At 56.5% G+C, this 57,671-nt stretch carries 45 protein-coding genes, 1 other RNA gene and 2 pseudogenes (1 of these 48 running past the window's edge); 23 read left to right on the top strand and 25 right to left on the bottom strand.

Annotation, left to right across the window (positions count from 1 at the left end; genetic code table 11):
* The 7 genes in view from D8U69_RS13000 to pelG are tightly spaced (at most 28 nt apart) and all read left to right on the top strand, a layout consistent with a single transcriptional unit that may run on beyond the window.
* A protein-coding gene (locus D8U69_RS13000; RefSeq protein WP_130907450.1) for a bifunctional glycoside hydrolase 114/ polysaccharide deacetylase family protein crosses the window boundary here: on the top strand, nucleotides 1-2,096 show its 3' portion. It extends 718 nt beyond the left edge of the window; 2,096 of the gene's 2,814 nt are visible here — the last part of the coding sequence; its start codon lies beyond the left edge, outside the window; it ends in the stop codon at nucleotides 2,094-2,096.
* A complete protein-coding gene (locus D8U69_RS12995) occupies nucleotides 2,074-5,712 on the top strand; it encodes a tetratricopeptide repeat protein (RefSeq protein WP_130907449.1) in 3,639 nt (1,212 codons plus the stop codon). The genes D8U69_RS13000 and D8U69_RS12995 overlap by 23 nt, the downstream gene beginning before the upstream one ends.
* 28 nt (nucleotides 5,713-5,740) lie before the next feature.
* Nucleotides 5,741-6,259 (top strand): hypothetical protein, encoded by a 519-nt coding sequence (locus tag D8U69_RS12990; RefSeq protein ID WP_056854938.1) that lies wholly within the window; start codon nucleotides 5,741-5,743, stop codon nucleotides 6,257-6,259.
* A 5-nt stretch (nucleotides 6,260-6,264) separates the two neighbouring features.
* Nucleotides 6,265-7,629: a PelD GGDEF domain-containing protein gene (locus D8U69_RS12985; RefSeq protein ID WP_056854939.1), complete on the top strand. Its 1,365-nt coding sequence runs from the start codon at nucleotides 6,265-6,267 to the stop codon at nucleotides 7,627-7,629.
* On the top strand, nucleotides 7,607-8,596 hold the full coding sequence (locus D8U69_RS12980; RefSeq protein WP_056854940.1) for a HEAT repeat domain-containing protein: 990 nt from the start codon (nucleotides 7,607-7,609) through the stop codon (nucleotides 8,594-8,596). Before D8U69_RS12985 ends, D8U69_RS12980 begins: the two co-directional genes overlap by 23 nt.
* Nucleotides 8,593-10,107, top strand: a complete 1,515-nt coding sequence (gene pelF / locus D8U69_RS12975) for a GT4 family glycosyltransferase PelF (protein WP_056854941.1) — start codon at nucleotides 8,593-8,595, stop codon at nucleotides 10,105-10,107. Before D8U69_RS12980 ends, pelF begins: the two co-directional genes overlap by 4 nt.
* On the top strand, nucleotides 10,108-11,478 hold the full coding sequence (gene pelG, locus D8U69_RS12970; protein WP_056854942.1) for an exopolysaccharide Pel transporter PelG: 1,371 nt from the start codon (nucleotides 10,108-10,110) through the stop codon (nucleotides 11,476-11,478).
* A 75-nt stretch (nucleotides 11,479-11,553) separates the two neighbouring features.
* Here pelG and D8U69_RS12965 read toward each other — a convergent pair whose 3' ends face one another.
* The 6 genes and pseudogenes from D8U69_RS12965 to D8U69_RS12935 form a co-directional block, all read right to left on the bottom strand.
* Nucleotides 11,554-12,021 (bottom strand): MarR family transcriptional regulator, encoded by a 468-nt coding sequence (locus D8U69_RS12965; protein WP_056854943.1) that lies wholly within the window; start codon nucleotides 12,019-12,021, stop codon nucleotides 11,554-11,556.
* 171 nt (nucleotides 12,022-12,192) lie between these two features.
* On the bottom strand, nucleotides 12,193-12,645 hold the full coding sequence (locus tag D8U69_RS12960) for an Ohr family peroxiredoxin (RefSeq protein ID WP_130907448.1): 453 nt from the start codon (nucleotides 12,643-12,645) through the stop codon (nucleotides 12,193-12,195).
* A 60-nt stretch (nucleotides 12,646-12,705) separates the two neighbouring features.
* A complete protein-coding gene (locus tag D8U69_RS12955) occupies nucleotides 12,706-13,158 on the bottom strand; it encodes an Ohr family peroxiredoxin (RefSeq protein ID WP_130907447.1) in 453 nt (150 codons plus the stop codon).
* A gap of 681 nt (nucleotides 13,159-13,839) precedes the next feature.
* Nucleotides 13,840-13,995 (bottom strand): annotated as a pseudogene (locus D8U69_RS12950) (IS5/IS1182 family transposase); the annotation flags it as partial.
* 26 nt (nucleotides 13,996-14,021) lie between these two features.
* Complete coding sequence (locus D8U69_RS12945; RefSeq protein ID WP_130907446.1) at nucleotides 14,022-14,495, bottom strand: hypothetical protein; 474 nt, start codon at nucleotides 14,493-14,495, stop codon at nucleotides 14,022-14,024.
* Between the two features lie 229 nt (nucleotides 14,496-14,724).
* On the bottom strand, nucleotides 14,725-15,600 hold the full coding sequence (locus D8U69_RS12935; RefSeq protein ID WP_098467398.1) for a WYL domain-containing protein: 876 nt from the start codon (nucleotides 15,598-15,600) through the stop codon (nucleotides 14,725-14,727).
* Between the two features lie 253 nt (nucleotides 15,601-15,853).
* Here D8U69_RS12935 and D8U69_RS12930 point away from each other — a divergent pair, with 253 nt between their 5' ends.
* Genes D8U69_RS12930 through D8U69_RS12915 form a run of 4 tightly spaced genes read left to right on the top strand, consistent with a single transcriptional unit; the run spans nucleotide 15,854 to nucleotide 21,632 of the window.
* Nucleotides 15,854-16,651 carry a hypothetical protein gene (locus tag D8U69_RS12930; RefSeq protein ID WP_098467397.1) on the top strand — a complete coding sequence of 266 codons (798 nt, stop codon included), beginning with the start codon at nucleotides 15,854-15,856 and terminating at the stop codon, nucleotides 16,649-16,651.
* Between the two features lie 16 nt (nucleotides 16,652-16,667).
* Entirely contained in the window at nucleotides 16,668-19,625 is a 2,958-nt protein-coding gene (locus D8U69_RS12925; RefSeq protein WP_130907445.1) for a hypothetical protein, read from the top strand.
* Between the two features lie 8 nt (nucleotides 19,626-19,633).
* Nucleotides 19,634-21,055, top strand: coding sequence for a hypothetical protein (locus tag D8U69_RS12920; RefSeq protein ID WP_130907444.1), 1,422 nt, complete (start codon nucleotides 19,634-19,636; stop codon nucleotides 21,053-21,055).
* Nucleotides 21,048-21,632, top strand: coding sequence for a hypothetical protein (locus D8U69_RS12915; RefSeq protein WP_130907443.1), 585 nt, complete (start codon nucleotides 21,048-21,050; stop codon nucleotides 21,630-21,632). The genes D8U69_RS12920 and D8U69_RS12915 overlap by 8 nt, the downstream gene beginning before the upstream one ends.
* Before the next feature lie 206 nt (nucleotides 21,633-21,838).
* Here D8U69_RS12915 and D8U69_RS12910 read toward each other — a convergent pair whose 3' ends face one another.
* From D8U69_RS12910 to D8U69_RS12900, 3 genes are all read right to left on the bottom strand, one after another.
* Nucleotides 21,839-23,707, bottom strand: a complete 1,869-nt coding sequence (locus D8U69_RS12910) for a DUF2075 domain-containing protein (protein WP_130907442.1) — start codon at nucleotides 23,705-23,707, stop codon at nucleotides 21,839-21,841.
* Nucleotides 23,708-23,731: 24 nt separating this feature from the next.
* On the bottom strand, nucleotides 23,732-24,115 hold the full coding sequence (locus tag D8U69_RS12905) for a nucleotide pyrophosphohydrolase (RefSeq protein ID WP_130907441.1): 384 nt from the start codon (nucleotides 24,113-24,115) through the stop codon (nucleotides 23,732-23,734).
* A gap of 553 nt (nucleotides 24,116-24,668) precedes the next feature.
* A complete protein-coding gene (locus tag D8U69_RS12900; RefSeq protein WP_130907440.1) occupies nucleotides 24,669-25,547 on the bottom strand; it encodes a DUF5677 domain-containing protein in 879 nt (292 codons plus the stop codon).
* A gap of 402 nt (nucleotides 25,548-25,949) precedes the next feature.
* On the opposite strand from D8U69_RS12900, the gene D8U69_RS12895 reads away from it, so the two are divergent.
* Nucleotides 25,950-26,507, top strand: coding sequence for a sce7726 family protein (locus D8U69_RS12895; RefSeq protein ID WP_153189002.1), 558 nt, complete (start codon nucleotides 25,950-25,952; stop codon nucleotides 26,505-26,507).
* Here the strand turns inward: D8U69_RS12895 and D8U69_RS12890 are convergent.
* The 13 genes and pseudogenes from D8U69_RS12890 to D8U69_RS12825 form a co-directional block, all read right to left on the bottom strand.
* On the bottom strand, nucleotides 26,493-27,557 hold the full coding sequence (locus tag D8U69_RS12890; protein WP_130907438.1) for a beta family protein: 1,065 nt from the start codon (nucleotides 27,555-27,557) through the stop codon (nucleotides 26,493-26,495). The two genes, D8U69_RS12895 and D8U69_RS12890, sit on opposite strands and share 15 nt — an antisense overlap.
* The gene (locus tag D8U69_RS12885; RefSeq protein WP_130907437.1) at nucleotides 27,550-28,410 is read right to left on the bottom strand and encodes an ImmA/IrrE family metallo-endopeptidase; all 861 of its coding nucleotides are present in this window, start codon (nucleotides 28,408-28,410) and stop codon (nucleotides 27,550-27,552) included. The genes D8U69_RS12890 and D8U69_RS12885 overlap by 8 nt, the downstream gene beginning before the upstream one ends.
* Nucleotides 28,407-29,084, bottom strand: a complete 678-nt coding sequence (locus D8U69_RS12880) for an N-acetyltransferase (protein ID WP_130907436.1) — start codon at nucleotides 29,082-29,084, stop codon at nucleotides 28,407-28,409. The genes D8U69_RS12885 and D8U69_RS12880 overlap by 4 nt, the downstream gene beginning before the upstream one ends.
* Nucleotides 29,085-29,546: 462 nt before the next feature.
* Nucleotides 29,547-29,822 (bottom strand): hypothetical protein, encoded by a 276-nt coding sequence (locus D8U69_RS12875; RefSeq protein WP_090365765.1) that lies wholly within the window; start codon nucleotides 29,820-29,822, stop codon nucleotides 29,547-29,549.
* On the bottom strand, nucleotides 29,819-30,799 hold the full coding sequence (locus tag D8U69_RS12870) for an integrase domain-containing protein (RefSeq protein ID WP_130907435.1): 981 nt from the start codon (nucleotides 30,797-30,799) through the stop codon (nucleotides 29,819-29,821). Before D8U69_RS12870 ends, D8U69_RS12875 begins: the two co-directional genes overlap by 4 nt.
* Before the next feature lie 956 nt (nucleotides 30,800-31,755).
* A pseudogene (locus D8U69_RS12860) lies at nucleotides 31,756-33,012 on the bottom strand (integrase domain-containing protein).
* Between the two features lie 187 nt (nucleotides 33,013-33,199).
* Nucleotides 33,200-33,593: a transfer-messenger RNA gene (gene ssrA / locus D8U69_RS12855) on the bottom strand.
* A 95-nt stretch (nucleotides 33,594-33,688) separates the two neighbouring features.
* Nucleotides 33,689-33,964 (bottom strand): hypothetical protein, encoded by a 276-nt coding sequence (locus tag D8U69_RS12850; RefSeq protein ID WP_056854946.1) that lies wholly within the window; start codon nucleotides 33,962-33,964, stop codon nucleotides 33,689-33,691.
* Nucleotides 33,965-34,158: 194 nt separating this feature from the next.
* Nucleotides 34,159-36,969: an FAD-binding and (Fe-S)-binding domain-containing protein gene (locus D8U69_RS12845; RefSeq protein ID WP_130907434.1), complete on the bottom strand. Its 2,811-nt coding sequence runs from the start codon at nucleotides 36,967-36,969 to the stop codon at nucleotides 34,159-34,161.
* Nucleotides 36,966-37,637, bottom strand: coding sequence for a lactate utilization protein C (locus D8U69_RS12840; RefSeq protein WP_130906230.1), 672 nt, complete (start codon nucleotides 37,635-37,637; stop codon nucleotides 36,966-36,968). The genes D8U69_RS12845 and D8U69_RS12840 overlap by 4 nt, the downstream gene beginning before the upstream one ends.
* Entirely contained in the window at nucleotides 37,634-39,091 is a 1,458-nt protein-coding gene (locus D8U69_RS12835; protein WP_130907433.1) for a LutB/LldF family L-lactate oxidation iron-sulfur protein, read from the bottom strand. The genes D8U69_RS12840 and D8U69_RS12835 overlap by 4 nt, the downstream gene beginning before the upstream one ends.
* A complete protein-coding gene (locus D8U69_RS12830; protein ID WP_130907432.1) occupies nucleotides 39,088-39,912 on the bottom strand; it encodes a (Fe-S)-binding protein in 825 nt (274 codons plus the stop codon). Before D8U69_RS12830 ends, D8U69_RS12835 begins: the two co-directional genes overlap by 4 nt.
* Before the next feature lie 151 nt (nucleotides 39,913-40,063).
* A complete protein-coding gene (locus D8U69_RS12825) occupies nucleotides 40,064-41,758 on the bottom strand; it encodes a lactate permease LctP family transporter (RefSeq protein ID WP_056854951.1) in 1,695 nt (564 codons plus the stop codon).
* A gap of 262 nt (nucleotides 41,759-42,020) precedes the next feature.
* On the opposite strand from D8U69_RS12825, the gene D8U69_RS12820 reads away from it, so the two are divergent.
* A complete protein-coding gene (locus D8U69_RS12820; RefSeq protein ID WP_130907431.1) occupies nucleotides 42,021-42,788 on the top strand; it encodes an FCD domain-containing protein in 768 nt (255 codons plus the stop codon).
* Nucleotides 42,789-42,918: 130 nt separating this feature from the next.
* Here the strand turns inward: D8U69_RS12820 and smpB are convergent, their stop codons facing one another.
* Complete coding sequence (smpB, locus tag D8U69_RS12815; protein ID WP_007933497.1) at nucleotides 42,919-43,401, bottom strand: SsrA-binding protein SmpB; 483 nt, start codon at nucleotides 43,399-43,401, stop codon at nucleotides 42,919-42,921.
* A gap of 118 nt (nucleotides 43,402-43,519) precedes the next feature.
* Here smpB and D8U69_RS12810 point away from each other — a divergent pair, with 118 nt between their 5' ends.
* Genes D8U69_RS12810 through D8U69_RS12800 form a run of 3 tightly spaced genes read left to right on the top strand, consistent with a single transcriptional unit; the run spans nucleotide 43,520 to nucleotide 45,672 of the window.
* On the top strand, nucleotides 43,520-44,923 hold the full coding sequence (locus D8U69_RS12810; protein WP_056854953.1) for a sodium-dependent transporter: 1,404 nt from the start codon (nucleotides 43,520-43,522) through the stop codon (nucleotides 44,921-44,923).
* A 7-nt stretch (nucleotides 44,924-44,930) separates the two neighbouring features.
* Nucleotides 44,931-45,365, top strand: a complete 435-nt coding sequence (locus D8U69_RS12805; protein WP_130907430.1) for a type II toxin-antitoxin system RatA family toxin — start codon at nucleotides 44,931-44,933, stop codon at nucleotides 45,363-45,365.
* Nucleotides 45,358-45,672: an RnfH family protein gene (locus D8U69_RS12800; RefSeq protein ID WP_056854955.1), complete on the top strand. Its 315-nt coding sequence runs from the start codon at nucleotides 45,358-45,360 to the stop codon at nucleotides 45,670-45,672. Before D8U69_RS12805 ends, D8U69_RS12800 begins: the two co-directional genes overlap by 8 nt.
* Nucleotides 45,673-45,733: 61 nt before the next feature.
* Here D8U69_RS12800 and D8U69_RS12795 read toward each other — a convergent pair whose 3' ends face one another.
* A complete protein-coding gene (locus D8U69_RS12795; RefSeq protein WP_034148348.1) occupies nucleotides 45,734-46,261 on the bottom strand; it encodes an outer membrane protein assembly factor BamE in 528 nt (175 codons plus the stop codon).
* A gap of 97 nt (nucleotides 46,262-46,358) precedes the next feature.
* Between D8U69_RS12795 and fur the strand changes: the two genes are divergently transcribed.
* Nucleotides 46,359-46,763 carry a ferric iron uptake transcriptional regulator gene (gene fur / locus D8U69_RS12790; protein ID WP_003197684.1) on the top strand — a complete coding sequence of 135 codons (405 nt, stop codon included), beginning with the start codon at nucleotides 46,359-46,361 and terminating at the stop codon, nucleotides 46,761-46,763.
* 73 nt (nucleotides 46,764-46,836) lie between these two features.
* Here the strand turns inward: fur and recN are convergent, their stop codons facing one another.
* Nucleotides 46,837-48,510, bottom strand: coding sequence for a DNA repair protein RecN (gene recN, locus D8U69_RS12785; protein WP_130906236.1), 1,674 nt, complete (start codon nucleotides 48,508-48,510; stop codon nucleotides 46,837-46,839).
* Between the two features lie 240 nt (nucleotides 48,511-48,750).
* On the opposite strand from recN, the gene grpE reads away from it, so the two are divergent.
* The 6 genes from grpE to carB form a co-directional block, all read left to right on the top strand.
* Nucleotides 48,751-49,317, top strand: a complete 567-nt coding sequence (gene grpE, locus D8U69_RS12775) for a nucleotide exchange factor GrpE (protein ID WP_056854957.1) — start codon at nucleotides 48,751-48,753, stop codon at nucleotides 49,315-49,317.
* Between the two features lie 103 nt (nucleotides 49,318-49,420).
* Entirely contained in the window at nucleotides 49,421-51,337 is a 1,917-nt protein-coding gene (dnaK, locus tag D8U69_RS12770) for a molecular chaperone DnaK (protein ID WP_130907429.1), read from the top strand.
* Between the two features lie 299 nt (nucleotides 51,338-51,636).
* Complete coding sequence (gene dnaJ, locus D8U69_RS12765) at nucleotides 51,637-52,761, top strand: molecular chaperone DnaJ (protein ID WP_130907428.1); 1,125 nt, start codon at nucleotides 51,637-51,639, stop codon at nucleotides 52,759-52,761.
* A gap of 10 nt (nucleotides 52,762-52,771) precedes the next feature.
* Entirely contained in the window at nucleotides 52,772-53,575 is an 804-nt protein-coding gene (dapB, locus tag D8U69_RS12760; RefSeq protein WP_130907427.1) for a 4-hydroxy-tetrahydrodipicolinate reductase, read from the top strand.
* A gap of 259 nt (nucleotides 53,576-53,834) precedes the next feature.
* Entirely contained in the window at nucleotides 53,835-54,971 is a 1,137-nt protein-coding gene (gene carA, locus D8U69_RS12755; RefSeq protein ID WP_056854960.1) for a glutamine-hydrolyzing carbamoyl-phosphate synthase small subunit, read from the top strand.
* Nucleotides 54,972-55,089: 118 nt separating this feature from the next.
* Nucleotides 55,090-57,671, top strand: a 2,582-nt coding sequence (carB, locus tag D8U69_RS12750) for a carbamoyl-phosphate synthase large subunit (protein ID WP_130907426.1), incomplete at its 3' end; no start/stop codon positions are given.

Here is a 57,671-nt window from a genome sequence, read left to right as displayed (position 1 = left end):
CCAAAGGGATTCCACTGGTGGCGATCGACTATTTGCCACCGGAACGACGCGAAGAGGCCCGCAAGCTGGCCAAGCGTTTGCGCGATGAAGGTTTCATTCCTTTCATCAGCACCCCGGAACTGAATTCGATGGGCATCAGCAACATCGAAGTGCAGCCGCGGCGTGTCGCGTTGGTTTACGACCCGCGCGAAGGTGACCTGGCCAACAACGCCGGTCACACCTATCTGGGCGGGCTGCTCGAATACCTGGGTTATCGCGTTGACTACCTGCCTGCCAGCAGCTCCATGCCGGATTATCGCTTCAGTGGCTTGTATGCCGGTGTGATTACGTGGATGACCAGCGGTTCGCCGCAAGATGCTCCGGCATTCAACCGTTTCATCAGCGCACGTCTGGACGAGCAGGTACCGGTGGTATTTTTCTCCGGCCTGCCGGTTGAAGACCAGGTTCTGCTCAAGCGCATGGGCCTGAAGCGAGAAGCCCCGCCGGGTACCCAAGCACTGACAGTGACTCATCAAGACAAGGCGCTGCTCGGCGCTTTTGAAGCACCGGTGCAGCCCCGATCCCGTGACCTGACGGCGGTCTCGGTATTGCCCAAGGGGCCGACACCGGCACTTTCGCTGAGCAATGCTGCAGGGCAAACCTTCGACCCGGTCGTCATTGGCGATTGGGGCGGACTGGCGTTGGCACCCTACATTCTTGAGGTGAACAACGAGCGCAGTCGCTGGATTCTCGACCCCTTCGCCTTCCTCAAGGCAAGCCTGCGTCTGCCTGAGCAACCACGGCCGGACACCACCACAGAAAACGGCCGTCGAATCGCCACCGTACACATCGACGGCGATGGCTTTCCCTCCCGCGCCGAAGTGCGTGGCACGCCATATGCCGGCCGTCACACGCTGGATGACTACATCAAGCCCAACCCGTTCCTGACGTCGGTGTCGATCGTCGAGGGTGAAATTTCGCCACGTGGCATGTTCCCGCACCTGGCACGCGAACTGGAGCCCATCGCCCGCGAGATCTTCGCCAATCCGAAAGTCGAAGTGGCCACCCACACCTTCAGCCATCCGTTTTTCATGCAGCCGGAAAAGGCCACTAAACGTGAGAATTTCAAACCGGAATATGGTTTGAACATGGCTATTGCGGGCTACGACAAAATTGATTTTTATCGCGAGGTTGTCGGTTCCCGCGACTACATCAACCAGCAGCTCACCACTCCGGAAAAACCGGTGAAAATGGTGTTCTGGCCAGGTGACGCCTTGCCTTCGGCAGCCACGCTGAAGATTGCCTACGATGCCGGTCTGAAAAACGTCAACGGCGCGGAAACGATGATGACCAAGGCCGATCCGTCGCTGACCGGGTTGAACCCGCTACTGCGCCCTACCGAGGGCGGTTTGCAGTACTACGCGCCGATCATCAACGAGAACCTCTACACCAACCTGTGGAAAGGTCCGTATTACGGTTTCCGCGAAGTGATCGACACCTTCGAGCTGACCGACAGCCCGCGCCGCCTGCGTGGCCTGCACCTTTACTACCACTTTTATTCAAGCACCAAGCAGGCTTCGATCAAGGCCATGCACGAGATCTACGGCTACATGCGCGACCAGCAGCCGATGTCGCTGTGGATGAGCGACTACATCGATCGATTGCACGGCTTGTATCAGGCCAGCCTGGCGCGGACCGCCGATGGCAACTGGCAGATTCGCGGCATGGATGCATTGCGCACCGTGCGCCTGGACCCGCAAATGGGCTGGCCGGATTTGCTGCGATCGCAAGGCATTGCCGGTGTTCGAGACATACCGCAAGGGCGCTATGTGGCACTGAGCAGCGACCGAGCACTGCTGGTGCTGCGACCTGATCGGGACAGCCGCCCGGCATTGGAGGAAGCCAATTTGCCTCTGCTGAGTTGGCAGTACCTGGATGATCAACGTGTGAGTTTTTCGTTTGCCGGGCAGTTTGATCTGACCTTCTCGGTACGGTCGGCGAGTGCCTGCCGGGTCGAAGTGGATGGACAGCGTTTTGCAGGCAAGGCATCGGCCGGTCTGTGGACTTTTCAATTACCAATGAAGCAGGTGAGTAATGGTCAGCTCTTCTGCAACTAATTCTTCAGCGAGCAAAAACAGCCGCCTGCTCAACCCGTGGGCGCTGGCGGTGGTGGCGGTTGCCGTGGGCGGTCTGCTGTGGGCAACCTTCCAGCGTGAAGAAGTATTCCAGCCTGACGGCCGCGAGCCGGATGCGGTTTCCGCCAACTATGCCGAACTGCTGCTGACCGCTCACCCGGAAGACGATCACCTGCGTCTGCAACTGGTCGACCTGTTGATTCGCCTCGGTGATTACACCAAGGCCCGCCAGCATCTGGAGAATTGGCCCAAGCCGAACCTGCAATTGCAGGCGTATTACCGGCTCGAACTGGATGCGCTGGAAGCGGCCAAGGACAGTGACCTGATCACCCAGCAGGCCTTGGTCGAGCGTCTGAAAAGCTTCGATCACCGGATGCTGCCATTGCCGCAATTGCAGAACCTGGCCAAGCTCGCACTGACCTTGCAGGCACCGGCGTTTGCCGCCAGTGTCTATGAAGAAATTGCTGCTCGCGACCCGCAGCAGCGCAGCGCGGCGCTCAAGTCCGCTGCGCAATGGTATCTGGCGGGCGAGCAACCGGGGCGCGCCGCAGAAATCTATCTGCAGTTGAGAAAGGATACTGATCAGGCGGGCGAGCGTCGTGAGTATGCCCAGTTGGCCTACAACAGCCTGTTGGCTTCCGGTCAGGGCGACCAGGCTGCGCAGGTGCTTGAAGATGAAATCGACTCGCTGATCAACCCGCAAACCGACTCGGCCTGGGTCCAGCAGGGCGTCGATGTGGCCGTCGCCAGCAAGCGCTTCGATCTGGCGCAGCGCTTCCTGCAACAGTGGCGCATCCTGCAACCGGACAACCCGCAGATCCTGCAGAAGGATTTCAGCATGCGTCTGGCCCTCGGCGATTTGCCGGGCGCCTGGGAAAGTGGCCAGCAACTGCTCGAAAAACATCCCGAAGATGTGCAGTTGCTTGAGCAGATGGCCCACCTCGGCGAATGGCAGGGTGAAAACGAAGCGGCGCTCGGTTACTGGATTCGTCTGTTGAAGCTGCGCGAAAGTGCGCAAACCCGTGAGCACGCCTGGCGCCTGGCCAGCCAGCAGTTCGACTTCGACCGCTCGATTCCGTTGCTTGCCGAGATCATGGAGCAGCGTGCGCTGACCGACATCGAACTCGATGCGCTGATCTACGGTCACGAATCGCGGGGTACGCCAAAAGAGGCTGAAGCCTGGCTGCGCACGTATTTGCGCAAGTACCCCAAGCATCGCCTGGCCTGGACGCGCCTGCTGCAAAACCTGGAAAACACCGGGCAATATGCAGCCAAGGCCAACGTTTACAAGGACTACTCGAAACGTTTTGCGCTGACCACCACCGAGCGCGTCGATTGGGTCGATACCTATCTCAAGTTGTTCGATAACACGTCGGCATGGCAAGTGTTGCAAGTCGATAACCGCACCATCACTGATCCGAACTACTGGCGCTCCCGGGCCTCGCTGGCCTGGGACCTGGAACGGGACGATGAATTGCAGGTGTCGCTCGAGAAGCTGTTGAAGCTCAAGGGCTCGCTCAACAGCGGCGACGAGAGTCAGTTGATCACCCTTTATCGAACCAGCAATCCACAGCGCGCTCTGCAGTTGATGGTCGCCAGCTGGCAACGCAGCCACGACCAGCAGCGTTTGGTCGAGGCCTTGCAGCAAGCCCAGGAATTGCAGGACTGGCCGCAAGTGGAGTCGCTGCTCAAGGACGCCGAGCAATACCCTGATGCCTATGGCCAGTCTCAAGTGTTGGCAGTACGCGGTGCATTGGCAGTGCAGAAGGGCCAGACCGACGAAGCGCTGCGCCTGTATCAGGAAGGCCTCGCGCGGTTCCCTGACGACAACCTGTTCCGCGAGCGCCTGATGTGGCTCTACGTCGATCAGGGCAACACCGCCGCACTCAAGCCTTTGCTGAGCCAATGGAAAGCCCGGGCGCGCGAAGACCGTCTGCTGTGGCTGCCATTCGCCAGCGCCAGTCAGATGCTCGGCCGCGACAGCGAAGCGTTGGCCTGGTATCGCATGTACCTCAAGAGCAGTCCTCAGGACTGGCTGGTGCAAGCGGCCTACGCCGATGCGCTGGACAGTGCCGGCTATAAGGATGCGGCCCAGCGTCTGCGCTTGAAGCTGCTGCGCAGCCCCGAAGGCGAAAATCTGCAGCCGTCGTCTCAACGCTACGGCACCTGGTTGCGTTTGATGGCCAGCAGCTATTCACCGAAAAAGGCCCAGCAGGAAGTCCTGAAATGGAAGGACGGCTCGCCGGCGATGTTGCAACTGTGGTTTGAGCGTTTGCTGGCGCGTCTTGATGCGACCAATCAGGAATCGCAAAAAGACCAATGGCTGGCTTGGGCGCGCAGTCAGGGCCTGAAGGTCGAGCGTTATGAGCAGATTCAGGAAGCTCTGCGCAGCCGCAACAAGGCGCAGGTCGAAACGTTGTTGGCCAGCAGCGACCTCAACCCGGCGCAACGCGCTCAGGCCCTCAGTCGTCTGGGTCGCCTGAATGAAGCCCTCGACACCAGCCTGACGGCGCTCGGTGATGAGCAGCCGGAAGCGGTGCGCGAACAGCTGCGCCGCCAGGCTGTGGAGATCCACGAACGCACGCCGCAAGGTGCGCAGTTGTCGTGGCATGAACAGGACTTCGGCGGCCTGGAGTTCAACGCGCCACGCCTGGAGATTGCGCACAACCTGGGCGATAAGTGGTACGCCGATCTTGAGCTGGAGCAGGGCGACTACAGTGGTGACGAAATCGAATCATCGCGCATCGGCGAGGAGCGTAACGCCGCCCTGACCCTGCAACGTGCGGTCGAGGACGGCAGCTATAAACTGTTCGCCGATACCAGCCAGCGCAGCGATGACGACCGCAACGGCCTGGGCCTGTCCCGGACCTGGCAGCTGGGTGTGAGCGATGAACTGGAAACCGGCGTCGACTGGCATCGCAAGAACGAAGACAGCGGCTTGATGCGCGCCTTCGGCCAACAGGACCGCGTGTATCTGGGTGGCCGCCATAGTTTGACAGCCCGCGATCAGGTCAGTTGGGAAGTCGCGCAGCGGTCGTTTTCCACCCGGGCCGGTGACGATCTGGGCGATGGCCATGCGCTGAAAATGGAGTACAACCACACGCTGGAATTCGCCGGTCCCAACTGGACCGTGCGCAGCGGTGTCGACTACCAGAAGAATCGGGTCAAGGATAAGTCGCTGGATTACCTGTCGACTAACTTTGGTGGCCCGGTCATCAGAGCCGCGCCTGTGCAGACGTTCGACCCTGATACCGGTTTGCCCGACCCGATCAATCCACTGGATATCGAGACCGTCACCGCCAGCGACCTGCTGCAAAGTCGCTATGGCCAACTGTATGTCGGCAGCTCCTGGCGTCGCGGCATACCTGGCGCGCTGGTGCGGACCAGGCCGCAGTACACCTGGCTGGTTGACCTGACGGCAGGCTGGCAATGGACCGATCAAACATTCAACTACGGCATTAATACCGGGATCGGTGTTGAAGTGCTGGGTGACGACGAACTGGCCCTGACCTTCGGCTACCAATCCGCGCCACAAGGCGGGGACGGCAAGGCCGGCGGAACACTGGGTGTGAGCTACGGCGTGCGTTTCGGACGCTGATCATGGAATTTCTACGGGAGAAAAACGTATGCAAGCAATTCGTAATCTGAGCCTGGCGCTGGCGGTCCTGGTCGTCGCCGGTTGTGCCAGTTTCACCGACGAAAGCAGCCCGAGCCTGCCGCGCACTGCGCAGTGGGGCATCGTGCCGATGGTCAACTATTCGCAGACGCCGCAGGCCGGTGAACGCAGCGAGCAAATCCTGCTCAGCGTCCTCAGCAGCCATGGCTTGCAACCACGGGTTTACCCGGCCAGCACTCAGGGTGAGCAAGCGCTGATGGACGATAACGAGCGTCTGGCCGGTGCCCTGGATTGGGCGCGTGAGCAGAAGCTCGATTACGTGGTCGCCGGTAGCGTCGAAGAGTGGCAGTACAAGAATGGCCTGGACGGCGAACCGGCGGTGGGCATCAGCCTGCGCGTGCTGGATGCCGACAGCGGCCGGGTGCTCTGGAGCAAAAGCGGCGCGCGTGCCGGTTGGTCTCGTGAAAGCCTCGCGGGTACCGCGCAAAAGGTGCTCGACAAACTTGTTGGCGCCCTTACGTTCGAGTGATCGCAATGAATTCTCCACACATGGATTACAGCCTGGCGCCTCGCGCCAGCGGCCCGGTGTCTTGGCTGGAAACGTTCCTGGTAACCGGCCTGGTCATTGGCCTCGGCCTCTGGTTGACCCCGGACGACCCGATGCAGATGCACGGCGGGTTCCCTTGGCCGATTCTGGCGCCGCTGCTGTTGGGTGTGCGTTACGGTTTTGTGCGCGGTCTGCTCAGCGCCGGTTTGTTGGTTCTGGCCGTTTTCGCCCTGCGCTACAGCGGCCATGCCGGCTATGCGCAGCTTGAGCCGTCGTGGATAGTCGGCGTGCTGGTATGCGGCATGCTGGTGGGCGAGGTGCGCGATCTGTGGGAGCGACGCCTGGAGCGTCTGCAGATGGCCAACGATTATCGTCAGTACCGTCTCGATGAGTTCACCCGTGCGCATCAGATTTTGCGGGTCTCCCATGACCGCCTGGAACAGCGCGTGGCGGGTAGCGACCAGAGCTTGCGCAGCTCGCTGCTGGGCCTGCGCGAAAAACTGCGGGTGATGCCCGAGCATGGCGATGCCCTGGCGGCATTGGCCGACCCGATCGTTGCCGTGCTTGGACAGTACGGCGCGCTGCGGGTGGCCGGGTTGTATCGAGTCGACGAGCGCGGTGAGCGAGTGTTGCCGGCGCCGCTGGCAACCATCGGCGTCATGGGCTCGCTGGACACCGAGGACGGACTGGTCAAGTTGTGCCTGGAGCGCGGTGAGTTGGTCAGCGTGCGTCAGGAGTTGATCGATGCCGGTGGCTCGGCGCAATTCTCGTCGCTGCAGGCCTGCATTCCGTTGATCGATGCCGAAGGGCGTCTGCTGGCGGTGCTGGCGGTGCGACAGATGCCGTTCTTTGCCTTCCAGGATCGCACGCTGAGCCTGCTGGCGCTGTTGGCCGGTCACATCGCCGACCTGCTGTTGCGTGACGTGCAAGTGCTGCAATTGGTCGATGCCGACGCGCAGCACTTCACACTGCAACTCAAGCGTTCACTGGTCGACGTCGAACAGCACCAGTTGTCTGCCGGACTGTTCGCCTTCGAAATGACCCGGTCCAACGAAGAACTGACGCGCCTGCTGGAACGCAGCCAGCGCGGTCTGGATTTGCACTTGCCGCTGCGCAACAACCGCGATCACCAGTTGCTGCTGGTGCTCTTGCCGTTGACCAGTCCGCAAGGCACCGAGGGCTATCTGTCGCGTATCAACCTGCTGGTGCATGAACACTTCGGCATTGAAAGTGACTTGGACAGCCTCGGCGTGCGGGTCATGCCGTTCAACCTGGAGCCTGATGATCACAACGGGCTGCGTAACTTCCTGTTCAACGAGTGTGGTCTGAATGATCAGCAAGTGGCTGTTTAGCGGAGCCTTGTTGTTAGAGGCGGGCAGTTGGGCCAGTTTGTGGGTCGACGCGCCCGAGGCGCACCAATTGCTGGTGTTCACCCTCACTCACGGTTTGGCCAGCGTGCTGTTGTGTGGCGCGGTCTGGTTGCTGTTGCCGGCGCGTTACCGTTCGCCCCTGCCGTGGAGCCCGCTGTTCATTTTCAGCCTGGCGTTCTTCGTGCCGGTGCTCGGGACCGTGGGCGTGGTCGCGGCGATCTTCCCGGCGCTGTACCTGCCACGCAAACGCGACAAGCAGGCCTGGCAAGCGGTGGGCATTCCGAGCCTGCCGTATCGGGCGCAGATGCAATTGCATTCGCCGATCTTCGCCGATGGCGGTTTGCAGGATGTCTTGCGTCATGCACCGGATCCGGATCAACGTCTGGCTGCATTGCTGGCCACCAAACGCATGCCTGGCAAGGAAGCGGTGCCGATTCTCAAACTGGCACTGGGCGACCCGAGCGACGATGTGCGGCTGCTGGCCTACTCAATGCTCGACAAGCAGGAAAGCGACATCAACCTGCGTATCCAGATTGCCCTCGGCCAACTGCACGGCGCCTCGACCAAGGCCGCCGGTGTGCTGCATGGCACCCTGGCGCGTTGGTATTGGGAGCTGGCGTACCTGGGGCTGGCGCAGGGCAGCGTGCTCGAACACGTCCTCAACCAGGCCAGCGAACATGCCGAACAAGGTCTGCAGGCGGGTGAGGGCGGTGAGCTGTTTTTGTTGGCCGGGCGTATTGCCCTGGAACGCGGCGACATCGAGCGCGCCGAAGTGTTGCTGACCCAGGCCCAGGAAAACGGCATGGGCGCGGCGCAGATTCTGCCGTTCCACGCCGAACTGGCTTTCGAGGCCGGTCGCTACCATGAAATTCCGGGGTTGCTTGCAAGCCTTCCCGAGAAAACCCGCCAGCGACCCCCCTTCGCTGATCTGGTGAGGAGCTGGACATGAGTCACAAGGAAGAGGCGCCGATCGCCGACATCTGCCTGCTGCTCGAAGGTACCTGGCCTTATGTGCGTGGCGGCGTGTCGAGCTGGATTCACCAGATGATCCTCGGCCTGCCGGAGCTGACGTTCTCGGTAATGTTCATCGGCGGGCAACGTTCAGCCTATCCCGAACGCCGCTATCAAGTACCGTCGAACGTGCTGCACATCGAGGAAGTGTTCCTCGAGGACGCGACCCATACGACAAATACCCGGGGCACGCCGCGCGAGGCCGACCTGCAAACACTGGAAGACCTGTATCGCTTCCTGCATCACCCGGACGCGCCCGAGCCCGCACTGGGCGAAAACCTGCTCGAGTGTATCGCGCAAGGCCACTTGACCCTCGACGACGTGCTGCGCAGCCGTGCCAGTTGGGAGGCGTTGAGCGAAGGCTATCGCCTGCATTGCGCCGACCCGTCGTTCATCAACTATTTCTGGACCCTGCGTTCGATGCAGTCACCGTTGCTGATGCTCGCCGAGTCATCGCGCCGGATGCCGCGGGCGCGGGTGCTGCATTCGATTTCCACCGGTTACGCCGGGTTGTTGGGGTGCATCCTCAAGCAGCGCTGGAACTGCACTTACCTGCTCAGCGAGCATGGGATCTACACCAAGGAACGCAAGATCGACCTGGCCCAGGCCAGCTGGATCGCCGAGAGCTCCGGCCAGGCGCTCAACCGCAGCCTTGATGCCGGCTCGGGCTATATCCGGACCTTGTGGGTGCGTTTTTTCGAGCGTATCGGCCAACTGACTTACAACAGCGCCGACAACATCATTTCGCTGTATGACGGCAACCGCCAGCGGCAAATCAAGGACGGCGCCGACCCGGTCCGTACCCAGGTCATTCCCAACGGCATCGACCTGCCGCAGTGGACCACCGCCCTCCAATCCCGTGCGCCCGGCATTGCCCCGGTGGTGGGGCTGATCGGTCGTGTGGTGCCGATCAAGGACGTGAAGACGTTCCTGCGGGCCATGCGCGGCGTGATCAGCGCCATGCCCGAGGCCGAAGGCTGGATCGTCGGCCCGGAAGAGGAAGACCCGGAATACGTCAGCGAATGCCGCAGCCTGATGGCCAGCCTGGGGCTGGAAGGCAAGGTGCATTTCCTTGGCTTCCAGCGCATCCAGGAGATCCTGCCCCAGCTCGGGCTGATGGTCCTGACCTCGATCAGCGAGGCGCAACCGCTGGTGATTCTCGAAGCCTGGGCTGCCGGTACGCCGGTGGTCAGCAGTGACGTGGGCTCGTGCCGGGAAATGATCGAAGGTGGCAGTCCAGAGGACCGCGACCTGGGCCTGGCCGGCAAAGTCGTGGCCATTGCCGACCCGCAGGCCACCAGCGTGGCCATCCTCGAACTGCTGCGCAGTCCGCAACGCTGGCAGGCGGCTCAGGCCAGCGGCTTGTTGCGGGTCAACCGTTACTACACCGAAGCCTTGATGCTGCAGCGTTATCGCGACTTGTATCAAGCCGCCATGGAGAACAGTTAAATGGCCGGGATTGGCTTCGAACTTCGCAAGATCCTGTCGCGCGATTCCTATACCGCGACCTTGCATGCCTACGTCTATGCCGGGCTGATCAGCTCCGGTCCCTGGGTGCTGTCGATCATCAGCGTGATGCTGGTGGGTATCATCAGCCTGAGCCGTGTCGTGCCCAATACGCTGGTGGGGCAGTTCCTGGTGACGGTGACCTATCTGATGGCCAGTTCGCTGATCATTACGGGCGGCTTGCAGCTGTTTTTCACCCGGTTCGTTTCCGACCGGTTGTTTGAGAACAAGCACGACCAGATCCTGCCCAACCTGGTGGGCGTGCTGTTGATGGTCACCATCGGTGCCGGTGTCCTGGGTATCGTCGTGCTGAGCGTGCTGTTCGACCAGCCGCTGATGTACCGGCTGCTGGTGCTGTCGAACTTCGTGGTGCTGTGCAATCTGTGGATGGTGATCATCTTCCTCTCGGGGATGAAAGCTTATAACCGCATCCTGCTGGTGATGCTGGTGGGCTACACACTGATGGTCATCAGTGCGTATCTGCTGAGCTTCCTGGGCATAGCGGGCCTGCTGTTGGCGTTGTTGATCGGGCACAGTACGTTGCTGTTCCTGTTTCTCTACGACATCCTGCGCGAATACCGAGCCGAGAAACTGGTGGCCTTCGATTTTCTTGACCGGCGCCACGTGTTTGTCAGCCTGCTGGTGACCGGATTTTTCTATAACTTCGGTATCTGGATCGACAAATTCATCTTCTGGTTCAACCCCGGCACCTCGAACGTTGTGATAGGTCCACTGCGGGCGTCAATCCTGTACGACTTGCCGATCTTCCTCGCCTACCTGGCTATCATTCCGGGGATGGCGGTGTTTCTGGTGCGCATCGAAACCGATTTTGCCGAGTGGTATGACCGGCTGTTCCGGGCTATCCGCGAAGGCGAGACCCTGCAGCACATCAGTTCGCTGAAGACCGAGATGACCTTGTCCATTCGCCAAGGCCTGCTGGAAATCTGCAAGGTGCAGGGGCTGACCGTGGTGCTGCTGTTCCTGTTTGCTCCGCGTCTGCTGGATTGGCTGGGCATCTCCAGCTATTACCTGCCGCTGTTCTACATTGACCTGATCGGCGTGAGCATCCAGGTGGTGTTCATGGCGTTGCTCAACGTGTTCTTCTACCTCGACAAGCGCGCCGTGGTCCTGGAGCTGTGCGTGATCTTCGCCGTGTTGAACGCCGGTTTGACGCTACTGAGCATGCACCTTGGCCCGAGCTTCTTTGGCTACGGCTTCACCCTCTCGCTGCTGGTGTGCGTGTTGTTGGGGCTGCATCGATTGTCCACAGCGCTGGAAGACCTCGAGTACGACACCTTCATGTTGTCGCGCTGAAGCATTCTGGCGGTACGAAAAAAGGCACTGTCGATTACCGGCAGTACCTTTTTTTGTCAGGCTTGAAGCTGTCGTCTACTCAGCCTCGTGACGATCTTTTGTCGTGCGGATAAGGTTGTTGCGCAGCTTCACAATGGCCTGCTGCATTTGCACGAAATCGTCAGGATCAAGACCGGTTTGCGGGAAGCCGTCCTCGCTCAGTTCTTCACGCAGTTTTCGTCCCTCTTTCGTCAGGCTGATACGCACCTGGCGTTCGTCTTCCGGGTCGCGTTGGCGCAGCAAATAACCCATCGCTTCCAGTTTTTTCAGAATCGGCGTGAGGGTGTTGGATTCAAGGAACAGCTTTTCGCCGAGGCTGCCAACGGTCTGGTCATCCTGCTCCCACAGCGCAACAAGGGTGATGAATTGCGTGTAGGTCAAGCCCATTCGTTCGAGCATGGGTTTGTAAGCCTTGCCGAAGGCAAGGTTGGAAGAATAAACCGCAAAGCACAAAAACTCGGAAAGCTTCAGGTCGAGAGCGGATGTCTTGTCAGTGGATTTCATGCGCATTCTCTCTGGGCAAGGACGGATGGGTTGCAAGTCTTGACTATACATCGCATGCGATGGTGTCGGAAGTGCTCAGACCTTGGCGTATCGTCCACTGTGACCGGTGATTGAAGCCGGTGGCCGGTCCAGCGGGAGAACAACACCCTGGCGGACCGGCCGTGGACAGCGTTACGCGGTCTGGACGTTGATGGCGACATCAATGTTGCCGCGTGTTGCCTTGGAGTACGGGCAGATGGCATCGGCGTTGTGTGCCAGTTCGGTGGCGATTTCGTGTGACAGGCCGGGCACGCGCAAGGTCAGTCGGGCTTGGAGGAAGTAGGCTGCGCCGGTCTGGCCCAGATCGACTTCGATGTCGACGGCGGTATCGGCTGGCAGCGTCACCTTTAACTGCTGCGCCGCCAGACCTACTGCGGCGATGTAGCAGGCCGACCATGCCCCGGCGAACAGTTGCTCGGCTTTCGGGTGCGGCTGCACACCGGTGAATACATGCGCTGGCGTGGCGCTGCCGGGGGACGACAATGCAATGTCGAGGCTGCCGTTATGCCCGCGCGTATTAGTGCCAGCGCTGTTCAGGGTGGTGTGGGTTTTGCCGGTGGCTAGTACTTTTTCGATCTTGCTCATGATGATGTCCTCAGGTTTTCAGTTATTAAATTCGTGTGCGCTAACATCGCATGCGATGTATTAGACGGTAATAACGCTCAGAGCAACGTCGATATTGCCGCGTGTAGCTTTGGAGTACGGGCAGATGGAGTCGGCGATATGTGCCAGTTCGGTCGCGACGTCGTGGGCCAGCCCCGGCACGCGCACGGTCAGCCGGGCTTGAAGGAAGTAAGCCGGGCCGGTCTGGCCGAGGTCGATTTCGATGTCGACGGCCAGGTCTGCCGGCAGTGCGATGTTGCGCTCTGCCGCGACCAGGCCAACCGCTGCGGTGTAGCAGGCCGACCATGCCCCGGCGAACAGTTGCTCGGCTTTCGGATGCGGTTGGGTGGCGGCAAACACATGAGCCGGCTGAGTCGAGCCGGGGGACGACAGCTCGATGTCGAGATTGCCGTTATGGCCACGCGAGATGGTGCCAGCGTTGCTCAGGGTAGTGTGGGTTTTGCCGGTGGCCAGTACTTTCTCGATCTTGCTCATGGGACGGTTCCTCCAAGGTTTGCATTCTATGCGATAACATCGCATACGATTTGTTTGATACGGTAAACGATCTATTGATTGCCTGTTGCTGTGATCCAGTTGTTGCCGTTGTGGCCATTGGAAGCGTGGAAGGTCGGATTGATCTGGGTCTGGCGGCTTCCGGTGTTCATGGCTGAATCTCCAACGGCAATGGGCTGATGTTGTTGGTCGCTTTCGATTAGATCGTATGCGATGTGATGATAATCTGCCGAAGCCTCAACAATGTCAAAGATTATTTTCTGCCCCGACGATGAACGGTGGCACGGGCATCCTGTGAAAAACGCCAAGCGTCGCCTGGCCCATGCCGCGAGGATGCGGCGTAGAGCCTTTCGAGGATTATTGACATTGGGGGAGGAGGCTGAATTTCAGGCACAAAAAAAGACGTCCGAGGACGTCTTTTTTTGTTGAGTTGGTGGGCCGGGGTAATCTGAAACAAGTCGGTATCTAGTTGTTTTGGCTGGTAAACAAATGTTTGGTCAACTTGCTTGGATTACCAGTTGGAACGCTGTGTGGACTGGATTCCGATGGACGGTGCTTTTTCAGCTCCGCCCCCTAAAACGAATCGGAGCCGAATCTATCAAGCAGATGGTCGCGCTGTTGATTGTTGCCCTTGGGCTCGCAGGTCAGTGGCTCATAGGCTCCGTACGAGAAGAGGTGTCGCAAAAACCGCATGGAACAAGCCAGCGATACCCTAGCTGCATAGCTTTTCGCGAGCTTGTCCAAGCGTGTCACGATCCGGCGGTTCTCCTTCTCCCAGCCAGACATGCGCTCGATGATGTTGCGCTGTCGATACTTGGGCCAGATCAAACAGTCTGGCTATGCTGTTACTGCCGCCAGTAGTAGCCCGAACACTCATGCTGAAGTGCGTCAGGAAAGTCCCAATTCCTGACCAGAAAGCGCTCAGAACCTTCCATTGCGTAGTCGATATGCACGCGGTTCAGAGCTGGTTTGTGAGCAGCGACTAAGATCGACTCTACGAAACGGATTTCTTGTGGCATGAGTTTCTGGTTGCAGTCTGGGGTGCCAAGTGCGACGGACAGGTTGGCGTGGTACCAAAATCGCCCTTTTAGGTGTTCACCGAGCCGATCTCGAAAGGACCTGCCACTCTCCGTCTCCTTCGTTCCGCCGATGTACAGAAGCACGTCAGGGCCGTAAACGGGATGGCGCCCATAGACGCAATAGAACCCGCTTCCATCCATATCGCCGTTCCCAGGAGGGATGTACGTCTGCTTTTGGGCGTCATATTGGAGCTTGGTCCGTTCGGTCCAGTAAATATCGACAATGGTCAACTCGGTCATGAGGCTATCTCGGTAGATTGCAGCTGCATCGGGATCTCGCTTGCAAGGGGCGCGGGTTTTCCAATCTGGATCAGGCCGACATGTGAGAGGATCTAACAGAGCAACTCCCCCGGGGTACAATCGCCGCTGACGCGGATGCGCCTCCAGATCGACGGATTGAGTTGCATCTGCTCCAGTTAGATGTGCAGGGTGTAGAGAATCGGCGGCGTGACCACGTATTTACCTTTGCTCAGTGGTACAGCCAAGGCTGCAGCTCATCCAGGTTGGCGACGACAATCTGCTGCGCTGTCGCCTTGGCATGCACTTTGGTGGGGTCGATCTGATAGCGCTGCAGCACGTATTGCACTAGTGAGCCACGGGTTTCGATTGGCAGTCGGCCATCCCGCATGCCGTAGTCGGCCTCGATGATGGCGCGTTGTTCCGGTTTCAGACGCGAGTCGGGTTCGATGATCACCTGCAGCAAGGTGGTCCAGCCCGGATCACTCTCGCGGCCGTGGTCTGTAGGATCATCCATCAGATCCGGTATGCCGCGGAATCGGCTCAGAACGAAGTCGCGATAATCCCGATTCTTCTCGCAATAGGCCCGCACGTGCCAGCGCATTCCGGTGTAAACCAAGGTGTGCGGGGCGATCAGGCGAGTTTCGCCACCGGGGCTGGTGAAGGACACATACTCGCACTCCAGGCGCAGACCATCCCGGCAGGCTTTTAGCAGCGGACGCAGCACTTCCGGCCGTACCGAGCGATCCGGCACTGCCAATACCTCTGTGTGTGCATAAGCAAGTGCCAGACCCTCGATGTGTGGGGCGCGCTCATGGTTCTGGTTGAGAAGGTGCAGATAGGCACTGGCGCTGTCGTCGATGAACAGCGGTTGGAAGCGGCGGCTTGGGACGTATCCCTTCAAATGCTTGTCATATTCGAGGTTCTTCGGCGCATGTTCGTTGATGTAGGTGTTGATGTCCTTCGACGCTTGTTGACGGCTGATGCCGAAGCTCTGCATCAGGTGATTGGTGGTCAGGCGGCCTTCCCACCAGACCACTGTCTCGATCAGACGATAGCGCAGTGCTAGATCCCAACGTATGGACTCGATCGACTGCTTGCGTTTCATGGTCCCTCCATCTGTTCGAAAACTTTACCTGTACAGGTAAACACTCTAGATGAGTCGCTAAAGATTACATATCGTGATTGCCGAACTCAATCAAAGGCTTGCATAGTGCGGAGTGGCCGCTTGATCGCAGCAGTACGGGCGCTTGATCAGAATGGAGCGGGAGGCCTAGCGGATGCATCCTCACGAAGGAGGGCGTTTTTCATTGAGCCCGGCCGTAATTTCTTGAATGTTTACAGCTCTACAAGGAAGTCCAATGTCATCTGTCATTTATCGCTACCTTGACAAGATTCAATCTAGGCAGCCCATCAATTTTGATGCACTGATTGCCAAGCTTTTAGCCGCTGGCGTGGCACGTGCAGATATCAGTCGAATATTTTTTTCCAAGAAGCTTAAAAAAAATAGTTATCACGTCGAAGTGCTTCTTTCGGCTGCATTCGATGAGCTCTTGATGAGGTTCAGGCCTTCTGATGTTGGGGGGCGAGTCGGTGCTGCTATAGACGGCAACAGTCATCGAATTGGTGTCTCCGAGTCGCTACTGATGTTTCGCTCTTTTCAGCACCGGCATCCGGCTGTTGCGGTGACTGAGGCTGGGTCTTGGGTGCTGCCGCGCGTGTTGGGCAAGGTGGGAGTTATTGTCGAGAATCTGGAGAACTTCCTTCGAGTCGATGAAACGCTGCCATTCATTGCTGAAATTTTGGCTGTTACTGCTAGTGATATTGAGTTGATTTCCGGTTCGGGCAACCAGGTGACTAACAGGCTGAATGCAAAAATGTTAGGTCAGTTCGATAGGCTGTATTGCTTGTTTGATGTGGACATTGGGGGGCTACGGATGTTCGCTTCCTTGACCACCTTGCTGCACGACAAGCCCCCTGTATTCCTTGTGCCGCCTGACGTGAGAGAGCGCCTGGCTCAGTCAAAGTACGCGTTGACTGATCAGCAACGCCAAGAGGTAATTAAGTATCAGGGGTTATCACCTGAAACAGATCAATTGATCCAGTTTATGCGTGAGACTAGCAAAGTACTTGAGCAAGAAACCTACTTGGGTCAGTAGTATTTGGGGAGCGGCCATGAGCATTGAATCTATGTTTCACGAAACCTTTAAAATGAAGCAGATCGTTTTGATAAATAGCGGGGCATACTGCTATACGAAGGTTCGTATCGACCAACACACAGCCTTGCTCGGCGATAATAATAAGGGTAAGACTTCAATGCTCAATGCATTGAAGTTCTTTCTTTTGCCCGAAGAAAACCTCCACGATTGTGAGAGAAAGTTTGGATTCAAAAGCACAAAAGGCTATTACGGTCGAGATGCGACTTTTGGATTTTATTTTCCCGAGCGAAACTCCTTCATGGTTCTTGAAGCGGAAAACCCGCATGGTCCGTTTTGTATCATCCTTAACGTGGGAACCAAGCAATACAGCTATGAGCGTACTGCTGTGCCAGTGCAATATTCGGAAATCGAGCACCTGTTCTGGAATCATGAATCTAGCCTCAATGGAGGGATGGGCGCACCAATTGAAGAGTTGTCGAGATCACAGATTGAACTGCCCCTGAAAAGGCTAGGCGCTGTTGTGATCAAGGATGTAGCTAATATCAAGGAGCGAATTTACAAGCACCAGCCGACACGCCCTGATGCCGGACGCTTTTGTCTGCTGCCGCTCAAGAGTGGGGGGGGGCAGGCTCGCGAGATTGATGCCTGGAAGCGCCTGATCCACCTGGCCTTTGACATTGCAGCCAAAGACAAACGTACTCTGCCGGACACCATCGCCACGATTATTGAAGGCAGAAAGGATCGTACTGAGGCTGAGCTGAACGTCAACCTCATCGAAATTCTGTCGCGCTATGAAACCCTGAGCTCGGTAAAAAATCGGCTCCAGATGATTCGTAACGGACAGCCGTACTGGGACCGTTTCAATCAAGGCTTCGCAGATTTTTATGCTCAAAGTTCGGATCTGATGAACTTATTGTGTGACGTTGAGCAGAGCATCAACGAGCAGGGCTCTGCCTACCTCGACGTTCGCATGCAGTGCTCTGCGAACTACAGTGCGGTCAAAGAAGGTGCTGACCATCAGCGTGAGCAGGCGATTAGCAAAAATACCCAGCTCAAGGAGCTAAAAGGCGCAATCGGCGAGATTAGGAAGAACTACGACCGGATCAAGAAGGATTCCATCGACCTCTCAACGGCAATGCATGGCTACGCGTCTATGACCCCGGAAGAGATTGCTGCGGCACTGGCGGCGCAGGTCGAGGAGGATCGAGCCGACATTAAGGCTCTGAAGGACGATGGCGAGTTTCGCCGTGAGTTCGAGCAGTTAACGCGCGAGATCAACAAAGGCAGCCAGAAGGTCAAAGACCTTGAAATCCTTATTGAAGGTGCGAGGCCATCACTCCTGGATCTGGATCAGATCCCCAGCCGCACAGCGGACATCCTCTACTCGCTGAACCAGGAGGTCTTCACCGGCGAGTGCCCACCATTGCTCGAGGGCAATATTGAGACGATCAGTGATTTCACCGCGCTGTTTAATGAGCTGGATGGCTCGCTCACGTTTCTGAGCAGTCCGACTCCAGTCCCGGTTAAACACTACGATGCTGGAAAGCTGCTACAGAGCCGTAAGGACGAATTGGCATCTGTTGGAAAGCGCCTTATCCAGCAAAAGCGCCGCGCCAATGATCTTGCCAATAAGACGAAAATGTCAGTCGAGCAGATCGAAGCCACTATTGCTGCTAAGCAGGCTCAGATCGAGAAGGATGAACGCAACATTGCTCTTCTGAAACGCCATGAGTTCATTGAACAGGAGTTCGTGCGGCTTGGGCAGGAGCACGGCGAGTCCACCGAGCAGTACGCAATTCTTGAGGCTCGTTGTCTTGAGCTCAACCAGCAGCTCGACGAGGCCAACAGTCTGGTTGATCAGGCCAGGACGGCATTAGAGGCCGCCAAGGAGCGTGAACAATCCATGCTCCGCTGGGGTAGGACAGTCAACGACATCCTGCATTCCCGTCTGGAGTACTTGAATACCGGTTACCAGCGTGCAGAGCGGCAGGAGATCGTGGTCACTCAGGATTTGATGGATACCATCGAAAGTCGCAGCCAAGCCACCACCCGTAGTTTTAACCAGATCAAGTTGCTGGTATCCGATCTGTTGGATGTGGTGGCTCTTGACGATGATGCCGAGCATGCCCATCGCAGCGCCATCAGCCTAGAAACGCTAACCAATTTGCATGAGAAGTACCGGGTTCTTTACGGTCGTCTCGATATGGAGGAGAGCAACCATTTCAACCAAGTGGTTCAGCATAACGACGACACGATGATCCAGATTCAGTCGATCAGGCACGCGCGCACCCTGATCAGCACCTTTATCAAGGAGATCGAGAATCACCTGTCGTCAATCAAGGTATCCAACCTCACGGCTGTGGCTATCGACTGCAAGCTCCATCCCCAGTTTGATGAGTTGCTGAAGACCGTAGATTCGGTGAATCTGACCGGTGGTGAGCTACCACCACAAGTCCTCTACGACCGTCTGGGGAGTTTCTGCACTCAGTTCGTCGAGTCCGATCAGCGTCGCGATGCCACCCTAAACATGGCTCGCCTGATTGTCAGCGTCGATTACCGCGTCAAGCTTCACGGCAGTGACGAGTTCACTGTAGAAGCGCAATCAACCGGCACTTCAGTGATGATTAACTGCCGCCTGCTGGCTTTCCTGCTCAAAGAGTTGCTGCAAGCCGACACCAAGGTCAGCTTGCCGCTGTTCATCGATGAGCTATCCAATCTTGATGATAAGAATCTGCGCTCTGCCCGCGACATTGCCGACGCGGATGGCTTCTGTGTGTTCGGGGCCACGCCTGGCCTGACCTCCGGTATCAGCAAAGTGCTGGGCAACTACATGAATCTCGACTACTTCAACGCAACTGACCAGTCCTACAGCCCGAACCGGACGATTCTTTATACCGGAGTAAGTGAGTCATTGATCGCCCTGGAGTGCCTTGAGGCTGTCGAGCCGGATCTTGCTGCCGAAATGGAAGAGTAGAGGATCTGATGGTCGTCAAAACAGACGTTGCACTGATCAACATGATCCAGAACAAGGGGGTTTTCCTTGATCTGATTGACCACATGGATAAAGTTGGTGAAGGCGAGGAAGTACGCATTGTCATGTACCAGCAGAAGTTACGCGCCCTGCTGGACTCTGTAGCACCGTTACCTAATACGCGGGTTTTACGTGAGGTGCCGGCCGAGCGGCGCAAACTAGAAAGTGCTCTTTGTGTTGAAAACCTTGAGCGTGTTGGTCTAGTCATTCAGGTAGACAGCGCTCGTGGCGTGATGGTTTTTGCCCCCTTCGTGATCGAGATGTTCCGTCACTTCGACGGAGCGCGTCTGCGTCATTTGAACAGTGCTGATTATGAGTTGATCCGGGCCTCGTTCAATCGACTATACGAAGTGTTTGTCACTCTGCCCTCCCTGAGCAATGAAGATATCGGTTTTCAGGAGCAGGTGAGCGTGCTGCGCAAGGAGATACGCGCTGCAACCGCCAAGATGAAGGAGTGTGTGGATGCGCTACAGGGCCGGCTCCAGCGACTCGGTGAGATCGTCGATCGGATGCGCTATGACGTAATTGATGAGGTGGCTAAGGCTCAGGAAGCCTTGGGGGAGATCAACAACATCTATTTACGCAACATCCTGCCTGCTTTGCAGTTTCTGGGGGAGCACACTGACCTGAAGGGGACTAAGCCTGCTCTTACAGCACTGACCTGCATCGGCGATCAACTGGCTCACTATGGTCACGACAAGCTGGCCAGCTCGGTTTATTACTCCGTCGAGTCGATTCGCTCATACCGGCATGACATTTCGATCATCAGCGGTTCGTTGATGCGCTATGTCCAGCAGAGTGAGGCGCACCGTCGTGCCTATGACAAGATCGAACAGGCTTGGAATCGTCTCTATGGCAGCGTGCGTGAGCTGCATGATGGGAGTTTGAAGGACAATATTTTGCCCAGCACGCATCCTGTCTTCGCCCATCTGAACACCTACTCCGGGCTGAAAATGCGAGTGTTCGAAGCAAAAGTTGAGTGGCCAGACGCTAATCAGCGCTTGGCGCTGGCAGAGCATCTGCGCGCAACGCTGCCCAACATCAAGATCAGCACCGGGAAGATTCACCAGCTCAGCGGGCAGGCCAACGAGTCGGGCGAGCTCAAGCGTCGGCGCGATGCTCGCTTGTTGGCCATCGGTAATCTGGTCGAGGAGTGGGAACCACGGCTTACCGATGACGCCCATGTCGCCATGCATGAACACCTGAAAGGCCGACTTAAAGGGTACGAGTTGACTGATCTTTTAATGTCGGTGGGCTGGCTGCGCAAGCGAGAAGGAATTCGCCTCATCCCGCACTACCATATCGGCAACCTCGCAACTGACTGCGAGAGCCTGAGGTACTACAAGCTACAAGTGGAGACTGAACATGTTTGACCACGAACCTTCGCTGCCGATTGCACAGGCCAAAGTGATTAATCGAAAGCTGTCTGTAGAGCTCTATGGTCAGCTCATGTACGGAAAGATGATCAACCGCACCGTCTTTATTGATGGTGGCTTGAAGTCAAATCCGTACTTCGAGGAGGTACTGAATAATTTCGATCACTACCGCAGTCTCTACGATCTGATTGGTTACGAGCTGGTCATGCGTGATGGCTTTGCCTACATCCGCACCAGTGATGGCACTGATGTCAGAGATGATCTAGCACGCAACATCCAAGGCCTGCTACTGGTGCTGTTTCGGGGAGTATTGGAGCTGGGGTTTACAATGGACGTGCTGCTGAAAGACTCGGCGGGTCTGTCAAACATCCATATCGAGGAAATCGGCAAGGCGGAGGATAAGGTTGAGGTTCTGATAGCGTGTGGGATGAAAAGCGGTGTGTTGATGGAGCACATTAAGAAGCTCGAAACACGCGCCGTTGCTTACCGTAACGGGAAGGGGAATTTAGTCTTATCTGAATCAGGCGCTGCTTTTTTTGATGATCTCCTCGGTGAAGGCGATCTCGACGTTTAGGGGGAGCTGACCCTAGAGAGGTACGTATGACAGGGAAATTGAGCGCAACTCAATCCTTGGGTATATGGCCATGCCTACATTGCTGCCGCATCAGTGGGTGCCGACCTGACTTACTTAAGGCGAGTTGGGTGGACGCTTACGATTGTCGCCCCTGTGCGTACGATGTCCCCACTCGCATGAACAGGGGCTTCTAGCAAACGATAGCGTCAATGATTGCTGTGTTGGCTAAGCCGACTCTCGAAGTATTGCGCAGTCTCTTTGTCGGTGCAGTATAGGTAGCAACCCTTCATCCCGCGTGTCATCAGGGTTCGGTATGTATTTTTGATGATCAGGCCTGTTTCATTTTTCGTGAGGGCAGGTTGCTCTTTCATCATTTTTTTCCAGCCGCGAATCGATTTATCGTGCTTGTCGCGCTTATCCGGGGATGTCACTACTTTGCCGTCACGGACGACTAGGTCTGGCCCGATGATTACCCCGATGTAGTCGACTTCCAAACCTTGGCAGGTATGAATGCAGCCAACCTGCTCGATGGAGTTCTCAGCGATGATCCATAGGCTGCCATCCTGATCCAGGTTCCATTGGCGTTTGTAGTCACCAATGACGATATCAGCAGCGGTGGGGTCTTTCTTGCTCAACCAAGGCCAGCAATAGCCCGCGACCACACGAGCTTTGTTTCCGTGGTTTTTCTCGTTGATTGCGTCATGCATCGCCTGAGGTGAGTCGAACACCTTAAACTCGTACTCTTGAGTCTCAAGCGTCGGATTTGCCGTCGAACGAATGCCTAGCGTGTCATCCAGCCATGCCAGGTAACCGTCAGAACCACTGCAGCGAAACTGCGAAGACAGCACGTGTTCTTCAACCACAGCACCCTTGGCTTTTGCAAAGGCGCGTATCGTCTGCTTGCTGCCGATATCGCTCAAGGTTACACGCTGGTCTTCATCAATGAAGAAAATGGAGCATTTCGCTGAATCAATCAGCTCCTTGATCTGGTTTTCCCCAAGGTTTCCATAAAGCCCGCTTTTCTCATTCAGCCGATGAGCTTCGTCCACGATAAGCGCATCGAATGTGTTGGGCTCAGTGTCGATGAATGCCCCAGAGCCTGAAAAGAAATTCGAGAAGTGGCTGCGCTTGATGGTGCCAACCAGTTTGCTTTCGTAGACCTTGCGTGGGGCTGCATTCTTAGAGACGTATTTGCTCATCAGCTTCATTTCGGTGAGCTTCACCAGCAGATTGATAGCCAGAACAGTTTTCCCCGTGCCTGGTCCACCTTCGATGATCATCACCTTTGGTGCTTGGTCCGAGGCCTCGCTTGCTGCCGCCAGCGCCGACTCGAAAATTGCTTTCTGATCGTCAATCAACACGAACTCGGGTTTGCCTTTCATCAACCCCCCGAGGGCTTCGGCTAGCGCCTTGGAAGGGCGAATTTTGCCTTCGGACAGCTCGTAAAGAACCTCTTTGTTGTCGCCATGACTTATATGCTTCTTCAGAAAGCTTCTGAGTTTACTGAGCTCTTCCGGGCCTTTCAGAAACAGCGGAGCCTTGCTGATGTGGGGCTCATAGTGAGCTGAATCTATGACGCCGTCGCTGACGTAGTTATGGAGATAGGCGCACGGCCGGATCTCAATGCTTTTGTCATACACCGCCTCGTTGAAGCCTTCCAACAGCGCTGCATATGACCACACCTGATAGGACGGGTGAATGGTCTCAATGAGGCCGCCACCTAACGCCGTTTTGACGATGGCATCCTTGGTTGTGGCGTTGGCCTTACTCCATTGCTTCAGCTCGATCAGTACGGCCTTTTTTGCCTGGTTTACGTCGCGACCGGTGAGTAGAAAGTCGATTCGCTTCGACGACTGCGGAATGTGCAATTCGATGGCCAGGCCTGCATCGCTCGGCAGGCCCTCATCTCTAAGGACCTTGGCCATGTACGTCAGGGATCCTTGCCACGACCTGATTTCCGAGGAGCCTACGTTCTTGCCGGTGGCTTCCTTGTAATGCCTGAGGATCACCTCCTCAATGTCATCGTTATCGTTGTCTTTAAGAAATTGCTGTTTAGTCGCAGCGTAAACGATCACGGGTTGTCCTTAGGTGCGTGTTGGTCAGAGTCGGTCGTACTTTTTGCTGCTGCTTCTTGCTTTATCCACGGGGTATTTCTGGCCGTTCGAGACGAGTTTCCGTGTCACCGCCTCGTTGAGGTCGATGCCGAGCACGCTGCTCAGGCGAACCAGATACATCAGTACGTCCGCCAATTCGTCTTTTACGGCCAGGCCGATTTCGGGATCTTTAGCTACGGAGAGCGAATCGGCATCGCTCATCCATTGGAAAATCTCGCACAGCTCTCCTACCTCGCCAGTGAGCGCCAAGATGAGATTTTTTGGGGAGTGGAACTGCTGCCAGTCGCGATCATCTGCGAAACGCTGAAGGGATGCAGCAAGCTTCACTACGTCAACCAGTGGCGCGGATGAGGTGTCTGAGTCACTCACGGGGCTATCTCTTGAGTATTGGGGGGGGCAAAAAAATATGTAGGAAATCTGGCCTAAGATTGTAAGAGTTTTCGCTGCTTGCGCAGCTTTTTTGTGTTTTTCTCACACGCTCTTTGCTGGCCGCATTGCTTGCCAGTGTTCGCTAGGTACTTTGAGCGTGGCTAAGTAGGCCGCGACGACCCCATGCCCACCGACTAGCGGCCTTTTCTCGATCTGTTCGTTGGTTTTCAGACTGGACCGATTCTGGTTAGCAGGTGATGGCAATCGGAACCAGACGAACGGTAGCAGTCAGCGGGGCTAAATTTTCTGTGGGTCTGGAAGTCGGTGGAAAATTTTGCGTACCCTTACAAGTAACTATAAATAACTCAGCTAGTTACGGATCTCGGTGGAGTCGAACCGGGACTTTTAGGTGTCAGCACGTTGTCGAGTTGCATGTGAAATATCCAGTGCAGGATACGGTAAGGTAAACCACTTCAAGTTTGAACATTGCCGATTCCCCATGGTGAATCGGCAGGAATCGGCCAATAGCAACTAGTCAGGTGTGTCTAATCAATCAAGGCGATTCACTCAACGGTACACCTGCCTGCCGTGAAATTTTGCGGACGGCGAGTTGTAGTTCGAGCTTGCATTGATATAGATCTTTATTGTTTTCACGCCCATAGGCTTTAACACATGAAAAAGCAGTGTCTACAAAAAACATGCTTGCGATTCTGGTCATCATTATTGAGTAAGCCCAAGCTTCCTTACCAGCCTTTATTTTGTGCTCGGGTGAGGCGTGCATAAACATAAGCCACATAAGCGTGTCCTCGCCAGTTATATGGCTTGCTCCGCTGAGACGGTGATAGCTTTCATAGTAATCAGTCTCACGCCCAAGTGTTTCAAATCTTTTATAAAGCGACTTAGGCCAGTCAGTCTCCGGATTGGATATATCTACAGAGCATTGAGTTTCAATTTCATTAACGAATTCGTCCAATATGCTAATGACTTTTCGTCTTTCCTCTATCATAGTCGATATTTCTTCTGCGTCGGTTCCGTCTAGTATTTTCTGCTTCCATTCATTGAGCTTTCTATTGTGCTCATTCAGCCATGATTGAGAAAATTTTATTAATGTCCCTGAGTTACCGATTTCGGCTAGGTACATGATGTTTATTGAGCCTTCTACAACAACCCTAGCTAATGCCTCCGCACTGGCTGGCGAAGCTGTCGAAATAGCAACTAGCATTCCTTGGACGTGCTCGTATACACGACCAGTCAGGTTTAAAAGCGAGTGAATTCGGAAGCCTTCATTGTTGTTTTTTGGCTCGATTTCTCCCAGGTAGTCATTAAGGATTTTATCTGCTTTGGCACACGACTCAATGGCTACTGCCGACTCAATAAGGTTTGCTTTTTTATCTATCTTAAAGGCTTTTCTGAATTTTGTTATGTGGGGCATTGTCGTGTGTAAATCCTGTAGGTTTAATAATTCAGTTCTAAATGGAAGCGCTATTTGGTTTTGAGTGTGGCGATTTTATCGCGGCTGTATTTTGTGTTATTAGTATTTTATAACGCTTAATGGCTTATTAAATAGATAAAAGCCAGGTCAAAAATTGTCTCCGCGAATCGCTAGGGAGGAAAGCGATCAAACTCGCACGCTGTGCCGTTTTTTGAGAAAATATCGCTAAGTTTAACTCGTATAGCGCAATATAGAAGTTTTCTGGGGTTTTAGCTATATTTGGTTTGGCTCTGGACTTGTATATCTATATACCTCAAGTCTATTTTATTTTTAAAATTATCTAGGCTCTGCTATAGTACACTGATTAAAATGCTGCGTGCGCCAAAGTAAATCGAGGTGATTGTGCTGGGAGATATTCAAATTAGATCCGCCCTTTTGGCTAGGCTTGGTCGAATGTCGCACCGACCCAGCGCGCTAATTGAAGAGCTGAGAGTGCATAATGGAAGTGCGATAGCTGATGTGGTGGCTATTTACAAGGAGGCTCATTGTTATGAGATAAAAGGTGATGCCGATAAAATTGAGCGAGCAATAAGCCAAGCTGCCTATTATGATTTGGCATTCAGGAAAATAACTTTAGTTACTACGGAGCGTCATGCGAATAAAGCTATAAGGATTATTCCAGCGCATTGGGGGGTGATGATTGCCAGGGAGGTAAGTGGTGTTGTGGTTCTCCGGGGGGCAAGATCTTCAAAAAATAGCCCTTTTTTTGATAAGAAGACTGCTCTCATGACTCTCTGGAGGACAGAGCTTTCAGATGTCGCCGAAGGGCTGAATATACAGGTTGCTGCAAAGGCAAATAGGGATAATATTTCTAACTCCATTGCAGGGGTTATGGGGAGAGAAGAGCTTAGCCTTGCAATTAGCGCTAAGCTCGCGCAGAGAAAGCTAGGGTTTTTGTAGCATAAATGTGATGTGAGCATTTATAGTCGGATTCAGGATACTGCTAGGCGTTACTAGGGTTCCATGTGAGTTGGCTTTATCGTTCAGGTAATTGTCTCCCCAAGAGTATGGTGGCGTCCGATAGAAATTTTTTGCCACCAGAATCTTCGCCATATCGTTATACTGCTGATTCCCTCGCGGATGGTTTTTTAAGCCGTTACCTCTAATAACATATTGAAAGTCTTCAAAGGCATACAGGATTTTGGGCGCAGTAACGTTGCGCATGCTTTCTGGTGGGATGTCAATTTCCGAGAAATTAGGGCTTACGATAGTATAATCCCCAAGTTCAATGTCGCTTAGTTCGTGGTGGGCAACAACTTTTTTGTGTATGGCTAGCTCACTTCTGGGTAAAGAGATCTCATGCCCGACTTCAAGTATTTCCTTGATTGATGCTGGTATTGAAGAGCCGGTTATTATTATTTTTGAAAATGAATAGTCGCGCTTTATAGCGATGATAAAGTTGATTAACTCTCCCGCTCTTTTGGTCGTATCACATGTGCGGCAAATCCTGTTGTCTAAAATAAGGATCATTGACGTGAAGTTGGGAGGGCATTTTCTAACTAATGTTTGTATTTCTAGTTTGGTTGTAGTGTAGTGCTGAAAGTCTTCGGGTTGAACTCTTAGTGCTATAATATCTGATTTAATTTTGCCTGTGATTTTGGCGTTGAACACAGCATCATTTCGTTGTGGTGTTCTTTCGATGGCGATAACTGGGATGAACGTGGTGTCGGAAAATTTATCGATAATATAATTGTAGTTATCTTGTCCCGAAATCGTTATTGCATCAGGGACGTCGAAATTATCAAGGTAGAAATTTCTATATTCTTTTAAGTGCGTTTTTATTTTTTTGTGCGTTCCATCAATAGATTTTTTTAGGGACTGTTCATTCAGGCCTTTTTTCATCGGGAAATCAAAGAAAGGAGCGATAAAAGGCTTCAGCGTAGGATGCAAAACCTTTAGGGCTCCGATCTCATTAGTTTTGGTTTTTAAGAATGGAGTATAGTTATTCATGTTTAAATATCAAGTCCCTAGTGTTGTATTCGGACACGATATCGGAAAAGATTTCATACCGATTTAACTCGTGCCTAAGCATGCCTGCAATTATTGCTGGATGCAGTCCTTTTTCGTTTGCGTATTTTATTACGATCTCTCTACGTAAATCATATTTTGGCTCACAGTTCCGCCATTCGTTTCTACTGACGAAAATTGTTTTGGTAAGTCGATCGGCTTCTAGTTCAATTTCTTCGGTTGATGCTTCTTCAAAGTCATCCAGTATTGGTGTCTCTAGCTGATCCAAGTGCAGGTGTATATGAGATAGCTCGTGCGTTAGTGTGAACCAGAAATTATCTAGTCTACTGTGCCTTAACGTCATGCCAATGACAGGATGGCCAGACTTTAATTTGAATACAGCTCCGTCAAGCTTCATTCCTTTAAGCTGCTCGTCAAATATAAGTATTATGCCGAGGTTTAATAGCGCGCTGGAGACTAAGCGGATATTTTCAGGGGCGGGACTCATCCGAGTGATTTGATAAATTTGGTCAGTGGAAATCGGCAGGTATTCAGGTACGGATTGCAAATTTAAAAGTAGCTGGGCTGTATGTTTTATGCGGGAAAGCCAATAGGAAGTGGTGGCAGTATTTGCATTGCTCGATTGTCTAAAGAATGTTTCGCCTTCGTTGTCTGTCAGTAGGTCGCGAAATAATGAAATGTTTTCACTACAGGGAGCATTTCTTTTAGTAGTTGATGCTTTTACTAAACGAATAACTTCGTCGTGGGCGTTTAGCGCGTTGATTAAAGCCTTTGGATTTATTGTGCTTTCAGATGTTACTACAAAATCATCCTGTTCCTCATTTTTGTTGGTCATACTGCCCCCGTATATTGAGCGGCCTTGGCTTCTGCCATTTCAAAATAGTTTAGTTGATCTTTGTCTAGACTGGGGAAATGTTGCATTCCAATCCGTTCATAATAGGTTTTTGCTTTTGGTAATGAATGTAAGCTAAATCCGGGCCTGAGCCTCAATGCGTTACAAGAGTAGGCTATCGCGGACTTTATTAAAATGCTGCCAATTCCGCTAAATTGTTTGTTGTTCATTGGGTTTTGCCGATTCCAGGGGGCTACGGCAAGATACTCGATGTAAAAAATATTTCCCTTGTCAAAAATACTTTGTTTGGGGTGGTAGATTAGACATGCCCCTTGAGGCTTCGAATCAGCTGATAAGAAAAACCAATGATATTCGTCTGTCCGATATGCGATTGATTTTTTAAACCACTCCCAGTGGCTATCCTCAAGGCTTAGGTTGCTTATTTCAGTTTCTAATAGATTCTCATCCTGACAGTTGTCTCTAACGTGTCTGAGAAGTTTTATGTTGAACTCCCCCCATAGTTTATCGCAAAGATTTCCGTGGGCGATGTCCCATCCATGATGAATTTTGAACTCTACTGAGCAGTTATTTAGATCAAGTAGATTACCCTTCTGTATGATCTCGTCTTCATTAGGCGGCATTGCGTCTAATAAACTTCTAATTTCATCTAGAGTCATTATAAATATCCGGCTGAGAAAGCGTAGTCTTTTGATTCTGCTGGGTGGTTATAATTTTGAGGTGAGTACAATTTTTCTAGTGCTCTTCGTAAGAGGAGCATAGATTTAGGTGCGGAACGATTATGGCGGTATGTGAGTCGAATGTACTCTTTTTCGATTGCGATTAACGTATCGAAGCTTAATATTTGTTGTTGTATCGAGTTGATCATTTTTTAGCCTTTCCGTGGCAAACAATCGTTCAGGTGTTCCTGCTGTTCCTGCTCAGCGTTAGCTAGCATTCTAGGTCGAGCGTACTCCACATTTTGTTTGCGTGCCATGTTTTGGCCATCATTTGAGTCCGTTTTGCTTGCTAGGGAAGCATGCGTTGCGTTTCTCAGCAGTGGGGGTGGATTGATTTTCTTTCGGTGTCCCGTCCTGAGTAAAATTTACACCCTCTGATCTATCGACAGGAGGCCCCTTCGCCTAGAGGTTGAACTGCCAGGATTTCCCTAAGCGAAAAGCGAGCAAATGCATGGTCAGCAGATAGTAATAGCGCGTCGATTCAGCGTGCTGGCTCAAGTGGTGGTTCAGAAACCATGCGAGATGCTTTTGCTGCCATGCCCATGGATTATCTCGGTTCCAGCGTTCAGAAATGGCAGCTTGAATAGTTTTGGCCTGGCGGATGTGACGTTCGCGTGTGGCATGTGCTCCAGTCAGCACCCCAGCCAAGAGGATCTCCATATCGAATGGTTTACTCACACCCAACCACCGATATACGCCGATACCACGTCGATACGGCCGTGTCCGAGCTCATAGCTGATTTGTAAGCGTGCCTCTCGATCAAGGCGTGGATTGAGGCGCCTGCACCTGCCACCGTTGATGGGCGCGAGATGATGGGTGATCTGCTCATAGCGTTCGCACGCATAGGCTGCCCGCAATTCGTGGAAGCCTTTGAGATTGTGCGTATGGAGGATATCCCGGGCGGGGCGGACGATTCCCTGCAAGAAATCGAGGTAGCTTTCGTTCGATGCCAGCAGGTTGCGGCAACCATTGGGCGAAACCTGTTCGGCAAACCTCAGCGCTTCACGAATATGATCATCTACCGTAATCCAGCGAGTCGCTGACGCACCTGAACGGCCACCTTTGGTGCCTTCCTGGATGTTGATTTTGTCGTAGTTTTCGGCTTCACGCTTGAGTCGCGGTAGGTCGGCCAGAATCGATTCGCGCAGACGCATGCCAGTGGCTCGCGCTAACTGAGCGATGGCCGCGGCGCGCGGCTGCTGGTTTTCGCAAAGCACCCCTACGATCCGCGTCACCTGTTCGCGGTCCTGGCCTTGCGGCACTGAACGACGAACACTGGTGCGCCGCATTCCCAGTGCCTTACTCGGGCTCGGCACTTTCACATACTGATCACCGCGAAGCGCGGCCATGGTTCGATTCACACTGGACAACCGGTTTTGAGCAGTCGCGATGGCCAGCTCACCTCGTTCAACTTGTTGGCGCAGATGTCCGGCGTAGTCCAGCAAGGTCTGCCAATTAATCTGCCGCGCATCGTTAAATCCTGGTCCATCCTCCGACCGACACCAACGCACAAACGCCTGCCAGCGATCACTGTGTGCCTTGACCGTGCCGTAATGCCCGCCGCCAAACAGATCACGTAGCGCTTGCGGCCCGGCATAACTCAGTTGTCGCCCATAGCCAAAATTACGCCCATCCCGTTTACCCACGAGTGCCATGATCAAACTCCTCTTGAAGCTAAACCTTCAAAACCGTCCCCACGTCATCCCGCCAAGAATGTTGAGTGTTATCAGGGATCAAGGCCCCTGCGACCTGTGAGAGTTGTCCACTAACGCGGGACTGACGGCTCTTTACGACCGGGAGCTTGGGCATCTCAAGATATGTAGCCTCCTGAACACTTGCGAAGACGTGGGCGGGTGGAGGCTGCGCTGGCTGACGAGACCAGCGCCGCGAGATCCTGAGTCGGGTGAAGGCAGTGAAGCGGTGACCGGGGCATGCCTGACTGTCAGTCAGGTGCAATCCATCCCGTGGGCTGCGGCACCATCATCTGCATCGCTGTTGCTGGTGACTTCGGTGTTTGTCACGCCGATTGTCACGAGGGGGAATGCCGCAAAGCCTTGTACGAGTTGGGCTGCAGCAGAGGTTGGAGTGCCCGTCTCTTTCCAGGAGAAAGAGACGGGCACAGGTTGGCGCAAAATTCGGCCAAGCGGATAGATTGCTGCAGGACAGCGAGGTACGGTGTAGCTGGCGCACTAGGGCCATGAGATTAGAGAGCATCCATCACCGGGGGAGGTGACCGGGCGAGCTGCCGGATGCGAATCGCCTTTAGGGAGAACCACCGCGGGAGCGGCGTGACCTTTAAGGTTCGGGTCACCTGGGGTGCTGTCATCGACAGCGCTTGCACGGCCAGTTCTACGCCTGTGGATAAACCCGGTCAAGGGCCTACATTCGGCGCTCTTGGGGACGTGAAAAGTGGTTATCCATTGGTGGAATTCCCTGGTAAATCCCGGACAACGTCGTGGCTTTTAGCTCTTCAAAGTGAGGTCCATCCAAACAGGGCGGCTTTGCAGCCCTGTTTGGATGGACCCGCGCTGAGAAGCGGATGAGCGAGGCTGCTCGCCCTGAATCTTGAGTGCTCAGTTGCTGTCGCCGCCGTTATTGCGCTTGTACAGCGCTAGCGGATCGGCACCACGTTTTTGTCTCTGACTTGGCCGTATGCTGAGGCGAGCAGGCTGCCGGTGGCGGCTTTCTGGATGTACTCACTCCACCAAGCCATCATCGGGCGCCGGCGCTCGATGTAGTCGGCTCGGTTGTAGGCGCTGCGCACCTCATCTTTGTCGACATGCGCCAGTGCAACCTCAATGAGCTCCGGGTCCCACCCATGTTCATTCAAGATGGTGCTGGCCATCGAACGCATGCCGTGGCTGACCAATCGATCTTGGAAGCCCATGCGTTTCAACGCCATGTTGGCAGTCTGGCTATTCGCGTGGGTGCGTGGATTTCTGTCTGCCGGGAAGACGTATTCGCGATGGCCGCTGTGGGGCCTCAATGACTCCAACAGTGCGACGGCGTGGTCACTCAACGGGATGCTGTGTGGGCGGCGCTACTTCATCCGCTCTGCTGGGATGGTCCAAACACGCCTTTCAAAGTCGATGTCTGCCCAGCGAGTAGTCGCCGCCTCGGCGGGGCGAGTCATCGTGTGCAACTGCCATTCGATCAGACAGCGGGTGGTGCGTTTGATGCTGGCGTTTGCGATCTCCAGCATAAGCTCGGGGAGCTCTTCGGGCGGAAGCGCTGCCATGTTCTCTTTCTTGGGCTTCTTGAATACTGCCCTGATACCGCTGAGCGGGTTGGCGAAGATCAGGCCGGAGTTTACGCCGTAGGTCATGATCTCGTTTAACCGCTGGCTGAGACGCTTGACCGTTTCCAGGCTGCCTTTCGCTTCGATTGGACGAAGCAATGCGATCACCATAGGCGCGGTGATTTTCACCAGTGGTGTCGTCCTCAAGTCGGGGAACACGTGCAACGTGAGCGACCGCCAAATGTCCTCGGCATAGGCCGGGGTCACCGAGTCTTTCTTGAGCTCGAACCAGGCGGTGGCCACGTTCTCAAAGGTGTGTTCCGTTTCTGCACGCTTGGCTTCATTCAGCGTATTGCGTTGCACCTTCGGGTCAATGCCCTGCGCGAGTAGCTCACGCGCATCGACTGCCATCTTTCGTGCGTTCGCCAGTGACAGTTCGGGATAGGTCCCGAAGCCGATGTTGATGCGCTTCTTGGTCACCGGTTCACGGTAATTGAAATTCCACAGCAACGAGCCGTTGCTGCGTACGCGGAGCTGCAAACCGTCACCATCCGTGAGGACGTAATCCTTGGACGCGGGTTTGACTCCCTTGAGCTGTCGATCGGAGAGGCGGAGGTTTTGAGCAGGCATGAGATTGTCCTCAGGCACTGATTCGGTATTCCAAAGATTAGCACCGGACGGACTGGAATACCGCCTGGAATACCCGAATGGCTGGAACTCAAAAACTCTCAAAATACCGCAAAAGCGCTGGAGGCCGCGTATTTGCTGGGTTTCAGGCACAAAAAAAGACGTCCGAGGACGTCTTTAGATGATGAAGTGGTGGAGCCGGGGGGATTTGAACCCCCGTCCGCCAGTACTCCGCTGTCGGTACTACATGCGTAGCCGTGTCTATTAAGTTAACCCTCAGCGACCCGACGGGCAGGGTGCTTTGGGCGAGTTGTGTAAGTTTTAGCCGCTTCGTCCACAACGTACTGCACGGCGATTCTGTTCTATATGACAATCACTTTGGGTTTACAGACATCCCCTGATGATTGCTGGACCCGAAGGTACCAGAAGGGAAGAGCTAAGGCTGCTTACGCAGCGAGAGCGTATTCCCCGTAGGTTTCGTCATTGGCAACTATAAGAAGTTGCAACAGTGGATTTACGAGTTCTGTTACCAACTCGGCATGCACCTAAAGTTTCGCAACCGGCGTCGAATCCTAAACGGCCCCGAACTCATTGCTCGTGAAACGGATGAGCAACAAGCACGAACAGTCTACGACATTGTGGCCCGGAAGGCCAACCCGAAGGTTGGCCGCACCTGGCATCAGTTCCGCGTTGGGTTTCGAATCTGCATTTTGGTAATGATACCGCTGGAAATCTCTACGCAATCCTTGTCGTTGCCTGCCGCCTGGGCTGCCTTGGCTTTTGTCTGCGCTGCTTTGACGCTGTCCAGAGTGCCTTCCGGAATGGAGGGCGCACTGTTTACGAAGTCATCAATGGTTTGAAGGTTATCGGTACACAGGTCTTTATCCGCCGCAAACACCGGCGACGCCAACATTGCAGCAGCGATGAACATTCCAGCAATTGCAGAGTGCTTCATGGGTATCTCCTTGCGCATGTGGGCTCGGTGCTGCCGATAACGCGGGCTGCTGGCCGAGGTGGTTATAAGCTCCTTTCAAAGAGCCTAGTCAAATGACTATAGCCGCGCGCAGGAATTCGGTTTTTTTTTCGGGTTGATGATGGTGTTGCAAAGCAAAAAGGGGCGAAAACACCCCTTTTACGCAAGCCGCCTGTTCAAACCGGACGCGCTTGCGTCACGCGGTCCACGAGGTAAACCAATCCGTGATAATCGATCCCGCCATGCTGGCTCAGGCCGATTTCACAGGTGCGACTGGTAGAGATGCCTTCTTCGCAGTACTGCACGGCGTCTTTCAACGTGCGCAGCGAGTGAGCATTGAGTTCTGGCGTCGTGAAGCCCTTGTCACCGGCAAAGCCGCAGCAGTGAATCCCTTCCGGGATGACCACGTTGTTGCTGCACCTGCGCGCCAGATCGATCAATGCCTGGCTTTCGCCCAAGTGCTGGGTGCTGCAGGTGACATGTACCGCGATCGGCGCCTCTTGTGGGATGAAGTCCAGTCGATCCATCAAATGCGTGCGGATGAAACGCACCGGGTCGTACAGGTCAAGGCGCACGTCGCCCAGATCCTGAGTCAGGCGCAAGGTGCAGGGGCTGGTGTCGCAGTAGATCGGATCGAGCCCGCCACGGCTGGCGTGGAGCAGGGCACCGATCAGTTCCTGGCGTTTGTGTTCGGCCTGTTCGGCATAACCCTTGGAAGCGAACGGCTGGCCGCAGCAGAGGTTGTCCAGATTGTCCGGGAAGACCACCTGATAACCGGCTTTTTCCAGCAGGCCACGGGTTTTGTCGTACAGCGACATTTGTTCTTTGTCGCCGGCCGCCGGCCCCATAGCGCGTGAAACGCAGGCTGCCAAATACACCACGCGCGGGCGTTCGTCGGTCACCGATGGGCTGAAGCGAATGGCTTTTTCCGGCTGCGGCATGGCGCTGGTCCATTGCGGGACCTGGCCTTTGGAGAAGCGGGTCAGCGTTGCCGACAACTTTGCCAATCGTGGCGCGCCCAGCAACATTCTTGCGCCGTTGGCTACATGCAGTGTGAAGCGCGCGCCTTGCATGGCTGTGGCGAAATTGCCTTCCAGCCAATTGGCGGTTTTCGTATGAGTGGCGTGTTGGCCGCGAAGCTTTTTCACCAGCTCGCCGGTGTTGATTCCCACGGGGCAGCGTTGCGCACACAGACCGGTCGCGGCACAGGTGTCGATGCCCTGGTATTCATAAGCCGCTTCAAGTTCACGGGTATCGACACCGGCGCGTTTCTTCGCCTGGATATCGCGCCAGATCACGATGCGCTGGCGCGGGCTCAAGGTCAGGCCTTTCGACGGACAAACCGGCTCGCAGAACCCGCACTCGATGCACTTATCCACAATCTCGTCGGCGGCCGGCAAGGGTTTCAAGTGCTTGAGGTGGATTTGCGGATCTTCGCTGAGCACCACGTCCGGATTGAGAATGCCATTGGGATCGAGCAGACGCTTGAGCTGCCACATCAGTTGATAGGCATCGCTGCCCCATTCCAACTCAACGAATGGCGCCATGTTGCGCCCGGTACCGTGCTCAGCCTTCAACGAGCCGCCGAACTCCACCGCGACCAGTTGCGCGACGTCGTCCATGAACGCCTGGTAGCGTGCGACTTCTTCCGGGCTGTTGAAGCCCTGAGTGAAGACGAAGTGCAGATTGCCTTCCAGTGCGTGTCCGAAAAGGATCGCTTCGTCGTAGTGATGTTTGTCGAACAACTCGATCAGGCGATTGACGCCGATGGCCAGTTGTTCCACCGGGAAGGTCACGTCTTCGATGATTACCGTGGTTCCGGTTTTGCGCACCGCACCGACGGCGGGGAAGGTGTCCTTGCGGATCGCCCAGAGACGGGCGTTTTCCAGCGGATCTTCGGTGAAGTCGACTTGCTTCTCCACCGGGAACGACGCCAGCGACGCCATGATCTGCGCCAGTTGTTCATGCAGCAAAGTGGACGACGCTGCGCGGGATTCGATTAGCAGGGCGCAAGCATTGTTCGACAAATGTTGTACGAAAGCGGGCATGCCGGGTTTGCTTTGCACCGAGCGCAGACTGCGCCGGTCCAGGAGTTCTACTGCCGACACCGGTTGGCTTTTCAGCACGGTGACCGCGTTGCAGCAGGTTTCCACATCCGGGAACACAATCAGCGCCGACGCCTTGTTAGGGTGATCGATCACCGTGTCGTAGGTCACTGCGCTGATGAAGCCGAGTGTGCCTTCGGAACCGACCAGCAAGTGGCTCAAGATATCCACAGGTTCGTCGTAATCCACCAGGGCGTTGAGTGACAGACCGGTGGTATTTTTCAGACGGTATTTGTGGCGAATCTTTGCCGCCAGTTCGGCATTGGCGCGGGTCTCGCGGCCTAGCGTCGCCAAGCGTTCAAGCAGCTCTGCATGGCTTTGCCGAAACGCCGCGACACTGGTGGCATCTTCAGTGTCGAGACGGCTGCCATCGGCTAGAACCAGACGAATGCCGGCCAGCGTGTGATAGGTGTTTTGCGCCGTGCCACAGCACATGCCGCTGGCATTGTTGGCGACGATGCCGCCGATCTTGCAGGCATTGATCGATGCCGGGTCCGGTCCGATCTTGCGCCCGAACGGCGCAAGCCAGGCATTGGCTTGTGCTCCGATTACGCCGGGTTGCAGACGAATCTGCGTACCTTGGCCGCGGATCTCACGACCGTTCCAGTTATCCCCAAGGACGATCAGCACTGAGTCGCTGATGGCTTGCCCGGACAGGCTGGTGCCGGCGGCGCGGAAGGTCACCGGCACCTGATCGCGCTGGGCCAGTTTCAGCAGCGCTACCACTTCATCTTCGGATTCGACGCGGATCACCAGTTGCGGGATCAGCCGATAGAAACTGGCATCGGTGCCGAAAGCCAGGGTCGACAACGGGTCGTCGAAGCGCCGTTCGCAGGGAATCAGTTGCTGTGCATCACGCAGGAAAGCGGCCGGTAAAGTCATTGATCCTCCAGGATCAGCACCACCAGGTCTTTCGGACCGTGGGCGCCGTAGGCCAGCACTTGTTCAATGTCAGCGGTTTTCGACGGGCCGGACACCAGCAGGGCATTGGTCGGCATGCCCTGCGCCCACTCGAACTCCTGCTGGACCTGATAAAAATTGTCGCGGATTTCACTGGCCTTGAGCAGGGCGAAATGCACCGGTGGCGCCAGGCTCATCAATCGCGGTTCTTCCCGTGTCGGCCAGATGATCAGGCTGCCGGTCGCGGCGATGGCGCCGAGGGTCGTAGTCAGACTCGCCGGAGTGTCGTTGAACAGCTCGGCTTTCCACTCTTCGACCGGTCGATCATAGGCCTTGAGTGCCGGCAGATCAGGATTTTTCTCCCAGTGCTGTACGACACGCTGCCCGTGGGGTGTGGTCGGTGCAATCAACAGGCTCGGTAATTGGCGATCCTTCAATAATTGCCCAAGCAACTCAGGCCAGCCTTCAGCCGACGTCAGGTGGATTTCCGTGTGCACCGCTTCCATCAGTTTGCGCAGTTGCGGGATGCGCTGTTCCGGTGCGTAGGTGTAAGGCTGCGTCACCAGATCGACATCGAAGTTGTCAGCCACCGGTGTGGTGCCTGTCAGGCTTTTGCGCAGTTTGGCGAGGATGTTTTGCTTGGCGCTCATCGACGGTCTCCCTGTTTGGCCAAATGTTCGCGCGCCATGTCATGCAGTGAGCGGGCAGCGGGTTTCGGTGCGCTGTGGTTTTGCGTCCATGGGCCGACATTGTCCGGCACAAGGGCGCGCAGGCGCGTCGCGGCAAAACCGAACAGGCGATACAGCGTCGGTGAGCTATTGAGCTTCGCCCAGGCGTTCCAGATGAACCGCTCCTTGCGCGAGTATTTGCTGCCCTGGCCGCGCATCACATGGTGTGGGCTGTCCGGGGCTTTGACGTTCTCTTCCCGAAGACGACGGAGTAACGCCGGGATCGGAATTTTTACCGGACATACCTCGCCGCACGCTCCGCACAGGGAAGAGGCGCTCGGATGATCCGGGACTTTCGCCAGGCCAACCATGTGCGGGGTGATGATTTTTCCGATAGGGCCGGGGTAGACCTCGCCATAGGCATGGCCGCCGATTCGGGTATAGACCGGGCAATGATTCATACAGGCGCCACAGCGAATGCAGTTCAGGGTCTGGCGCAGTTCGCTGTCGGCAAAGGCCTGGCTGCGACCATTGTCGAGCAGCACCAGGTGCACTTCCTGCGGGCCGTCGAGCTCATGTGCCTTGCGCGGGCCGGAAATCATGTTGACGTAGGTGGTGATCGGAATTCCCAACGCCGAGCGTGTCAGCAATGACAGCAGGGGCACCACATCGCGCAGGTTTTCCACAACCTTTTCGATGCCGGTCACGGCGATGTGCACCGGTGGCACGGTGGTGGTCATGCGGCCGTTGCCTTCGTTTTCCACAAGCAGCAGGGTGCCGGTTTCAGCCACGGCGAAGTTGACACCGGAAACGCCGATGTCCGCTTCGAAGAACTTCTGCCGCAGGACTCTGCGACCGATCTGAATGAGTTGGTCAACGTCCTTGGTGTATTCCACTCCAAGCTTGTCGTGGAACAAGGACGCGACCTGACCGGCGTTCTTGTGGATCGCCGGCATGATTATGTGTGAAGGCTTCTCGTGGTCGAGCTGGACGATGTACTCGCCCATGTCCGATTCCAGGCATTCAATGCCCTGTTCAGCGAGGACGTGGTTCATCTCCATTTCTTCGCTGACCATCGATTTACCCTTGATCACTTGCCGCCCCTCGTGAGCGCGGATGATCGAAAGGACGATGCCATTGGCTTCGTCCACCGTTTCCGCCCAGTGCACTGTCACACCGTTGCGGGTCAGGTTCTGTTCAAGTTGCTCGAGCAGCTCGGGCAACTTCGATAAAGCACGGGCGCGGACGGCATTGCCCAGCGCGCGTAAATGTTCCCGCTCATGGGCATCGCTGAAAGCCGCGGCCCGTTTGGTCATCAGTGAATCCATCGCCTTGCGGAAGTTGCCCCGCAATTGCGCATCATCCAAGGCCTCGTGAGCCCGGGTGCGGAAATCCTCTTCTACAGCGACCGTAGGAATAATCTCGGCGGCGCTCATTGGGCACCTCCGGTACGTTGCCAGAGGAAACTCGCCAGATGCTGACCGCGTAACGCTTCCTGCTGTTTTTCCAGTGAGCCGTTGAGGTTCATCAGGCAACCGCAGTCGGCGCTGAGTACCTTGTGCGCGCCGGACTCCTTCAGCGATCGGGTCTTGTCAGCCACCATCGCGCCGGAAATGTCTGGCATACGGACGCTGAAAGTCCCACCGAAGCCACAGCATTCGCTTTCATGGCTGTGGTCGACTCGCTCCACATTGCTCAGCTGCGACAACAGCTCACGGCCGTGCAGGTGGGTGTTCATTTCACGGCGTGCCGAACACGACGTGTGCAACGCTACTTTTACCGGTTCACCGCTATCCTTGAGCTGCACCTTGCAGACGAACAGCAGGAACTCGGTGAGCTCATAGGTCCTGGCCGCCAAGGCCTCGACCTGTTTCAACGTGTCCGGCTCGTCCTTGAACAAGTCGGCATAGTGTTCGCGCAACATGCCGGCACAGGAACCCGACGGCACCACCACCGGATAATCCCCGGCAAATAGCGCCAGCTGCGAGCGCGCCACTGTCCGGGCCTGCTCGGTATAACCCGAGGTGTACGCCGGTTGACCGCAACAGCTTTGCCCTTGCGGGTACTCGACACGGATCCCTTCGCGCTCCAGTAGATGGATCGCGTCCATTCCGGCTTGCGGGTAGAACAAGTCCACTACGCAGGTCCCGAACAGGTACACCCGCTGCGGTTTCTCGCTGGGGTATTGCCGAGGCTCGGGCAGTGGCGGGGCGACACGGGTCGCATTCGGCACAGCGTTGTAAAAAAGCTCGCTCATCAGGCGTGTCTCCGGGTGGGCCCGGTTATCCGTCCGCTGAGGCCGCTGAATATAGAGTGAGATTCTTTCAGCAGCCTTACAGACCGGGTTGTGAATAGCTGACGCCGGAATCGTGGTCCGGCGTCGGTTTTTTCCGTATCGGTTGTGGCTTTTAGTGCACCAGCATGCCGGTGAACCAATAGGCCTGAGCCAGCGTGATCAAGCCGACAATCGTGGCAAAGAACAGGCTGTGCTTGAGGGTGAAGCGGAACAGGTCCGACTCCTTGCCCACCAGCCCGGTCGCGGCGCAGGCCACGGCGATCGATTGCGGTGAGATCATCTTGCCGGTCACGCCGCCACTGGTGTTCGCTGCCACCAGCAAGGTGTCGTTGACGCCGATCTGGTGGGCGGTGGTCGCTTGCAACGAACTGAACAGTGCGTTGGACGAGGTATCGGAACCGGTCAGGAACACACCGAGCCAACCGAGGAACGGTGAGAAGAACGGGAAGGCTGCACCCGTGCCGGCCAACACCAGGGCCATGGTCGACGACATGCCCGAGTAGTTGGTGACGAAGGCGAACGCCAGCACCATGCCGATGGACAGAATCGGCCACCGCAGTTCGTAGAAGGTCTCTTTAAAAGTGGTCAGACCAGTTTTGAGGTTGATCTTCAGAACCAGCATCGAGATCAGTGCGGAGAAGAAAATCGCCGTGCCGGTCGCGGAAATCGGATCAAGCTTGAACACGGCTGGAATGGCAGTCGGGTTAGCCACAATCGGTGCAACCTTGATCACCATCTGATCAAGGTGCGGGATAGCGAAATTGAACACGAAGCTGTACATCGAACCGCCGGCGGCAAACATCGCCTTGAACGGCTTCAAGGTCCAGATGGTCACCAGCACGGTCAGAATCAGGAACGGCGACCACGCCTTGATGATTTCCCCGAGGCTGTAGGGCGATGCCAGGGTGGTGCGCTTCTGGCCGAAACCACCGGCGCTGGCGCTGACCACGGAAGCCGATACGGCCCCGACGATGTGCTGGCCGGCGGCGCGTTTTGGCTGCCAGACTTTCAGGAACAGGGTCAGGGAGATCAGGCTGGCCAGGGCCGAAGTGATGTCCGGCAGTTCCGGGCCGATGAAGTTCGACGTGAAGTATTGAGTCACGGCGAAGCTCAAGCCGGCAACCAGAGCGGCGGGCCAGGTTTCGCGAACGCCGCGCAGGCCATCCATCATGAACACCAGCCAGAACGGCACGAACAGCGACAGCAGCGGCAGTTGGCGACCGGTCATGGCGCCGATCTTGAACGCGTCGATGCCGGTCACTTGCCCGGCGACGATGATCGGAATCCCCAGGGCGCCGAAAGCTACCGGCGCGGTGTTTGCGATCAGGCACAGGCCCGCGGCGTACAACGGGTTGAAACCCAGGCCGACCAGCAGAGCGGCGGTAATCGCCACCGGTGCACCGAAACCGGCCGCACCTTCAAGAAACGCGCCGAAGCAGAAGCCGATCAACAGCACTTGCAGACGCTGGTCGTCAGTGATCGACAGCACCGAGCTGCGTATCACTTCGAACTGCCCACTTTTGACCGTCAGTTTGTAAAGAAAAACAGCGGCCACGATGATCCACGCAATCGGCCAAAGGCCATAGGCGAAACCATACCCTGCGGCTGCGAAAGCCATGTCGACCGGCATCTGGAAGGCAAAAATCGCCACCAGGATCGACAAGGCCAGCGTGATGCTACCGGCAACGTGCCCCTTGAGACGGAACACGGCCAGAGCCAGGAAGAAAAACACGATAGGTATAACGGCCGCGAGCGCGGATAAACCGAGGCTTCCGAGCGGGCTGTAGAGCTGTTGCCAGGTTTGCATATGGGGTGGCCCCTAATTGTTGTTGGTCAGGCACTGATCAGCGTTCTTGGATAATTGGTAATACCAATTTACAATCGCTGTTGGCTAGGGTAAAAGCCTTGTAGGCGGTGTGTCAATTTGCCGCCCTAAAACTTTTGTCGAATACCGGGACTGCAATGGGCTGCGTTGTGTGGATTCAGGTGCTGTACGGCAGGTGCCGATACGGCGGCAATGGGCCAGAATAGAGCGCCGGCGCGCCGTCGGATCTTGGAGAAGGTGAGTTATGGGGTTTGATCAGATTCGTCAGCGCCGTTTGTCTGACGATATTGTCGAGCAACTCGAGGGCATGATCCTTGAGGGTACGTTGAAGGCGGGTGAGCGCCTGCCGGCCGAGCGCGCGCTGGCCGAACAGTTCGGTGTTTCACGCCCTTCTTTGCGCGAGGCGATACAAAAGCTGACGGCCAAGGGCTTGCTGGTCAGCCGGCAGGGTGGCGGCAATTACGTGGTGGAGTCGTTGGGCACGACGTTCAGTGACCCTCTACTGCATTTGCTAGAGAGTAATCCCGAGGCTCAGCGCGATCTGCTGGAGTTCCGCCACACTCTGGAAGCGTCCTGTGCGTATTACGCGGCGTTGCGCGCCACGGATGTCGACCGCGAGCGCCTGACTTCCGCGTTCAATGAGTTGCAGGACTGCTATTCGCGTCACGATGAAGTGAGTCGGGCGGAAGAGGGCGCGGCCGATGCGAAATTTCATCTGGCGATCGCCGAGGCCAGTCATAACGCTGTTTTGCTGCACACCATTCGCGGACTGTTCGATTTGCTCAAGCGCAACGTCGTGACCAATATCGGCGGCATGTACAAGCAGCGCACCGAAACTCGCGACATGTTGATCACGCAACACCGAGAGTTGTATCAGGCGATCATCGAGGGGCGGGCCGAACAGGCGAGGGAAGTCTCCAGTCGTCACATTCTGTATGTGCAGGAGGTGTTGGAGGAGGTGCGCCAGGAAGTGCAACGCGTTGCGCGGGCGGAGCGGCGTAAGGGGATGTAGTCGGTATGATCATTCCCACGCTCAGCGTGGGAATGAATCCCGTGACACTCCGCGTCACAAAGCGGACGCAGAGCGTCCATCGCTGCATTCCCACGCGGAGCGTGGGGAACGATCAACTCAGGCAGAAAAATCAGTCTTCCTTGCCCTTGTTGCGCACCGCACGCTGCAATTCGCGACCGGCGTCGCGCTCGCGCTCGGTGTCGCGCTTGTCATATTCCTTCTTGCCCTTGCCCAGTGCGATCTCGCACTTGACCATGTGCTTGCTCCAATACCAGGACAGGCACACGCAGGCGTAACCCTTCTGCTGCACAGCGGCGGCGAGCTTCTCCAGCTCGCGTCGGTTGAGCAGCAATTTACGGGTGCGGACCGGATCAGCGATGACGTGGGTGCTGGCCGTCGTCAGGGGCGTAATGTGGCTGCCGAGCAGCCAGGCTTCGCCATCCTTGAGCAGCACATAACTGTCAACCAGCTGCAGCTTGCTTGCCCGCAGACTTTTTACTTCCCAGCCGGCCAGGACCAGACCAGCCTCGAACTTATGCTCGATGAAGTAATCGTGTCGCGCCTTTTTATTTTGCGCGATGGTCCCTGTTGGGTGTTTCTTCTGTTTAGCCATAGGGGCGGCATTATAGGGAGTTGCACGCGAGTCGGCTACGGTGTTGCTACGTGCTTGAGCAGGTTGAGTGAATCCCGGACAATGCGCGCTCTTTTTCGAACGCTTGGGCGTGATAACGATGTCGACAGACAAGGTTTCTGTCCACGGCAGTTGGGCTAGCCGCTGGGTCTTCATACTCGCCGCGACCGGTTCGGCCGTGGGCTTGGGTAGTATCTGGAAATTCCCCTATATGGTTGGCGTCTATGGCGGCGGCGCTTTCGTACTGATGTTCCTGGCCTGTATCGCGCTGATCGGTGTGCCGGTCATGCTCGCAGAAACCCTCATCGGCAGACGCGCCCGGCAGAGTCCGGCCAATGCCCTGAAGGTGCTGGCGCTGGAGGCGGGGCATTCAGCCAAGTGGTCGTGGGGGGCATTCGCCGGGATGATCACGGCGTTGCTGATCCTGTCTTTTTACAGCGTGGTAGGCGGCTGGTCGCTGGACTACATCATCGACATGGGGCGTGGCGACTTCCAGGGCGCGACGCCCGATCAGGTGGGCGCTTACTTCGGCGCGGTGATCGCCGATCCATGGCGGCTGACACTTTGGCACACAGTTTTCATGCTGTTGTCGGCAGTGGTGATTGCCAAGGGTGTGGTTGCCGGGCTTGAGCGCAGCTTGCGGATCATGATGCCCTTGCTGTTCGTGATGGTGATTGTTCTGCTGGGTTACAGCATGACTACCGGGCATTTCATGGAAGGCGTGCATTTCATGTTCGACTTCCATCCGGAAAAAGTCCTCGATGGCTTGCTGCCGGCCATGGGGCACGCATTCTTTTCCCTGAGCGTCGGGGTTGGTTCGATCATGATCTACGGTGCTTATATGCCGAAGAGCTCGTCGATTTCCGGAACCATCGTTGGGGTGGCGCTGCTTGATACCTTTGTTTCCCTGGTGGCTGGTCTGGCGCTGTTTCCGATCGTGTTCGCCGCGGGTCTGAATCCGAGCGAAGGCCCTGGCCTGATGTTTGTCAGCCTGCCATTTGCCTTTGGCAACGTAGCGTTTGGCCAGTTGATGGGCGTAGTGTTCTTCGTTCTGGTCGCGATTGCTGCCTGGAGTTCGGCGATCTCGCTGCTCGAACCGATGGTGGCTTACCTGGTCGAGCGCTCGAAAATCAGTCGCGCCTGGGTCACCTTCTGGCTGGCGTTCACTTGCTGGTTTGTTGGTCTGGGCACAGTGTTTTCCTTCAATATCTGGAAGGAAGCCAAGTTTTTCGTGAACGAAGGCGGGTTGTTCCACCTCTACCAGTGGGGGGCGACAGGCGGCCTCGACTTCTTCGGCGTGATCGATTTCTTCACCTCGCGAATCATGCTGCCACTCGGTGGGTTGTGTTTCGTGGTGTTTGCAGGCTGGGTGATGGGTCGTGACGCGGTGCGTGAAGAGTTGTCGATTCGTAATCCGGCGTTGTTCGCTTTGTCCTTGTTCTTGATGCGCTATGTGGCGCCCATCGGCATTCTCGTAGTGTTTGCCGCCCAGCTCTGGAAGTGACGCTGACATGACGACACACATTTCTCGTTCAGCCCTGCTGCCATATCCGGCGCAAGCGCTTTATGACCTGGTCAACGACGTGGCGCGGTATCCGGATTTCCTCCCGTGGTGCTCATCGGCTGAAGTTCTGGAGAGTTCCGCTGAACACATGCGCGCCAGCGTCGGTGTGGCCAAGGGCGGGCTCAGCCAGCATTTCGTGACGCGTAATACCCTGGTCCCCGGCCAGTCGATCGAAATGAACCTTGAAGAAGGGCCGTTCACCCAGTTGCACGGTGTCTGGGTGTTCAAGCCATTGGGCGATAAAGCCTGCAAGATCAGCCTGGACCTGTCGTTTGATTATGCGGGGCCAATTATTCGTGCCACCTTGGGGCCTTTGTTCAACCAGGCGGCCAATACGCTGGTGGATGCATTCTGCCAGCGGGCGAAGCAAATGCATGGTTGAGGTAATGATTGACGTTGAGGTCGTGTACGCCGCTGTAGATCGTCAGGTTCTCATGCCTGTCGCGGTGCCGGAGGGAACGACCATTCGCGCCGCACTGTTGAAATCCGGGATCGGCCAGGTGTTTGCCGAACTGGATCTGGCCGAGTGCCCGGTGGGCATATTCGGCAAGGTGATTGTCGATCCCGATACGCGAGTGGTTCAGTCGGGAGATCGAATCGAGATCTATCGGCCGCTGCTGGCCGATCCCAAGGAAGTTCGGCGACTGCGCGCTGCGAAGGCGGCAGAGGCCAAAGCCAAGAATCAATGAGTGACAAAATGAACAGGCAATAAAAAACCCGGACCAGCCGGGTTTTTTATTGCGTCGCAAATTATTGCGGCGAGGTGTCCAGTGGTTCTGGCGTCGGGACCGGAACGGTTTCTACGCCGTCGACATCCTTTTGAATCTGATCCAGCAACGAACCTGGCTTGACCGGTTTCTCCGGCTTCGGCTTCTCGACGTTTTCTGCCGGAGCGGTGACCGTGGTGCCACTGTCCTTGCCGAGAATCGCTTCATCGCGGCTCACGCCTGGCATGAAATCGCCAGAAAGGCTGACAAGCTGATCATTAGGGTTGAAGATAACGCTAATGCGTTCCTGTTGGCGTTCACCGCCCCCGGGTTGCAGGCTGTACAGGTAATCCCAGCGATCGGCATGGAACGTGTCGGTCAGCAGAGGGTTGCCCATGATAAACCGTACTTGCTTGCGGGTCATTCCCGGGCGTAACTGGTCTATCATGTCCTGCGTGACGACATTGCCCTGCTGGATGTCGATTTTGTAAACCCCGGGGAATGAACAACCGGCGAGTGCGAGCAGTCCCACAAAGGTGAAACTGGTTAGCAAGAGCTTGGTGTTTTGCATCGGTGGGCGACTTCCACTATCTTGGCTGGGACAACGTAAACGCCGATCATACCCGCAATAAGAGAAGCTGCGAAGCAGCATCGCGAGAAAGCTGACCATGGTTGAAAATAGCGAACTACGCAAAGCCGGCCTCAAAGTGACCCTGCCACGGGTCAAGATTCTGCAAATGCTCGATTCCGCCGAGCAACGCCACATGAGCGCTGAAGATGTCTATAAGGCGCTGATGGAGGCTGGCGAGGACGTCGGTCTGGCCACGGTTTACCGTGTACTGACCCAGTTCGAGGCAGCTGGCCTTGTGGTGCGGCACAACTTCGACGGAGGCCATGCGGTCTTCGAACTGGACGACGGCAAGCATCACGACCATATGGTCAACGTCGAAACCAGTGAAGTGATCGAATTCTTCGACGAAGAAATCGAGCGCCTGCAGAAAGCCATCGTCGACAAGTACGGCTTCGAGATGGTTGATCACAATCTGGTGCTGTACGTACGCAAGAAAAAGTAAGCATGTCGCGCGAACCTGGTTCGCGATACGAACGAAGGCGACCTCTGGGTCGCCTTCGTGCTTTCTGCCCGCCTTAAACCTTCGCAGTCACCACCATTTTCTTGGCGTGAGCCAGGGATTCCTTGGTGAGATCGATACCACCCAGCATTCGGGCGACTTCTTCGACCCGATCGTTTTTGCTCAGCTTGGAGACGGCGGTGCGAGTGGCGTCCTCGCCCCGCACTTTGTGCACAAATAGATGTTGGTGCCCCTGCGCAGCCACTTGTGGCAAGTGAGTCACGGTCAGTACCTGCCCGCGCTCGCCAAGTCGACGCAGCAACTGGCCTACAATTTCGGCGGTCGGGCCACCAATGCCTACGTCCACTTCGTCGAACACCAGGGTTGGCACGCGTGATGTTTGTGCGGTAATGACCTGAATCGCCAGGCTGATCCGTGACAGCTCACCGCCAGAGGCCACTTTCGCCAGGGCCTTCAATGGCTGTCCCGGGTTTGCGCTGACCAGCAGTTCTACCTGTTCGAGGCCATTCGGTAAAAGTTCGTTACTGTTGTTGGGGCGAAGCTCGATAGTGAAACGCCCTCCGGGCATGCCCAGGCGCTGGATTTCCTGCTCCACGGCGCTGGCCAGGCTGCTCGATGCCTGGTGGCGCAGATCACTCAGCTCCCGGGCTTTCTCCTGATAATGACGGGCATAGGACGCCAATTCGTCGCTCAGCCGCTCGATGGATTCATCGTTGGCATTCAGGGTTTCGATTTCGTCCAGCAGGCGCTGCTGCATCTCCGCGACCTCGGTGGGCTGGATGCGATGTTTGCGCGCCATGGTGTAGATCGCGTCGAGACGTTCTTCCAGAAACTGAAGGCGGGCCGGGTCGGCATCGAAATTGTCGAGGAAACGGTTTAGCTCGCCCACGGCCTCCTCAACCTGAATCTGTGCACTGGTCAGCAGGCTGCTGGCTTCGCCGAGCGCGCCGATGGAGCTATTCACGCTCGACAGGCGGTTGAGGCTGGCGGTGAGGGCATTCAATACATTGCCGGAATCACTTTCACTGCATTGCTCGACCACCTGCCGGCAGATCCCCAGCAAGGTTTCGGCATTGGTCAGGTTTTTGTGTTCCTGTTCCAGCTGTTCCAGCTCGTTATCACCCAGGCCGAGGTTTTCCAGTTCTTCAAGCTGATAACTGAGCAGTTGGTGGCGGGCGCGTTGCTCATCGCCGGAGTTGGAAAGGCGTTCGAGTTCCTGATGGGTCTGGCGCCAGCGTTGGGCGGCGAGCTGGACCTGGCGGGCGAGATCGGTCGCCCCGGCATACTCGTCGAGCAGGCGGCGATGGGTGTCGGTCTTGAGCAAGGATTGGTGTTCATGCTGGCTGTGGATGTCGATCAGCAGTTCGCCCAGCGCCTTGAGGTCGCCGAGCGGGCAGGGCGTACCGTTGATGTAGCCGCGCGAGCGTCCTTCGGCGGTGATCACCCGGCGCAGGATGCACGGGCCGTCGTTCTCGAGATCGCGCTCGGCCAGCCAGGTGCTGGCTTCCGGGATATCAGCCAGGTCGAAGGTGGCCAGGATATCGGCCTTGTCTGCGCCGGGGCGGACCACGCCGCTGTCGGCGCGGTCGCCCAGGGTAAGGCCCAGGGCGTCGAGCATGATCGACTTGCCGGCGCCGGTTTCCCCTGTGATCACGCTCATTCCGCGATCGAGTTCGAGATCGAGATGTTCAACGATGGCGTAGTTGTGTACGGACAGGTGCACCAGCATAAAGGCCGCTCCCAGGCTTTAGGTCTGGTTATTTATACAGTGTTTTGTTTCTGGCTGACAATGCCCTCGCTTAGCTCGTTTCGCTCGATCCGACGAAATCGTTAGCGCAGCAAGGAATACCGATACAAAGCTTTTTGTAGGGTTAATCACGTCTGGCCCCTTGAAGCCGGATTTTGCGGCCCCATATAGCTGGACAGAAGCGCGAGTCGAGCTCGCGGACGATATTGAAAGGAGAATTCTATGGCTGACGAACAGACAGTGGATACGCAAAATCTAGACGCCGATCAGGCTTCTCAAGCTTCGGGTGATGATCTGGCGGCTCGGGTACAAGTGCTCGAAGAGCAGTTGGCCGGCGCACAGGATCAGGCTTTGCGTGTGGCCGCCGATCTGCAGAACGTCCGCCGTCGCGCCGAGCAGGATGTCGAGAAAGCTCACAAGTTCGCGCTGGAAAAGTTCGCCGGTGACCTGCTGCCGATCATCGACAGCCTGGAGCGCGGCCTGGAGTTGTCCAGCCCGGATGACGAAAGCATCCGTCCAATGCGCGAAGGCATCGAGCTGACCCTGAAAATGTTCCAGGACACGTTGAAGCGTTATCAGCTGGAAGCCATCGATCCGCATGGCGAACCGTTCAACGCCGTTCTTCATCAGGCGATGGCCATGCAGGAAAGCGCCGATGTCGAGCCGAACAGCGTGCTCAAGGTGTTCCAGAAGGGTTACCAGCTTAATGGCCGCCTGCTGCGCCCGGCAATGGTCGTGGTCAGCAAGGCGCCGGCACCGGTTTCGCCTTCTATTGACGAGCAGGCTTGAAATTAGCCGCAAGGCCCCCATTTAGAAGTCAAGCGTTTAAGTGCTACCGCAGTTAGCCACCACTGCTGCGGCAACCAAATCCAAAAGTTTCGGGAGAGTGAACATGGGCAAAATTATCGGTATCGACCTGGGGACTACCAACTCCTGCGTCTCCGTACTTGAAAACGGCGTAGCCAAGGTTATTGAAAACGCCGAAGGCGCGCGCACCACGCCGTCGATCATCGCTTACGCCAACGATGGCGAGATTCTGGTAGGCCAGTCCGCCAAGCGTCAGGCAGTGACCAACCCGCACAACACCTTGTACGCGGTAAAACGTCTGATCGGTCGTAAGTTCGACGAAGAAGTCGTGCAGAAAGACATCAAGATGGTTCCGTACAAAATCGCCAAGGCTGACAACGGCGACGCCTGGGTTGAGGTCAACGGCCAGAAAATGGCTCCGCCACAAATCTCGGCTGAAATCCTGAAGAAAATGAAGAAGACCGCCGAAGATTACCTCGGCGAGCCGGTAACCGAAGCGGTCATCACCGTTCCGGCCTACTTCAACGACAGCCAGCGTCAAGCGACCAAAGACGCCGGCCGCATCGCGGGCCTGGACGTAAAACGTATCATCAACGAACCAACCGCGGCTGCTCTGGCTTACGGTATGGACAAGGCCAAAGGCGATCACACCGTGATCGTTTATGACCTGGGTGGCGGTACTTTCGACGTTTCCGTGATTGAAATCGCTGAAGTCGATGGCGAGCACCAGTTCGAAGTGTTGGCCACCAACGGTGACACCTTCCTGGGTGGTGAAGACTTCGACATTCGTCTGATCGACTACCTCGTCGACGAATTCAAGAAAGAAAGCGGCATGAACCTCAAGGGTGATCCGCTGGCCATGCAGCGTCTGAAAGAAGCCGCTGAAAAAGCCAAGATCGAGCTGTCTTCCGCTCAGTCGACCGACGTCAACCTGCCGTACATCACTGCAGACGCTACCGGTCCTAAGCACCTGAACGTGAAGATTTCCCGTGCCAAGCTGGAAGCGCTGGTTGAAGACCTGGTTCAACGCACCATCGAGCCTTGCCGCATCGCGCTGAAAGACTCCGGTATCGACGTTGGCGCGATCAACGACGTGATCCTGGTAGGCGGTCAGACCCGTATGCCACTGGTTCAGAAGCTGGTGACCGAGTTCTTCGGTAAAGAAGCTCGCAAGGACGTGAACCCGGACGAAGCCGTTGCCATGGGTGCTGCGATTCAGGGCGCCGTTCTGGCTGGTGATGTTAAAGACGTTCTGCTGCTCGACGTCAGCCCGCTGACCCTGGGTATCGAAACCATGGGTGGCGTGATGACCGCGCTGATCGAGAAAAACACCACGATTCCTACCAAGAAATCGCAAGTGTTCTCGACTGCCGACGACAACCAGGGCGCGGTAACCATTCACGTGCTGCAGGGTGAGCGTAAGCAAGCGGCGCAGAACAAGTCCCTGGGCAAGTTCGACCTGGCCGAGATTCCACCAGCACCACGTGGCGTGCCACAAATCGAAGTGACCTTCGACATCGACGCCAACGGCATTCTGCACGTAGGCGCCAAGGACAAGGCCACCGGCAAGACTCAGTCGATCGTGATCAAGGCCAACTCCGGTCTGTCCGACGAAGAGATCGAGCGCATGGTGCGTGATGCCGAAGCTAACGCTGAGGAAGACCGCAAGTTCGAAGAGCTGGCCGCTGCCCGTAACCAGGGCGATGCTCTGGTGCACTCGACGCGCAAAATGGTCGCTGATGCTGGCGACAAGGTGAGCGCTGAAGAGAAGACTGCAATTGAAGCTGCCGTAGTTGCCCTGGAAGCCGCTGTCAAAGGCGACGACAAGGCCGCTATCGAAGCCAAGGTTGAAGAGCTGTCCAAGGTCTCCGCGCCAGTGGCCCAGAAAATGTACGCCGAACAGGCTCAGCCAGCTGACGGCGCGGCACCGCAGGGTGAATCGGCTGAAAAGGCTGACGACGTTGTCGATGCCGAGTTCGAAGAAGTAAAAGACCACAAGTAAGTTGTTGGTCGCCCGGTTGACTGCCTTCAGGCGGTGACTGGTAGGATGTCGCCGCGCGGGAGCTTGCTCCCGCGTTGGCGTGTCTGGAACACGCGAATTTTTACAGCATGCGACAACGTTCGTTTGCTGCTGGTATGGCCGGGAATGCTCCTGCTTTTCGAGCCGCAAGTACCACATCTGAATCAAAGACCAGGATCGTTGAATTGACGTGAGTTGGGTCCGGGCCTGTATTGGGGCTCAACGAGTTCGGCGGGGCTCAGGAGAGGTTTGCCGAACGTCCTCAAGAGTGCAAATGACTTATGGCAAAGCGTGACTATTACGAAGTATTGGGTGTTGAACGAGGCTCAAGCGAGGCGGACCTGAAAAAGGCCTACCGTCGCCTGGCGATGAAGCACCACCCGGACCGTAATCCCGATGACAAAGCGTCGGAAGAGATGTTCAAGGAGGCCAACGAGGCCTACGAAGTGCTGTCCGACTCCAGCAAGCGCGCGGCGTACGACCAGTACGGCCATGCCGGTGTCGATCCGAGCATGGGCGGCGGCGGCGCCGGTTTCGGCGGTCAGAATTTCTCCGACATCTTTGGCGATGTCTTCAGTGACTTCTTCGGTGGCGGTCGCGGCGGTTCCCGTGGCGGTGCTCAGCGCGGCAGTGATTTGCGCTACACCCTGGAGCTGGACCTGGAAGAAGCGGTGCGCGGCACGACCGTGAATATCCGCGTTCCGACCCTGGTCAACTGCAAGCCATGCGATGGCTCGGGTGCCAAGAAAGGTTCCTCGCCGGTCACTTGCCCGACCTGTGGCGGTATCGGCCAGGTGCGCATGCAGCAAGGCTTCTTCTCGGTGCAGCAGACCTGCCCGCGTTGCCATGGCCAGGGCAAGATCATTTCCGATCCGTGCGATTCCTGCCACGGCGAAGGTCGTGTCGAAGAGTACAAGACCCTGTCGGTGAAAGTGCCGGCCGGTGTCGATACCGGTGACCGCATTCGCCTGTCCGGCGAAGGTGAAGCGGGCGCTCAAGGTGGCCCTACTGGCGACCTTTACGTGGTGATCAATGTGCGTGAGCACTCGATCTTCCAGCGTGATGGCAAGCACCTGTTCTGCGAAGTGCCGATCAGCTTCGTCGACGCAGCGCTGGGTGGCGAGCTGGAAATCCCTACCCTTGATGGTCGGGTCAAGCTGAAGATCCCAGAGGGTACTCAGACCGGCAAGCAGTTCCGTGTTCGTGGCAAGGGTGTTGCGCCTGTGCGTGGCGGTGGTGCCGGTGATCTGATGTGCCGTGTGACAGTCGAAACCCCGGTCAACCTGAGCCGTCGTCAACGCGAAATGCTCGAAGAGTTCCGCAGTTCCCTGGCTGACGACAACAGCCATTCACCGAAGACCACTGGCTGGTTCGAAGGCGTCAAGCGCTTCTTCGGCGACTTGTAAGGAGACAGGCATGCGACGTATAGCAGTGATGGGCGCCGCCGGGCGCATGGGCAAAACCTTGATCGAAGCCGTGCAGCAAACGCCGGGTGCCGGTTTGACGGCGGCAGTGGATCGCCCGGACAGCACGCTGGTCGGCGCTGATGCCGGTGAGCTGGCTGCGCTGGGGCGGATCGGTGTGCCGTTGTCGGGTGATCTGGATCGTGTTGTCGACGAATTCGACGTGCTGATCGACTTCACTCATCCGACGGTGACCCTGAAAAACCTCGCCTTCTGCCGCAAGCACGACAAGGCGATGATCATTGGCACCACTGGCTTCAGCGTTGAAGAAAAGCAATTGCTGGCGGAAGCGGGCAAGGACATTCCGATCGTCTTTGCGGCCAACTTCAGTGTGGGTGTGAACCTGTGCCTGAAGTTGCTCGACACCGCGGCTCGCGTGCTGGGTGACGATGTCGACATCGAAATCACCGAGGCTCACCACCGGCATAAAGTCGACGCGCCGTCCGGTACGGCGGTGCGCATGGGCGAAGTCATCGCGGATGCCTTGGGCCGTAACCTGAAGGAAGTGGCGGTGTATGGCCGTGAAGGCCAGACCGGTGCGCGCGCTCGCGAAACCATCGGCTTTGCCACTGTGCGCGCTGGCGATATCGTCGGTGATCACACTGTGCTGTTCGCCGCTGAAGGTGAGCGTGTCGAGATCACGCACAAGGCCTCCAGTCGTATGACCTTCGCCAAGGGTGCTGTGCGAGCTGCATTGTGGCTGGATGGGCGCGAGCCTGGTCTTTACGACATGCAAGACGTGCTCGACCTGCGTTAAGATGCACCCGAAATCGGGCTCGTGCACAGCGTTCGAGCCCGGTTTTGTTCCGCCAAGCGACGTCCTGTCGCATTCTCCAGCCTTTAAGGCTCATTGGCGGTAGACCAAAAATGCCTTTTTCTGTAAGCTACAGCTTTAGTGTGTCCACTAAAAGCGCGCAGAATAATTCAGTGAAGAAGCGGGGTGACGTGTCCATACGTCACTCCGCTTTTTTACAACCTGCGATCGCCCTTTCAGGCTTTATTTACGGGAGGTCTTCTTGACTAAGCCAGCCATACTCGCCCTTGCTGATGGCAGCATTTTTCGCGGCGAAGCCATTGGAGCCGACGGTCAAACCGTTGGTGAGGTGGTGTTCAACACCGCAATGACCGGCTATCAGGAAATCCTTACCGATCCTTCCTACGCCCAACAGATCGTTACCCTGACTTACCCGCACATCGGCAACACCGGTACTACTCCGGAAGATGCCGAGTCGAACCGCGTCTGGTCGGCTGGCCTGGTCATTCGCGACCTGCCGCTGGTTGCGAGCAACTGGCGTAACACGATGTCCCTGTCCGACTACCTGAAGGCCAACAACGTTGTGGCCATCGCCGGTATCGACACCCGCCGCCTGACGCGCATCCTGCGTGAAAAAGGCGCGCAGAACGGCTGCATCATGGCCGGTGACAATATTTCCGAAGAAGCCGCTATCGCCGCAGCCCGGGGTTTCCCTGGCCTGAAGGGCATGGACCTGGCAAAAGTCGTCAGCACCAAAGAAAAGTACGAGTGGCGCTCGACTGTCTGGGATCTGAAAACCGACAGCCATGCGACCATCGAAGCTTCCGAGCTGCCGTACCACGTAGTTGCCTACGACTACGGCGTCAAAGTGAACATTCTGCGCATGCTGGTTGAGCGCGGCTGCCGCGTGACCGTGGTGCCTGCTCAGACCCCTGCTGCCGATGTGCTGGCGCTGAAGCCGGACGGCGTGTTCCTGTCCAACGGTCCTGGCGATCCGGAGCCTTGCGACTACGCGATCCAGGCGATCAAGGACGTGCTGGAAACCGAGATCCCGGTCTTCGGTATCTGCCTCGGTCACCAACTGCTGGCCCTGGCCTCCGGCGCCAAGACCCTGAAAATGGGTCACGGCCACCACGGTGCCAACCACCCGGTCCAGGACCTGGATACCGGCGTGGTGATGATAACCAGCCAGAACCACGGCTTTGCGGTAGACGAAGCGACCCTGCCAGCCAACGTTCGCGCGATCCACAAATCGCTGTTCGACGGCACCCTGCAAGGGATCGAGCGTACCGACAAGAGCGCCTTCAGCTTCCAGGGTCACCCGGAAGCCAGCCCTGGCCCGAACGACGTAGCGCCATTGTTCGATCGCTTCATCACTGAGATGGCCAAGCGACGCTGATCGCTCGCCCTGATGCAGCAAAGCCTGAGGGTGGTCCCGAAACCGGCGGCCCCCTCAAGGCTTCACAGATTGAACAAGACGGCTTGCCGACTGACCTGCGGATTTGAGTGACAAACCCATGCCAAAACGTACAGACATTAAAAGCATCCTGATTCTCGGCGCTGGCCCGATCGTGATCGGCCAGGCCTGCGAATTCGACTACTCCGGCGCCCAGGCCTGTAAAGCCCTGCGCGAGGAGGGTTACCGCGTCATCCTGGTGAACTCCAACCCGGCCACCATCATGACCGACCCGGCCATGGCCGACGCCACCTATATCGAGCCGATCAAGTGGCAGACCGTTGCCAAGATCATCGAGAAAGAGCGTCCGGACGCGCTGCTGCCGACCATGGGTGGCCAGACTGCCCTGAACTGCGCCCTGGACCTGGAGCGCGAAGGCGTTCTGGAGAAGTTCGGCGTAGAGATGATCGGTGCCAACGCCGACACCATCGACAAGGCTGAAGACCGTTCGCGCTTCGACAAGGCGATGAAATCCATCGGCCTGGCGTGCCCGCGTTCCGGTATCGCCCACAGCATGGAAGAGGCCAACGCGGTCCTCGAGAAGCTCGGCTTCCCGTGCATCATTCGTCCGTCCTTCACCATGGGCGGCACCGGTGGCGGTATCGCTTACAACCGTGAAGAGTTCGAAGAAATCTGTGCCCGTGGTCTGGACCTGTCGCCGACCAAAGAGCTGCTGATCGACGAATCGCTGATCGGCTGGAAAGAATACGAAATGGAGGTTGTCCGCGATAAGAAGGACAACTGCATCATCGTCTGCTCGATCGAAAACTTCGACCCGATGGGCGTGCACACCGGTGACTCGATCACCGTGGCGCCGGCACAGACCCTGACCGACAAGGAATACCAGATCCTGCGTAACGCCTCCCTGGCGGTACTGCGCGAGATCGGTGTGGAAACCGGCGGTTCCAACGTTCAGTTCGGTATCTGCCCGAACACCGGCCGCATGGTCGTGATCGAGATGAACCCGCGAGTATCCCGTTCCTCGGCACTGGCTTCGAAAGCCACCGGTTTCCCGATCGCCAAGGTCGCGGCCAAACTGGCTGTGGGCTACACCCTCGACGAGCTGTCGAACGACATCACCGGCGGCAAGACCCCGGCGTCCTTCGAACCGTCCATCGACTACGTCGTGACCAAGCTGCCACGTTTCGCTTTCGAGAAATTCTCCAAGGCTGACGCGCGCCTGACCACTCAGATGAAGTCGGTGGGTGAAGTCATGGCCATCGGCCGTACCTTCCAGGAGTCCCTGCAGAAAGCCCTGCGCGGTCTGGAAGTCGGTGTGTGCGGTCTGGACGAGAAGGTTGACCTGCGCAACCCGGAAAGCATGAGCATCCTCAAGCGCGAACTGACCGTGCCGGGCGCCGAGCGTATCTGGTACGTGGCGGACGCCATGCGCGCCGGCATGAGTGTTGAAGACATCTTCGGCATGACCATGATCGATCCTTGGTTCCTGGTGCAGATGGAAGATCTGATCAAGGACGAAGAGAAGGTCAAGACCCTGGGCCTGACCAGCATCGACCGCGATCTGATGTTCCGCCTCAAGCGCAAAGGCTTCTCCGACATGCGTCTGGCCAAGCTGCTGGGTGTGACCGAGAAGGCCCTGCGTGCTCACCGTCACAAGCTGGAAATCTTCCCGGTCTACAAGCGCGTCGACACCTGCGCGGCCGAGTTCGCCACCGATACCGCGTACCTGTACTCGACGTACGAAGAAGAGTGCGAAGCCGCGCCGTCGGGTCGCGACAAGATCATGATCCTGGGCGGCGGTCCGAACCGTATCGGCCAGGGCATCGAGTTCGACTACTGCTGCGTACACGCGGCACTGGCCCTGCGCGATGACGGTTACGAGACCATCATGGTCAACTGCAACCCGGAAACCGTTTCCACCGATTACGACACCTCCGATCGCCTGTACTTCGAACCAGTGACCCTGGAAGACGTGCTGGAAATCGTCCGCGTCGAGAAGCCGAAAGGCGTGATCGTCCAGTACGGCGGCCAGACCCCGCTGAAACTGGCCCGCGCCCTGGAAGCCGCCGGCGTGCCGATCATCGGCACCAGCCCTGACGCCATCGACCGTGCCGAAGACCGTGAGCGCTTCCAGCAGATGGTCCAGCGCCTGAACCTGCGTCAGCCGCCAAACGCCACCGTGCGCAGCGAAGACGAAGCGATTCGTGCCGCCGCCAAGATCGGTTACCCGCTGGTGGTGCGTCCGTCCTACGTATTGGGCGGCCGTGCGATGGAAATCGTCTACGAAGAAGAAGAGCTCAAGCGCTACCTGCGCGAGGCGGTTCAAGTGTCCAACGACAGCCCGGTGCTGCTGGATCACTTCCTCAACTGCGCCATCGAGATGGACGTCGATGCGGTCTGCGACGGCAAAGACGTGGTGATCGGTGCGATCATGCAGCACATCGAGCAGGCGGGTGTTCACTCCGGTGACTCCGCGTGCTCGCTGCCGCCGTACTCGCTGCCGGCGCACATCCAGGACGAGATGCGCGAACAGGTCAAGAAAATGGCCCTGGAACTGGGCGTGGTCGGCCTGATGAACGTACAGCTGGCGCTGCAAGGCGAAGACATCTACGTCATCGAAGTCAACCCGCGTGCTTCCCGCACCGTGCCGTTCGTGTCCAAGTGCATCGGTGTTTCCCTGGC

It is taken from the genome of Pseudomonas sp. Sample_16 (assembly GCF_004307665.1).
Lineage (GTDB): Bacteria > Pseudomonadota > Gammaproteobacteria > Pseudomonadales > Pseudomonadaceae > Aquipseudomonas.
Note: the sequence above shows the minus strand (reverse complement) of the source record. Positions and strands in the feature narration are given on the sequence as shown.

Coding starts and splice junctions, on each gene's coding strand:
- D8U69_RS12995 (WP_130907449.1), top strand. CDS start 2,074: ATGGTCAGCTCTTCTGCAACTAATTCTTCAGCGAGCAAAAACAGCCGC.
- D8U69_RS12990 (WP_056854938.1), top strand. CDS start 5,741: ATGCAAGCAATTCGTAATCTGAGCCTGGCGCTGGCGGTCCTGGTCGTC.
- D8U69_RS12985 (WP_056854939.1), top strand. CDS start 6,265: ATGAATTCTCCACACATGGATTACAGCCTGGCGCCTCGCGCCAGCGGC.
- D8U69_RS12980 (WP_056854940.1), top strand. CDS start 7,607: ATGATCAGCAAGTGGCTGTTTAGCGGAGCCTTGTTGTTAGAGGCGGGC.
- pelF (WP_056854941.1), top strand. CDS start 8,593: ATGAGTCACAAGGAAGAGGCGCCGATCGCCGACATCTGCCTGCTGCTC.
- pelG (WP_056854942.1), top strand. CDS start 10,108: ATGGCCGGGATTGGCTTCGAACTTCGCAAGATCCTGTCGCGCGATTCC.
- D8U69_RS12965 (WP_056854943.1), bottom strand. CDS start 12,021: ATGAAATCCACTGACAAGACATCCGCTCTCGACCTGAAGCTTTCCGAG.
- D8U69_RS12960 (WP_130907448.1), bottom strand. CDS start 12,645: ATGAGCAAGATCGAAAAAGTACTAGCCACCGGCAAAACCCACACCACC.
- D8U69_RS12955 (WP_130907447.1), bottom strand. CDS start 13,158: ATGAGCAAGATCGAGAAAGTACTGGCCACCGGCAAAACCCACACTACC.
- D8U69_RS12945 (WP_130907446.1), bottom strand. CDS start 14,495: ATGACCGAGTTGACCATTGTCGATATTTACTGGACCGAACGGACCAAG.
- D8U69_RS12935 (WP_098467398.1), bottom strand. CDS start 15,600: ATGAAACGCAAGCAGTCGATCGAGTCCATACGTTGGGATCTAGCACTG.
- D8U69_RS12930 (WP_098467397.1), top strand. CDS start 15,854: ATGTCATCTGTCATTTATCGCTACCTTGACAAGATTCAATCTAGGCAG.
- D8U69_RS12925 (WP_130907445.1), top strand. CDS start 16,668: ATGAGCATTGAATCTATGTTTCACGAAACCTTTAAAATGAAGCAGATC.
- D8U69_RS12920 (WP_130907444.1), top strand. CDS start 19,634: ATGGTCGTCAAAACAGACGTTGCACTGATCAACATGATCCAGAACAAG.
- D8U69_RS12915 (WP_130907443.1), top strand. CDS start 21,048: ATGTTTGACCACGAACCTTCGCTGCCGATTGCACAGGCCAAAGTGATT.
- D8U69_RS12900 (WP_130907440.1), bottom strand. CDS start 25,547: ATGCCCCACATAACAAAATTCAGAAAAGCCTTTAAGATAGATAAAAAA.
- D8U69_RS12890 (WP_130907438.1), bottom strand. CDS start 27,557: ATGAATAACTATACTCCATTCTTAAAAACCAAAACTAATGAGATCGGA.
- D8U69_RS12885 (WP_130907437.1), bottom strand. CDS start 28,410: ATGACCAACAAAAATGAGGAACAGGATGATTTTGTAGTAACATCTGAA.
- D8U69_RS12880 (WP_130907436.1), bottom strand. CDS start 29,084: ATGACTCTAGATGAAATTAGAAGTTTATTAGACGCAATGCCGCCTAAT.
- D8U69_RS12870 (WP_130907435.1), bottom strand. CDS start 30,799: ATGGCACTCGTGGGTAAACGGGATGGGCGTAATTTTGGCTATGGGCGA.
- D8U69_RS12850 (WP_056854946.1), bottom strand. CDS start 33,964: ATGAAGCACTCTGCAATTGCTGGAATGTTCATCGCTGCTGCAATGTTG.
- D8U69_RS12845 (WP_130907434.1), bottom strand. CDS start 36,969: ATGACTTTACCGGCCGCTTTCCTGCGTGATGCACAGCAACTGATTCCC.
- D8U69_RS12840 (WP_130906230.1), bottom strand. CDS start 37,637: ATGAGCGCCAAGCAAAACATCCTCGCCAAACTGCGCAAAAGCCTGACA.
- D8U69_RS12835 (WP_130907433.1), bottom strand. CDS start 39,091: ATGAGCGCCGCCGAGATTATTCCTACGGTCGCTGTAGAAGAGGATTTC.
- D8U69_RS12830 (WP_130907432.1), bottom strand. CDS start 39,912: ATGAGCGAGCTTTTTTACAACGCTGTGCCGAATGCGACCCGTGTCGCC.
- D8U69_RS12825 (WP_056854951.1), bottom strand. CDS start 41,758: ATGCAAACCTGGCAACAGCTCTACAGCCCGCTCGGAAGCCTCGGTTTA.
- D8U69_RS12820 (WP_130907431.1), top strand. CDS start 42,021: ATGGGGTTTGATCAGATTCGTCAGCGCCGTTTGTCTGACGATATTGTC.
- smpB (WP_007933497.1), bottom strand. CDS start 43,401: ATGGCTAAACAGAAGAAACACCCAACAGGGACCATCGCGCAAAATAAA.
- D8U69_RS12810 (WP_056854953.1), top strand. CDS start 43,520: ATGTCGACAGACAAGGTTTCTGTCCACGGCAGTTGGGCTAGCCGCTGG.
- D8U69_RS12805 (WP_130907430.1), top strand. CDS start 44,931: ATGACGACACACATTTCTCGTTCAGCCCTGCTGCCATATCCGGCGCAA.
- D8U69_RS12800 (WP_056854955.1), top strand. CDS start 45,358: ATGGTTGAGGTAATGATTGACGTTGAGGTCGTGTACGCCGCTGTAGAT.
- D8U69_RS12795 (WP_034148348.1), bottom strand. CDS start 46,261: ATGCAAAACACCAAGCTCTTGCTAACCAGTTTCACCTTTGTGGGACTG.
- fur (WP_003197684.1), top strand. CDS start 46,359: ATGGTTGAAAATAGCGAACTACGCAAAGCCGGCCTCAAAGTGACCCTG.
- recN (WP_130906236.1), bottom strand. CDS start 48,510: ATGCTGGTGCACCTGTCCGTACACAACTACGCCATCGTTGAACATCTC.
- grpE (WP_056854957.1), top strand. CDS start 48,751: ATGGCTGACGAACAGACAGTGGATACGCAAAATCTAGACGCCGATCAG.
- dnaK (WP_130907429.1), top strand. CDS start 49,421: ATGGGCAAAATTATCGGTATCGACCTGGGGACTACCAACTCCTGCGTC.
- dnaJ (WP_130907428.1), top strand. CDS start 51,637: ATGGCAAAGCGTGACTATTACGAAGTATTGGGTGTTGAACGAGGCTCA.
- dapB (WP_130907427.1), top strand. CDS start 52,772: ATGCGACGTATAGCAGTGATGGGCGCCGCCGGGCGCATGGGCAAAACC.